48 protein-coding genes (1 of these 48 running past the window's edge) are annotated in these 57671 nt (G+C 45.3%); 23 read left to right on the forward strand and 25 right to left on the reverse strand.

The genetic code is table 11. From position 1 onward, the window contains the following. Positions 1-107: 107 nt before the first annotated feature. From tatC to AYW76_RS14820, 9 genes are all read right to left on the reverse strand, one after another. Positions 108-869 (reverse strand): twin-arginine translocase subunit TatC, encoded by a 762-nt coding sequence (tatC, locus tag AYW76_RS14780; RefSeq protein ID WP_067038484.1) that lies wholly within the window; start codon positions 867-869, stop codon positions 108-110. 20 nt (positions 870-889) lie between these two features. Continuing rightward, complete coding sequence (gene tatB / locus AYW76_RS14785) at positions 890-1273, reverse strand: Sec-independent protein translocase protein TatB (protein WP_067222367.1); 384 nt, start codon at positions 1271-1273, stop codon at positions 890-892. A gap of 3 nt (positions 1274-1276) precedes the next feature. After that, positions 1277-1486, reverse strand: a complete 210-nt coding sequence (gene tatA, locus AYW76_RS14790) for a Sec-independent protein translocase subunit TatA (protein ID WP_067038486.1) — start codon at positions 1484-1486, stop codon at positions 1277-1279. Positions 1487-1497: 11 nt separating this feature from the next. Then, positions 1498-1830, reverse strand: coding sequence for a phosphoribosyl-ATP diphosphatase (locus AYW76_RS14795; RefSeq protein ID WP_067038487.1), 333 nt, complete (start codon positions 1828-1830; stop codon positions 1498-1500). A 16-nt stretch (positions 1831-1846) separates the two neighbouring features. After that, positions 1847-3490 (reverse strand): ubiquinone biosynthesis regulatory protein kinase UbiB, encoded by a 1644-nt coding sequence (ubiB, locus tag AYW76_RS14800; RefSeq protein ID WP_067222371.1) that lies wholly within the window; start codon positions 3488-3490, stop codon positions 1847-1849. A 2-nt stretch (positions 3491-3492) separates the two neighbouring features. Next, the gene (gene ubiE, locus AYW76_RS14805; RefSeq protein WP_067222374.1) at positions 3493-4245 is read right to left on the reverse strand and encodes a bifunctional demethylmenaquinone methyltransferase/2-methoxy-6-polyprenyl-1,4-benzoquinol methylase UbiE; all 753 of its coding nucleotides are present in this window, start codon (positions 4243-4245) and stop codon (positions 3493-3495) included. Positions 4246-4346: 101 nt separating this feature from the next. Beyond that, positions 4347-5873 (reverse strand): GGDEF domain-containing protein, encoded by a 1527-nt coding sequence (locus AYW76_RS14810; protein ID WP_067222377.1) that lies wholly within the window; start codon positions 5871-5873, stop codon positions 4347-4349. 17 nt (positions 5874-5890) lie between these two features. Then, complete coding sequence (locus tag AYW76_RS14815; RefSeq protein WP_067038491.1) at positions 5891-6520, reverse strand: thiol:disulfide interchange protein DsbA/DsbL; 630 nt, start codon at positions 6518-6520, stop codon at positions 5891-5893. Positions 6521-6688: 168 nt separating this feature from the next. After that, positions 6689-7291: a c-type cytochrome gene (locus AYW76_RS14820; RefSeq protein ID WP_067222493.1), complete on the reverse strand. Its 603-nt coding sequence runs from the start codon at positions 7289-7291 to the stop codon at positions 6689-6691. 197 nt (positions 7292-7488) lie between these two features. Here AYW76_RS14820 and yihA point away from each other — a divergent pair, with 197 nt between their 5' ends. Then, positions 7489-8127 (forward strand): ribosome biogenesis GTP-binding protein YihA/YsxC, encoded by a 639-nt coding sequence (gene yihA / locus AYW76_RS14825; protein WP_067222379.1) that lies wholly within the window; start codon positions 7489-7491, stop codon positions 8125-8127. A gap of 71 nt (positions 8128-8198) precedes the next feature. Here yihA and gshA read toward each other — a convergent pair whose 3' ends face one another. Then, positions 8199-9794, reverse strand: a complete 1596-nt coding sequence (gene gshA, locus AYW76_RS14830) for a glutamate--cysteine ligase (protein WP_231872624.1) — start codon at positions 9792-9794, stop codon at positions 8199-8201. 153 nt (positions 9795-9947) lie between these two features. Here gshA and AYW76_RS14835 point away from each other — a divergent pair, with 153 nt between their 5' ends. After that, complete coding sequence (locus AYW76_RS14835) at positions 9948-10388, forward strand: hypothetical protein (RefSeq protein ID WP_067222380.1); 441 nt, start codon at positions 9948-9950, stop codon at positions 10386-10388. 9 nt (positions 10389-10397) lie between these two features. Next, positions 10398-10982: an SCO family protein gene (locus tag AYW76_RS14840; protein WP_067222382.1), complete on the forward strand. Its 585-nt coding sequence runs from the start codon at positions 10398-10400 to the stop codon at positions 10980-10982. Positions 10983-11236: 254 nt separating this feature from the next. Here the strand turns inward: AYW76_RS14840 and hisF are convergent, their stop codons facing one another. From hisF to hisB, 3 genes are read right to left on the reverse strand one after another with little or no spacing between them, the layout of a single operon-like run. Then, positions 11237-12010 (reverse strand): imidazole glycerol phosphate synthase subunit HisF, encoded by a 774-nt coding sequence (gene hisF, locus AYW76_RS14845; RefSeq protein WP_067222384.1) that lies wholly within the window; start codon positions 12008-12010, stop codon positions 11237-11239. A gap of 21 nt (positions 12011-12031) precedes the next feature. Further along, positions 12032-12694 carry an imidazole glycerol phosphate synthase subunit HisH gene (hisH, locus tag AYW76_RS14850; RefSeq protein ID WP_067222387.1) on the reverse strand — a complete coding sequence of 221 codons (663 nt, stop codon included), beginning with the start codon at positions 12692-12694 and terminating at the stop codon, positions 12032-12034. Positions 12695-12710: 16 nt separating this feature from the next. Then, positions 12711-13304 (reverse strand): imidazoleglycerol-phosphate dehydratase HisB, encoded by a 594-nt coding sequence (gene hisB, locus AYW76_RS14855; protein WP_067038498.1) that lies wholly within the window; start codon positions 13302-13304, stop codon positions 12711-12713. Between the two features lie 185 nt (positions 13305-13489). Here hisB and AYW76_RS14860 point away from each other — a divergent pair, with 185 nt between their 5' ends. The 4 genes from AYW76_RS14860 (at position 13490) to AYW76_RS14875 (ending at position 18379) form a co-directional block, all read left to right on the forward strand. Further along, positions 13490-15733 carry an AsmA family protein gene (locus tag AYW76_RS14860; RefSeq protein ID WP_067222390.1) on the forward strand — a complete coding sequence of 748 codons (2244 nt, stop codon included), beginning with the start codon at positions 13490-13492 and terminating at the stop codon, positions 15731-15733. Positions 15734-15745: 12 nt separating this feature from the next. Next, entirely contained in the window at positions 15746-16810 is a 1065-nt protein-coding gene (mutY, locus tag AYW76_RS14865) for an A/G-specific adenine glycosylase (RefSeq protein ID WP_067038500.1), read from the forward strand. Positions 16811-16858: 48 nt separating this feature from the next. Beyond that, positions 16859-18013 carry a chromate efflux transporter gene (gene chrA, locus AYW76_RS14870; protein WP_067222394.1) on the forward strand — a complete coding sequence of 385 codons (1155 nt, stop codon included), beginning with the start codon at positions 16859-16861 and terminating at the stop codon, positions 18011-18013. 81 nt (positions 18014-18094) lie between these two features. Next, positions 18095-18379 carry an oxidative damage protection protein gene (locus tag AYW76_RS14875; RefSeq protein WP_067038502.1) on the forward strand — a complete coding sequence of 95 codons (285 nt, stop codon included), beginning with the start codon at positions 18095-18097 and terminating at the stop codon, positions 18377-18379. Between the two features lie 83 nt (positions 18380-18462). Here the strand turns inward: AYW76_RS14875 and AYW76_RS14880 are convergent, their stop codons facing one another. Beyond that, positions 18463-18891, reverse strand: coding sequence for a flagellar basal body-associated FliL family protein (locus tag AYW76_RS14880; RefSeq protein ID WP_067038503.1), 429 nt, complete (start codon positions 18889-18891; stop codon positions 18463-18465). A 145-nt stretch (positions 18892-19036) separates the two neighbouring features. Between AYW76_RS14880 and AYW76_RS14885 the strand changes: the two genes are divergently transcribed. The 5 genes from AYW76_RS14885 to trmB all read left to right on the forward strand — a co-directional run bounded on the left by AYW76_RS14885 (position 19037) and on the right by trmB (position 22362). Beyond that, entirely contained in the window at positions 19037-19528 is a 492-nt protein-coding gene (locus AYW76_RS14885; protein WP_067222397.1) for a disulfide bond formation protein B, read from the forward strand. A 195-nt stretch (positions 19529-19723) separates the two neighbouring features. After that, on the forward strand, positions 19724-20191 hold the full coding sequence (locus AYW76_RS14890; protein ID WP_067038505.1) for an Rsd/AlgQ family anti-sigma factor: 468 nt from the start codon (positions 19724-19726) through the stop codon (positions 20189-20191). Beyond that, positions 20166-21152, forward strand: a complete 987-nt coding sequence (locus AYW76_RS14895) for a WD40 repeat domain-containing protein (RefSeq protein WP_067222400.1) — start codon at positions 20166-20168, stop codon at positions 21150-21152. Before AYW76_RS14890 ends, AYW76_RS14895 begins: the two co-directional genes overlap by 26 nt. A 36-nt stretch (positions 21153-21188) precedes the next feature. Further along, positions 21189-21584, forward strand: a complete 396-nt coding sequence (locus tag AYW76_RS14900; protein WP_067222404.1) for a DUF423 domain-containing protein — start codon at positions 21189-21191, stop codon at positions 21582-21584. 64 nt (positions 21585-21648) lie between these two features. Continuing rightward, complete coding sequence (gene trmB, locus AYW76_RS14905; RefSeq protein ID WP_067222407.1) at positions 21649-22362, forward strand: tRNA (guanosine(46)-N7)-methyltransferase TrmB; 714 nt, start codon at positions 21649-21651, stop codon at positions 22360-22362. Between the two features lie 64 nt (positions 22363-22426). On the opposite strand, the gene AYW76_RS14910 is transcribed toward trmB, so the two are convergent. Beyond that, positions 22427-22825, reverse strand: a complete 399-nt coding sequence (locus AYW76_RS14910) for an H-NS histone family protein (RefSeq protein ID WP_067038509.1) — start codon at positions 22823-22825, stop codon at positions 22427-22429. Between the two features lie 228 nt (positions 22826-23053). Between AYW76_RS14910 and AYW76_RS14915 the strand changes: the two genes are divergently transcribed. Then, entirely contained in the window at positions 23054-25216 is a 2163-nt protein-coding gene (locus AYW76_RS14915; RefSeq protein ID WP_067222410.1) for a Tex family protein, read from the forward strand. A 51-nt stretch (positions 25217-25267) separates the two neighbouring features. Here AYW76_RS14915 and AYW76_RS14920 read toward each other — a convergent pair whose 3' ends face one another. Continuing rightward, positions 25268-26173 carry a LysR family transcriptional regulator gene (locus AYW76_RS14920; protein WP_067038511.1) on the reverse strand — a complete coding sequence of 302 codons (906 nt, stop codon included), beginning with the start codon at positions 26171-26173 and terminating at the stop codon, positions 25268-25270. Between the two features lie 161 nt (positions 26174-26334). On the opposite strand from AYW76_RS14920, the gene AYW76_RS14925 reads away from it, so the two are divergent. Continuing rightward, complete coding sequence (locus AYW76_RS14925) at positions 26335-26928, forward strand: FMN-dependent NADH-azoreductase (RefSeq protein ID WP_067222413.1); 594 nt, start codon at positions 26335-26337, stop codon at positions 26926-26928. Between the two features lie 68 nt (positions 26929-26996). Here AYW76_RS14925 and AYW76_RS14930 read toward each other — a convergent pair whose 3' ends face one another. Beyond that, positions 26997-28412, reverse strand: a complete 1416-nt coding sequence (locus AYW76_RS14930; RefSeq protein ID WP_067222417.1) for an MBL fold metallo-hydrolase RNA specificity domain-containing protein — start codon at positions 28410-28412, stop codon at positions 26997-26999. Positions 28413-28625: 213 nt separating this feature from the next. Here AYW76_RS14930 and glmU point away from each other — a divergent pair, with 213 nt between their 5' ends. Continuing rightward, on the forward strand, positions 28626-29993 hold the full coding sequence (gene glmU, locus AYW76_RS14935; RefSeq protein WP_067222419.1) for a bifunctional UDP-N-acetylglucosamine diphosphorylase/glucosamine-1-phosphate N-acetyltransferase GlmU: 1368 nt from the start codon (positions 28626-28628) through the stop codon (positions 29991-29993). A 1-nt stretch (position 29994) separates the two neighbouring features. Continuing rightward, positions 29995-31824 carry a glutamine--fructose-6-phosphate transaminase (isomerizing) gene (gene glmS, locus AYW76_RS14940; RefSeq protein WP_067222423.1) on the forward strand — a complete coding sequence of 610 codons (1830 nt, stop codon included), beginning with the start codon at positions 29995-29997 and terminating at the stop codon, positions 31822-31824. A gap of 73 nt (positions 31825-31897) precedes the next feature. Here the strand turns inward: glmS and AYW76_RS14945 are convergent, their stop codons facing one another. From AYW76_RS14945 to AYW76_RS14980, 8 genes are all read right to left on the reverse strand, one after another. Beyond that, positions 31898-32500 carry a response regulator transcription factor gene (locus tag AYW76_RS14945; protein WP_067222425.1) on the reverse strand — a complete coding sequence of 201 codons (603 nt, stop codon included), beginning with the start codon at positions 32498-32500 and terminating at the stop codon, positions 31898-31900. Between the two features lie 22 nt (positions 32501-32522). Further along, positions 32523-33866: an HlyD family type I secretion periplasmic adaptor subunit gene (locus AYW76_RS14950; protein WP_067222428.1), complete on the reverse strand. Its 1344-nt coding sequence runs from the start codon at positions 33864-33866 to the stop codon at positions 32523-32525. Next, complete coding sequence (locus tag AYW76_RS14955) at positions 33863-36040, reverse strand: type I secretion system permease/ATPase (protein ID WP_067222431.1); 2178 nt, start codon at positions 36038-36040, stop codon at positions 33863-33865. Before AYW76_RS14955 ends, AYW76_RS14950 begins: the two co-directional genes overlap by 4 nt. Further along, entirely contained in the window at positions 36037-37962 is a 1926-nt protein-coding gene (locus AYW76_RS14960) for a bifunctional diguanylate cyclase/phosphodiesterase (RefSeq protein ID WP_067222435.1), read from the reverse strand. Before AYW76_RS14960 ends, AYW76_RS14955 begins: the two co-directional genes overlap by 4 nt. Positions 37963-37996: 34 nt before the next feature. Continuing rightward, positions 37997-38614, reverse strand: coding sequence for a transglutaminase-like cysteine peptidase (locus AYW76_RS14965; RefSeq protein WP_067222438.1), 618 nt, complete (start codon positions 38612-38614; stop codon positions 37997-37999). A 77-nt stretch (positions 38615-38691) separates the two neighbouring features. After that, entirely contained in the window at positions 38692-39585 is an 894-nt protein-coding gene (locus AYW76_RS14970) for an OmpA family protein (RefSeq protein WP_067222441.1), read from the reverse strand. A 12-nt stretch (positions 39586-39597) separates the two neighbouring features. After that, positions 39598-40458, reverse strand: a complete 861-nt coding sequence (locus tag AYW76_RS14975) for a hypothetical protein (RefSeq protein ID WP_067222443.1) — start codon at positions 40456-40458, stop codon at positions 39598-39600. A 16-nt stretch (positions 40459-40474) separates the two neighbouring features. Continuing rightward, on the reverse strand, positions 40475-41800 hold the full coding sequence (locus tag AYW76_RS14980; protein ID WP_067222445.1) for a TolC family outer membrane protein: 1326 nt from the start codon (positions 41798-41800) through the stop codon (positions 40475-40477). Positions 41801-42170: 370 nt separating this feature from the next. Between AYW76_RS14980 and AYW76_RS14985 the strand changes: the two genes are divergently transcribed. From AYW76_RS14985 to AYW76_RS15015, 7 genes are all read left to right on the forward strand, one after another. Then, on the forward strand, positions 42171-52754 hold the full coding sequence (locus AYW76_RS14985; RefSeq protein ID WP_067222446.1) for an Ig-like domain-containing protein: 10584 nt from the start codon (positions 42171-42173) through the stop codon (positions 52752-52754). 160 nt (positions 52755-52914) lie between these two features. Next, positions 52915-53724, forward strand: coding sequence for an OmpA family protein (locus AYW76_RS14990; protein ID WP_067222449.1), 810 nt, complete (start codon positions 52915-52917; stop codon positions 53722-53724). A gap of 163 nt (positions 53725-53887) precedes the next feature. After that, positions 53888-54856 carry a peptidoglycan-binding domain-containing protein gene (locus tag AYW76_RS14995; RefSeq protein ID WP_067222453.1) on the forward strand — a complete coding sequence of 323 codons (969 nt, stop codon included), beginning with the start codon at positions 53888-53890 and terminating at the stop codon, positions 54854-54856. Positions 54857-55286: 430 nt separating this feature from the next. Beyond that, a complete protein-coding gene (locus tag AYW76_RS19555) occupies positions 55287-55475 on the forward strand; it encodes a Flp family type IVb pilin (RefSeq protein WP_067222457.1) in 189 nt (62 codons plus the stop codon). Between the two features lie 45 nt (positions 55476-55520). Beyond that, positions 55521-55943, forward strand: coding sequence for a prepilin peptidase (locus AYW76_RS15005; RefSeq protein WP_197467836.1), 423 nt, complete (start codon positions 55521-55523; stop codon positions 55941-55943). 27 nt (positions 55944-55970) lie between these two features. Then, positions 55971-56792 (forward strand): Flp pilus assembly protein CpaB, encoded by an 822-nt coding sequence (gene cpaB, locus AYW76_RS15010; RefSeq protein ID WP_197467837.1) that lies wholly within the window; start codon positions 55971-55973, stop codon positions 56790-56792. Between the two features lie 16 nt (positions 56793-56808). Further along, on the forward strand, positions 56809-57671 hold the 5' portion of the coding sequence (locus AYW76_RS15015; RefSeq protein ID WP_197467838.1) for a type II and III secretion system protein family protein. Its footprint extends 472 nt past the window's final position; the window shows 863 of its 1335 coding nt (coding positions 1-863); its start codon is at positions 56809-56811; its stop codon lies off the right edge, out of view.

Consider the following 57671-nt stretch of genomic DNA (forward strand, 5'->3'; position numbering starts at 1 on the left):
TTAAATGCCGGTTTGCTTGGTTTGCACATTAAGCATGGCACATAGTTAGGAGGGCGGGTCCATCTCATTTCCTACAAAGTCACTTTGCCGTTATGTAGGACCTTTTTCTAAGCTTTACTTGTCTCGGTTTCCTCTTCGTCTTCATCCTCTTGTTTGACGGTTCGGCCCGCGAGCAAGCCGAGTTCAAACAGCAGCCACATGGGAATGGCCAGTAACGTTTGCGAGAAAATATCCGGAGGAGTAATCAACATGCCTACTACAAAGCAGCCTAAAAATACGTAAGGGCGCTTTTTCGATAGACTTTTCACTGTCGTCACACCAGCCTTAATTAACAAGTACGTGGCAACAGGGATTTCAAACGTCACACCAAACGCGAAGAACAGCTTTAGTACGAAGTCTAGGTAGTTGTTAATGTCGGTCATTACGGTTACTTCACCTGGACCTACCGAGGTGAAGAAGCCAAAGATTAATGGAAGCACAATAAAGTAGGCAAAAGATATGCCACAGTAAAATAGCAAGACGCTCGAAATTAGCAGCGGAATCGCGACGGTTTTTTCTTCTCTATACAACGCAGGTGCGATAAATGACCATGCTTGGTACAGAATATAAGGTACAGCAATCAATACCGCTAAGGCAAAAGTAAGCTTTAAAGGCGCCATGAAAGGAGAGGCGACTTCTGTTGCAATCAGCGAGCTACCTTCTGGAAGTAAGGCTCGCAATGGCTCAGAAACAAACAGATACAGCTCATTGGCAAATGAATAAAGGCCGGCAAATATCAGTAAGACGATGAGTACAGATTTAAGAAGTCGGTTACGCAGCTCAATTAGGTGCGTTACCAACGGTGCTTGAGACGGTTCTTCATGGCTCATTTGGGGGTTCCCAATGAAAGTTAAGCGCGAGACTGTGTTTCGTCAGGTGCTTTGTTTGCAGTTGCCTGCGCAGTATCCGTCTGTGTGTCTTGAGAAGTTGAAACCGACTCAGCTTGAGGCTCTGGATCGACCTGAGGCTTAGGAGAAGGCTTTGTAGTATGCATTTCCCGTTCAAAGTTTGCCGACTCACGCATGATGCGTTCATTGGTTTCTTTGATGGAACGTTGCATCTCTTCTTGATCGAGTTGCGAGTTGATTTCTCGCTGCACAGATTGAATGCTACGACGAATTTTTCGAATCCATAAACCGGCTGTTTTCGCCGCCATAGGCAGACGTTCAGGACCCAAAATAATGAGTCCTACGACAGAAACAACCAGTAATTCAGAGAAGCCGATATCGAACACAGGTTAGGCGCTCTTATCGTCTTTCTTTTCTTCCTGGATAGCTTTGGCTTGGCCTTCGCCATCCTTTTGCTCTTCGTCTTTATCTACAGCTTCTTTAAAGCCCTTTACTGCGCCACCTAAATCAGAACCAAGGTTCTTCAACTTCTTAGTGCCGAAAATTAGGATAAGAATCGCTAAGACGATCAACAGTTGCCAAATACTAATGCCACCCATTTGTGGTACTCCTACTTTTTACGGTTGGCTTTTTCTTCTAAGCCAGACAAATTAAAACGGCGTGCCAGCTCATCCAATATGTCCTGCGGAGCAAGATCTAAATGAGATAGCATCACAAGCGTGTGAAACCAAAGATCTGCTGTTTCATAGATCACGTCTTTTTTATCACCAGAAATAACCGAATCTTTGGCTGCGATGATAGTTTCGACGCTTTCTTCACCGATTTTCTCAAGGATCTTATTTAAGCCTTTAGCATGTAAGCTAGCGACATAAGATGAGTCAGCGGCAGCAGATTTACGTTCTTCTAACGTAGTGGCCAATTCAGCCAAAACATCAATATTCATTATAGTCTCTCAAATGTTACGGTTTTAATACTAGCAGGTAAATGCCGCCTAAAAACAGCGCTAAGCTCAACATATCCGCTTGCGCAAGGTGTCCTAGAGCAATGTTATCGGTAGTAATCCAAGCCCCACCCAGTGCTAACAGACCCAGTAATTTGAATGGCTGATTGCGGCGTGAGCGGCGCATTTCCTTACGTATATTCTCTAGGGCTTCAGTTTGTTCTGCGATTCGCGCTTCTTGATGCGATAAGTGGGTCAGCGTTGAAAAGACAAGGTTAGGAATTTGTGGCAGCTGTCCAGCCCAGTCCGGTGCTTGTTTTTTCACTTCATCCAGTAAACGTCGAGGTCCCACCTGTTCGCTCATCCAGCGTTCTAGGAAAGGCTTAGCGGTAACCCATAGATCTAAGTCTGGATAGAGCTGACGACCAAGGCCTTCGATATTCAACAGTGTTTTTTCCAGTAGCACGAGCTGCGGTTGAACTTCCATATTGAAGCGACGTGCCGTTTGGAACAATCCGAGTAATACTTGGCCAAATGAAATCTCTTTCAGCGGCTTGGCAAACATAGGTTCACAGACGCTACGAATGGCAGATTCAAACGCATGTACTGGTGTGCCCTTAGGGACCCAGCCACTTTCTACATGTAACTCCGCAACCATGCGATAATCGCGTTTAAAGAAAGCCAGTAGGTTACGTGCTAAGTAGTTCTTATCGGCGTCGTCAAGGCTGCCCATAATGGCACAATCGATTGCGATGTATTTCGGTCGCTCTGGATTGGAAGGGTCAACAAAAATATTACCGGGATGCATATCAGCATGGAAGAAACTATGAGAGAACACTTGAGTGAAGAAGATCTCTACGCCGCGTTCAGCCAGTACTTTCATATTGACATTGTGTTCGCGTAGAGCAGGAATGTCAGCAACGGGAATGCCTGAAATACGCTCCATTACCATCACGTTGCGTCGGCTATAGTCCCAGTAAATATTGGGTACATACAGCAAATCAGAGTCGGTGAAATTACGTTGCAGCAATCCAGTGTTGGCGGCTTCTTTCGCTAAATCCAGCTCATCAAGAATCGTGTATTCATAATCTTGGACCACTTCGACAGGTCGTAAACGTCGGCCATCTGTGCTCGTTTTAGCGACAAAACGAGCCAACATGTACAGTAACTGAATATCTTGACGAATGGTTTTCTCGATCTTCGGTCGAATGACCTTAGCGACAACGTGCTCGCCTGTTTTCAACTTAGCAGTATGCACTTGAGCGATGGAAGCAGACGCTAAAGGGGTTCGATCAAACTCGTCAAAAATATCATCGATCTTAGCGTTTAGGTCTTTTTCAATAATCGCCACAGCCAAGTCGCCAGAAAAAGGTGGTACGCGATCTTGTAAACGCGCCAGTTCATCGGCAACGTCATCGGGCAGTAAGTCCCGGCGGGTGGATAAAATCTGACCAAATTTAACAAAAATTGGGCCTAAGGATTCAAGTGCTAAACGTAAACGTTCACCCCGATTGCGCTCGGCACCTTTGCGGCCAATAGTCAGTACGATACCTAAGGTGTATTTTAAGTACCAAGGTAACAACTTGATCGGAATGAAGGTGTCTAGTCGGTACCGTAAAACGGTGAGTACGATACGTAAAAAACGAGTGGCGCTGTTCCACATGATTAAAACTTAAATCCCTTGTGAAGGGCGACAATACCGCCCGTCATATTTTGATAAGTGACACGCTCAAAGCCGACTTCCTGCATCATGCCTTTAAGTGTCTCTTGGTCTGGATGCATACGGATCGATTCCGCTAAATAACGGTAGCTTTCAGCATCGTTCGCAATGACTTTGCCCATAAACGGTAATAAGCGGAACGAGTACTGATCGTAAATTTGACTGACGCATTCGGTTTCAGGCTTGGAAAATTCTAAAACTAATAAGCGACCACCAGGTTTCAATACACGCTGCATAGACGCCAGGGCTTTAGACTTATCCGTAACGTTACGCAAGCCAAAAGCAATCGTAATGCAGTCAAACGTGTTATCTGGAAACGGCAGCTCTTCAGCGTTCGCTTGTACGTATTGAACATTGCCAACGATACCTAGGTTTGCCAGCTTGTCTCGGCCAACTTTTAGCATGGAGTCGTTGATGTCTGCTAACACGACTTGACCAGATTGGCCTACTAAGCGAGAAAACTTTGCCGTTAAGTCACCTGTACCTCCTGCGATATCAAGCACTTTTTGGCCCGCACGAACGCCGGATTGGCTGATGGTATGGCGTTTCCATAAGCGGTGAATACCGCCGGACATCAGATCATTCATGATGTCGTACTTAGCAGCCACGGAGTGAAATACTTCCGCTACGGCGTCTACTTTTTTGTCTGTAGGAATTTCTTTAAAACCGAAATGCGTTGTGTTCTCTTTGTCTTGCATAAAATCTCGTTCCTAATACGACCTTTAGGGAGGCGAATAATAAAAATCTTAAGTGAACCTATTGTAACCGTGTCCGAGGACTTGTTGCACGATAAAGCAGGTTAATTGTCGTGAATTACTTTGTTGCGTCCTTGTTCTTTTGCTTTGTATAAGTTTTTGTCGGCTCGGCCAAAGAGCTCATCATGAGACTCTTTGCCATCAAATTGTGCGATGCCAATTGAGATGCTCACTGAGACCGGATCGCCATTCATATTGAATGGCGTGTTTTCCACCGCTTGGCGTACTTTTTCACAATATTGGTATGCGTTATCAATGGAGGTCATCGGAAAAATAATAATAAATTCTTCACCACCATAGCGGAAAATTAGTGACTCTTTGTTCAGTGCATTTTGCATTTGACGAGGAATGATTCGCAGTACTTTGTCACCCGCTAAATGCCCCCATGTGTCGTTGATGCGTTTAAAGTGATCCACGTCGCACACAGCAACACAAAGTGGCTGTTTTACCTGGGCCGCAGAGGTAAGCAATGGAAAGATCGCTTCTTGGTAGGCTGCCCGATTGGGTAGGCCGGTTAAAGCATCAGAAAGTGCTTGTGCGATTTTTTGCTGCATATTGGTACGCAACTGAGTCGCATCTTGCTCCATGCGGCTGACCTTATTTTTAAGCTGAGTAATAGACTGCGCCGCATGTTTTTCTTGGTTTTGCATTTTGTCCTGAAACTGAGACATGGCCTCAGTAATCGTCTGCATACGTTCGTCGATTAATGACTTTAAATCATTTAAATCGGTGGCATTACGAACCTCTGTCTGAGTGCTATCGACATGCTTCTGAAAGGTTTCTCCAAGATCTTTTCGCGTCGAACTCATCGAGCGCTGAGCTTTGTAGTTTGCAAGAATGGACGCATTAATGCTGGCCAATTGCTCATTTAACTGGCTCAAATACAACGTTAGGTCTTCTTGGGTTTTGCCCACGGCCACCATGATAAGGTTAATCACTTCATCGAGTAAGGCCGGTAAATGGTTGATGTCTTTACTGCCGGTGAGGGCATTTTTAATATCCATCAATTGATCGCGATACATGTCCGGTAGAGTGATGTTAGCAAGCAGAGCCGCCAAAGTATGGCTAACATGAGACATAATTTCAGAATCACTTTTCGGCGCAAGGTTGTGATCGCTTTTACGCCGAAAGAAACGGCCTAATAAAGAAGCATTTTTAGTGTCTCGGGGCGGTTGTTTGAGTGTATTTGTAACAAGCTGAATGCTCTGTGCGAGCAGTTCTGGCCAGCTTGACACAGATTGCCAATGCTTACGAATATCAGCCTCAAGCTGCTTTTTGGCTTTTGTCGACATTTGTGTGTCGGGTAAGTTATCAATCGAATCAATCAATTCAAGTAATTGAGCGCGAAACGTTTGTGCTCTAGCAAGACGCTGTTCATCATATCTCAACACGAGAGGTTCTAGCGTTTGCAGTGTTTTTTGTAACACTTCGGGGCTTTGTGACTTGCTAAGGTTTGTGCGGATGTTTTGCAATGTCGCATCCAACTCAGGATCGGAACCCTCGGCCAGCATACTGGTACGAGAGACCGCTTTTAATAAGCTTTCAATGACTTTATCCTGAGTTGGATCCATGAATACGCCTTAATTCATTATTGATTACTCGCTTGGCGCTCTTGTTCTATCAAGAAGTCCACTACAGAGTAAATATTATTGTTGCCGCCTGCGGTTGCGGCTGTTACCAAGTATTTGCCATTGACGATTAGCCCCGGTACACCTCGTGCGCCGTACGCTCTAATTTTAGCATCTGCTTGAGACAAACGACTATTTACCGCGAAAGAATTGTACTGTTTTCGAAACTCATCTTCTGAAATACCATAGTTTGTAAAGAACTGTGCTAATTGGTCTTCAGAATTCATGCGTTTACCATCTTGGTGAATGGCATTAAACATATCAGAATGTAGTTTATCTTCCACACCTAAAATGTCTGCTACATGAAATGCTTTCGCATGAGCCAGCCAATTACGGCCAAACACGGCGGGCATGTATTTAAAGTCGACGTCTTCAGCAAGGTTCTTTTTCCACGCTTGAGTCAAAGGCTCTAATTGGTAACAGTGCGGGCAGCCGTACCAAAATATCTCAACGACTTCGATTTTACTTGGGTCAGCGGTGCGAACAGGGTTTTTGATGGTGGTATAGCCATTGCCGTCGCTGTAATCCTGCGCCCAAGCGCTGAAAGGGATTAGTAAGGCAACGATCAATGCTGTAAAAAGCTTTTTCATGTAATGCTCCTAGAATGTGTTGGCTCAATAGCATCCAAGTGAGGTGGATCTTGTTAGGATGCGTAAACTTACAGAAAGTTCGTATATTCGAGCAAGTTTACATCGGCTAGACAATAAAAATCCTCCTTGAAGGAGGATTTTATATCAAGAAGAAGCAAAGCTCAGACTTTAGTATAGGCCTTGGATATAGCTAGAAACTGCTTGAATCTCGCGTTCATTCATCTTAAAGGCAATGTTCTGCATGATTTTCGCCGCATCGTTATTACGATCGCCAAACTGGAACATCTTCAGTTGAGAGGCCGTATAACTAGCATGTTGACCACTAAGCTGAGGGAAACCGGCGGAGTTCAAGCCTTTCCCCGCAGGCCCATGACAAGCCATACAAGCGGGTACACCGGTTGCAGGGTTGCCGTCACGGTAAATATTTTTGCCAGCCTCAACTAACGCTGGGTCCGCTTGGCCGACAACAACGTTTTGGTTGGCAAAGTAAGCCGAGATGTCGGCAAGGTTTTGCTCTGACATACCGTCTAATAATCCGGTCATTTGCGCAATAGGGCGTGCACCAGACTTGATGTCTGTCATTTGTTTAAGCAGGTAAGACTCATTTTGGCCTGCAAGTTTAGGGAATGTCGGTGCAAGGCTGTTACCATCTGCACCATGACATGCACCACATACTGCTGTTAGCGCTTGGCCTGCTTCAGGGTTTCCTTCAGCGATGGCAACGGAGGTTGCTCCGACTGTTACTAACAAACTGATAAGAACTTTTTTCATTCGCTGCCTCTGGTGTGCGTTGAACCGAAGATAATCAACATCTTTTTCTGGCATCAAGATGCTTCGTTTTCTGTTATGCTTACCAGTATGAATTAGGGCACAGCCACATTAAGCCAGTAAGCAGGATGGCTTGCATTATATACAACTGTGCAAAAACTTATAACGCGATACAATTTCCCTTTGACTGATATCAATCTATGACGCCTTTCGACTCGATCTTTCAATCCGCTCACTTCATTAAAAGTGCAGAAAAACTTTCTCAGTGTCCTTTAGACCAAGGCCTTGAAGTGGCTTTTGCAGGACGCTCAAACGCTGGTAAGTCTACTTCTTTGAATACGCTCGCCAACCAGCGCAAGCTGGCTCGTACTTCTAAGACACCTGGCCGAACTCAGCTTATCAACTGTTTTGGCCTAAATGTGGAAGATCGACGTCTTGTCGATTTGCCGGGTTATGGCTTTGCCAAAGTGCCGATTGCCATGAAAGAAAACTGGCAAGCACACATGCAAGACTACCTCATGAACCGTCGCTCCCTTGTGGGTGTGGTATTGGTGATGGATATTCGTCACCCAATGAAAGAGTTTGATGAGATGATGCTGGAATGGGCGGCCAACAACAATGTTAAAGTGCATGCGTTGCTGACCAAGTCCGACAAACTAAAACGTGGACCGGCTCAAGCGACCATGTTGAAAATCATGAAAGAGATGAAAGCGCGTGGCGTTGAAGCTTCCGCGCAAACTTTCTCTGGTTTGAATGGTGATGGTGTAGATCAGCTACGTGAAAAATTAGCGCAGTGGCTACAGCTTGAAAACACCACTGAGATTCCGGTTAACTTGTAGTGTCTAGCGAGTAAACTAAAAAAGGGCTTCACAATGAAGCCCTTTTTGGTTTTTGTTACGCAACCATGAGCTTACTGAGGCTGCATGTAATGCTTTAAGAACGTATCAAAGTCAACGTCGTCGCTGGCTTCAATGTTTGCTTGTTGCGTAATCGATTCTTGTGCCCATTGCTTAAACTTCTGCTCAAGCTCCGGCGACATACTTTGCTCCAGCCATGCTGTCTGTTGAGCTTTGCCGATTGAGAGCATCGCTGTTTGATAACTGCCAAATTGCTCACACAGTTGAAGGACGTGCGCAGAAGGCAGAGTCTCTAAATGCGTCAGTTTATTTTGCTGAATTGCTAAACTTTCAACATAGGCTTGGTTGCCGGTGCGTTCCGATAGAAATTGAGCGATTTCTTGCATATGAGCCAACAGCTCGGATGCTTTGTCGCACAGTGCGACAGGGCCAAAACCGAAATCGAAATGACTATCAAGCTCACGTCCGTGAGTGGCAATTTCCTGCTGGGTTTTACGTAGTTGTTGGCACTCATCTGCATCAAGAGGCGTGTCTCCGTGCAACATACAGCACATCAAGAACGTATCTAAAAAGTAGAGTGTTTCAGGTTGCATACCAATCGGTGAAGTCGGATCTAGATCCATAATACGAACTTCAATGTATTCCACGCCGCGCTTTTGCAATGCCGCACTGGGGTGTTCACCGGATTGCGTTACACGTTTTGGTCGAATATCACTGTAATACTCATTTTCGATCTGCAGAATATTATGGCTTAGCTGTTTGTAGTCGCCGTCTACTTTAACGCCAATCTGCTCATAAGCAGGGTAAGGCGTACGTAATGCGCCTTTAATGGTATTAATATAGGTATCGACTTCGTTATAACAAACAAACAATCCGTCTTGCGCTTTGTTTTGGTAGCCAATATCACTCATGCGAAGGGACGTTGCGCTCTGGCCGCCCCACGTTCGCTCGTCCAATTGCGCAAGTTTTGATGGCTTTTGTTCTAGGAAGCTGGCATCAATTGCAGGTGAGGCACCGAATAACAAAGACAACATCCACGATTTACGACGGAAGTTGCGAATCAGAGCGAAATACTGCTGTGACTTAAATGCTTGTAACGCGTCAGGGGTATCGATATTGACACCACGAAGATCGGCCAAAAAACGCCAAAACTCATCACTGAATGAGAAGTTATAATGCATGCCTGCAATGCATTGCATAATGCGGCCATAACGGTTTGACAGCCCTTCACGGTAAATGCGCTTCAACTTACCTGAATTAGACTCCCCAAAATACGCAATAGGGACTTCTTCATTGCTCGATAGGGCACACGGCATGCTACCCGGCCATAGGCATTCGTCCATGCTATCCAATACACGGTTTGTATACAGGTGAATATCATTCAGCTCATCGATGACACCTTCAACCGAGTCATGCACCCCAGTAATAAACTCCATCAGGGCTTCAGAATAATCCGTGGTAATTGAAGGGTGTGTTAATGCAGACCCCAAGGCATTTGGATGAGCCGCTTGAGAGATCTTTCCATCGGTACGTGAAACACGTAGCGCTTCGCGTTCTACACCACGATGAAAGGTAATAGCGGACACATCGCCACTTTGATTCATGCACTGATCAAGTTTTGTCAGAGCGTCATGTATATTGCGCAACAAGGAGAGTCATCCTAAATCAGGAAAAGAGATAATCGGATTGTACTAGGCAATTTAGAAGGACAGCAAGAAAAGCGCAATACAGATGCGCAAAGATTACAGATTTCCTTACATATGGCATGATAGTGACGCATATAATGAGGAACTAAAACGCTAATGCGCCATCCATTTATAAAACTATTTGTGATTGGCTTTGCCATCGCAGTATTACTTGCGTTTAATTATCGCCATTTTGCCACTGAAAATGATGCGTTTGCTGCTGAATGTGATGCGAAAACGGGTCTATGTGAAAGCATCTCTGGGATTGCACTCAGCTTTTCTGAGCCAATTAAAGTGAATGTTCCTTTGCAATTGACGTTAACGCTACCTGAGGGAGCGAAACAGCCTGTCTCTAAGTTGAAGGCGACGCTGACAGGGCAAGAAATGTACATGGGGATTACCGAAGCCACTTTGCTACAACAAGGTAATCGCTATGTTGGCGAGATACGTATTCCGGTTTGCACCACAGAAACCATGGATTGGCGTTTGGCTATTTCCGTTGCAGATGGCTCAGATGTTGAACCGCTTATTTACCATTTTTCTATGACTCAACCCTAGGGTAACCCAATGAAGTTAAAACCGATTTATATCTTTGCCATGTTAGTCGTGCTGGCTATTACAGGCACTTTGCTGGCCATGCAGAAAAACGCAGCAACCGATACTCAAAAAAACGGCAAAATAGGCGGAGACTTTACCTTGTCCGGTGCCGAGGGACCTGTGTCATTAAGTGATTTTGACGGTAAGTTGAAACTGTTGTTCTTCGGCTACACGCACTGCCCCGATGTTTGCCCGTTAACCATGGCGAATGTAAAAGTAGGACTGAAACAATTACCGCAAGCCATGCGCAATCAAGTACAAACGGTCTTCGTAAGTGTTGATCCAGAGCGTGATACGCCTGATCATCTAAGTGAATATGTTCACTTCTTTGATCCGAACTTCGTTGGTTTAACCGGTACAAAAGAAGAAATTGATAAAGTGGTTCGCCAATATGGCGCTTTTTATCGCATCGAAAAAGGCGATGAAAAGAGCTATACAGTCAGCCACAGCGCACGTGTTTACTTAATTGGTAAAGACAACCAGATTAAGCAATATTTGTATCACGACTCTACATCAGAAGAGATCGCAGCAGCGATTAAGAAACAGCTTATGTAGAGTAGGGGGTTCCGCGGTAGCTCTGTTTTGTAAGAGCTCGGTTCCCGAGCGAAAATATCCCGCGGAAACCGCGGTCCTACAGAAGAAGTGCCATTGTAGACATTTGGTTTGTAAGAGCTCGGTTCCCGAGCGAAGATATCCCGCGGAAACCGCGGTCCTACAGAAGAAGTGCCATTGTAGACATTTGGTTTGTAGGAGCTCGGTCCCCGAGCGAAAAGCATCGGGGACGAGAAGATCCCGTGGTAACTGCGACTCTATAGACGCATTTCAATACCGGCAGCTTGCATGGTTTCTTTGGCTTCTTGGATCGAGTGTTCGCCGAAGTGGAAAATACTCGCTGCCAATACCGCGTCCGCTTTGCCTTCAATAACGCCATCTACCAAGTGCTGTAGGTTGCCGACACCACCGGATGCGATCACAGGAACATGAACCGCTTCACTTATGGCGCGCGTCACGCCCAGATCGAAGCCGTTTTTCGTGCCGTCGCGATCCATACTGGTCAGCAGGATTTCACCGGCCCCCAAATCGACCATTTTCTTGGCCCACTCAACAGCGTCTAACCCCGTTGGTTTACGGCCACCATGGGTAAAGATTTCCCACTTGTCTGGCTCGCCTTCAGCGCTGACTTTTTTCGCATCAATCGCCACGACGATGCACTGAGAACCAAAACGTTCAGCCGCTTCGCGTACGAACTCAGGGTTGAATACCGCCGCGGTGTTAATGCCGACTTTATCCGCACCAGCGTTCAGCATGCGACGAATATCGTCACAGGTACGAATACCACCCCCTACTGTAAGAGGGATAAATACCTCTGCTGCAATGGCTTCTACCATATGAACAGTAGTTTCGCGGTCATCAGAGCTTGCTGTGATGTCCAAGAAGGTGATTTCGTCAGCGCCTTGCTCGTTGTAGCGTTTTGCTACTTCAACTGGGTCACCAGCGTCACGGATATCAACGAACTGAACACCTTTTACAACGCGGCCATTGTCCACGTCTAGGCACGGAATAATACGTTTAGCTAATCCCATTTTAGTTTCCTATCTGGTGGACTAAGGCTTGCCATCCCAATGGATGAAATTTTTGTACAGTTGCAAACCGTCTTTGTGGCTTTTCTCTGGGTGGAATTGCACCGCAAATACATTATCGCGCGCTAAGGCTACGCAAAAGTCGTGGCCGTAGTGGCATGTTCCCGCTACTTCGTCCTTATTACCTGCTACAACATAGTAGCTGTGAACAAAATAGAAACGCGCACCGTCTTCGATACCTTCCCAAAGAGGGTGATCCATTGTGTGTTTTACTTGGTTCCAGCCCATGTGTGGTACTTTAAGTTTGGTGCCGTCCACTTCTTTATGGTCGTTGCCAAAAAACAGAGCATTGCCCTCAAAATGGTTCAAGCAGTCCACTCCACCGTTTTCTTCACTGTGGGCCATCAAAGATTGAATGCCAACACAGATCGCTAAAAACGGCTTTTCAGCCATGGCTTTTTGAATCGCTGGCACCAATCCCTGCTTTTTCATTTCAGCAATACAGTCGCGGATTGCGCCTACTCCGGGTAACAAAACACGATCCGCCGCATCAATCACAGCAGGATCACTGGTCACCACAATTTGAGTATTCGCATCGGCAACGTGCTCTAGTGCTTTGGCAACCGAATGGAGGTTGCCCATGCCATAATCAATGACGGCAACCGTCGCTTTCTTTTCTGTACTCATGTTTAGGTCGATCCTATTACAAGCAGCCTTTAGTCGATGGCATTTGACCCGCCATACGCTCATCTACTTCTAATGCCATACGCAGTGCACGGCCAAAAGCTTTGAAAATCGTTTCTGCTTGGTGATGTGTGTTTTTCCCGCGCAGGTTGTCTAAGTGTAAAGTTACCTTTGCATGGTTGATGAAACCGTGGAAAAACTCTGAAAATAAGTCCACATCAAAACCACCTACAGAACCGCGTGTGAAAGGTACATGCATCTCTAATCCTGGACGTCCAGAGAAGTCGATAACAACACGTGAAAGCGCTTCATCAAGAGGCACATAAGCGTGGCCGTAACGGCGAATGCCTTTCTTATCGCCGACCGCTTGGTCAAACGCTTGGCCCAGTGTGATTCCTAAGTCTTCAACCGTATGGTGCGCATCGATGTGAAGGTCGCCAACCGCATGGATATCAAGGTCTATCAGCCCATGACGTGCGACTTGGTCAAGCATGTGATCAAGAAAAGGGACGCCAGTTTCACAGTTAAATTTGCCTGTACCATCTAGGTTAACAGTCACTTTAATTTGCGTTTCGAGCGTATTGCGTTCGACGGTTGCAATCCGGTTAGACATGTAAGGAGCTCTCCGCTTTAGAAATCAGGTTTTTAACCCTGTAAATGATATTTGAACGCCATTATAAAACGTGCAGAGCTTTGCTTCTATGCTTTTCACGCCTATTAGGTGGATCGAAAAAGACAATTATGATGCTATGATTTGATAAGGTATTAAAAACGCATGTAACCGAGGTGGTAAACGATATGGTTTGGGTCAAACGTTTAGGATTATTGCTGGTTGCTTTGATTGCTCTGATCATAGCCGCTGTTATCTATGTTGTCGTGTTTGTCGATCCCAACCAATTCAAAGGGGAGCTGCAAAAGCTGGCAAAAGAAAAAGCCAATGTAACACTAAGAATGGACGGCGATATTGGTTGGTCGATTTACCCACGCATTGGCCTAAGTCTGGAAAACTTTGGTATTGCTTTGGCGAACGATCCAGAGCTTATGAGCTTTTCAAAAGCTGAGTTTGGTGTGCAGCTGATGCCATTGTTTCAACAGCGCATCGAAGTGGACTCGGTTCGATTAGAGAACTTAACGGCCAACCTCAAAGTCGATAAAGATGGCAACCCAAACTGGCAAGTCGAAGCGGCTGGTAATGCATCTTCAGAGTCCTCACCTGCCAACGACACATCGACGGAATCAGCTAACAAGAGTTTTACCATTCCTGACATCGCTTTAGACGAACTGGCACTTGTAAACGCCCATGTTATATATGAAGACGAACGAACTGAGATGCGTTCAGATGTGGTCTCGAATGTCACGTTTACAAATGTTCGTCTAGACGAAGCATGGCCTATGAAAATGGATGCCGCTGTGACGCAGTCCAACTTAGATGGCAGCAATGCCATGACCGCCAATATGGATTTTGCGGCCGATTTTACTTTGTTTGCAGAGCGTCAAAGTGTGTCATTTGCCAATGTTGAACTGAATACTCGTATTGCAGGTGACAGCCTTCCTGCTTCACCACTAAAAGCCACGCTAAATGTTGCCCAGCTGGATTTTGATTTGCCTCAGGAAAACGCTTCGCTGGAAGGTCTGAAAATCAATACGTTAGGCATGGACATTACGGGGCAAGTAAATGCTTACCAAGTATTAAGTGCACCAGAATTCGACGCTGTGCTAGACATTGCCGAGTTCTCTCCGAAAAGTGTGTTGAGCCAGCTGAATATTGAGTTGCCAGAAATGGCCGATGATAACGTGCTGGAGAAAGCCAGCATGAGCATTACCGCGCAGGGTTCAACAGACAGCATCAAAGCCCAACCGATCTCGATTAACGTGGATGATACGACAATCGAAGCGAATGCTTTGTTAAACCTTTCTCCATTAAATTGGGACATTGCGATTGCCGGTAGTAATCTAGATGTGGACCGTTATTTGCCTCCGGTAAAAGAAGCTGAAGCCGTCAGTGAAGGTGGTACAGGCATGCCTGCAAGCCAAGGTGCGGCATCAGAGCAAGATCTCATCCCAGTGGAATTGGTTCGCTCTCTAAATGGCCATGTAGGCATTGCCTTTGACAACGTCAAAGTAAAAAATCTACAGCTGGACAAAATTGAGCTGGATACCACGCAAACCAATGGCAAAGTGCGCATTTCACCAGCTCAAGTGCATCTATATGATGGCGTTGCGCAACTAAAAGCACAGCTGGATGTGACTGGGAAAACGCCAGAAATGACAGTGACTCCGAGTATTGAAGGTGTTGAAATTTTGCCTTTATTGAAAGACTTTATGGCGCTTGAGAAAATTCGTGGGGCAACCAACTTAGCAGGGGATCTTAGTACCCGCGGTAACCGTATTGAGGATTTGATTTCGAATCTAAACGGTGACTTATTAGTCAATATAACCGACGGTGCTCTGCTTGGTACTAACTACACAAAAATGGTCTGTAAGGGCATCGCCTTGGCTCGCACAGAGACGTTAAACGAAAGTGCTTTTCAAGCAGATACACCGTTTGAAACCATGCGCATCCCTGCCAAGATTGTAAACGGTGAAGTCTCAACACCGGGCTTACGTATGCAATCCTTAACACTTGGCGTCACTGGTGACGGTATTATTTCACTGCCAACGAATAGCTTGAACTACGAAACGCGGGTGGCGCTTGTTGGTAGTAAGCTGGATGGTAGCTGTGCGGTAAACCAAGATGTTGCTAATATTGAGTTTCCGATTGTCTGTAAAGGTAATTTCATGGATGATGCGGCCAGCCTATGTCGTCCTGATGTGAAAGGCTTTATTTCAGCAATTGCTGGTAAAGAAATTGCCGAAGCCAAAGCCGCGGCCAAAGTGAAATTGGACGCTGAAAAGGCCCGTGCTCAAGAAAAACTTGATGCTGAAAAAGCGCGAGCTAAGGAAAAGTTAGACGCTGAAAAAGCGCGTTTAGACGAGAAAAAGGACGAAGCAAAACAAGAGCTTGAAGATAAACTGAAAAGCAAACTTAAAGATTTATTCTAATTGCGGTAATGAATGATTCCGAAACATAACTTTGCGCCCCGTGTACTGGCTTGGTTTGACCAGCACGGGCGCAAACACTTACCTTGGCAACACAACAAAACCCCTTATCGTGTATGGATTTCTGAGATCATGTTGCAGCAAACGCAAGTGACCACAGTGATCCCTTACTACGAGCGTTTCATGACCTCTTTTCCCGATGTGTTCGCACTAGCAAGCGCGCCGCAAGACGATGTCTTAGCGCATTGGAGTGGGTTGGGATACTACGCTCGTGCGCGTAACATGCACAAAGCGGCGCAACAGCTGGTAGAACATTGGCAAGGGGAATTTCCAATGACTCAAGAAGGCGTGTGCGAATTACCTGGAATAGGGCGTTCTACCGCCGCGGCAATTTTATCAATTTCCCGTAATGAACCGTTAGCCATACTGGATGGTAATGTTAAACGTGTCTTGGCGCGTTTTCATGCCGTACCGACATGGCCGGGGGAGCGCAAAACCGAAGTGGCTATGTGGGAGCTTGCAGAAGCCTATGCTCCCAATGATCGCTGTGGAGACTATACCCAAGCGATGATGGATCTGGGGGCGACCTTGTGTACCCGTTCAAAGCCACGCTGTAATGAATGCCCTTTACAAGCGGATTGTGATGCACTTGCCACAGGCTCACCGACGGATTTTCCTAAATCTAAGCCTAAAAAAGCCGCTAAACCAATACGCAGTACGCAAATGTTGGTGCTACGCCAAGCCGACCAAGTGTTATTAGAAAAGCGTCCCGCGTCGGGCATCTGGGGCGGTTTATGGAGCTTGCCAGAGGTAGATTTGGACGATGATGTGGCTCAGGCAGCGGAACAGCGTTTGCCAGTGGTCGTACACGATGTCACAAGTCTGTCACCTTTTCGTCATACCTTTAGTCACTATCATTTAGACATTATTCCGTCGGAGTTGATGGTGGCGTCATCGGCAGAGATACAAGAAGGTGGTAAGTATCAATGGTTTGCAATCAGTGACGCGTTGTCGCTTGGATTGCCAGCCCCGGTCAGAACCCTGTTGGACTCACATCAAGCTATGCGCCAGCTGATATAGCGTCATTCTCCGAGAGGTAGAACACGGTTTCAAAGGGGCAAAGTGCTTATGTTTTTCTCGATTTTTTGCAAGTTTCTGCTTTTAGGGTGTACTAGCTTCGGTGGCCCTGCAGCGCATATTGGCTATTTTCGTAAAGAGTTTGTTGAGCGCTTAAGCTGGGCAACAGAAGAAGAGTACGGTCAATGGGTAGCATTGAGCCAAATAATGCCAGGACCTGGATCGAGCCAAGTTGGTTTTGCTGTTGGCTATCATCGCGCTGGCTTAGTGGGCGCTATCGCTGCATTTTTGGGGTTTACGCTACCGTCTGTTGCGCTTATGTGTGCGTTTGTGGCTTTGGGGATGCAGTTTGCGAACAGCGCTGTGTTTCTTGGGGTGTTAAGCGCGCTAAAGCTGATGGCCGTCGTAGTGGTGACCGATGCGATTTGGAGCATGGCCAATACCTTTTGCAAAACGAATAGCACTCGTCTGGTAGCCTTGCTTGGCGCCGTTTTTATTCTATTGTGGCCTTTTGCTTTAAGCAGCTTGCTGCTGGTACTTTTAGCAGGAATCATAGGAGCGTATTGGTTTACAGACAGTCAGCCAACGCAGATCAAAACACATATTTCCTCGCGCGTTGCTTACATAACTCTAGCCATATTTTGCGGGTTATTTGTGTTAACCAGTTATATTCACGGTACCGGTTGGTTGGCGTTGTTTGCTCAGCTGTTTCAAGCTGGCAGCTTGGTATTCGGCGGTGGTCATGTTGTATTGCCGTTGATGTCGGAGCAATTGGCTGACTTTATTTCTACGGAGCATTTGCTGACCGGTTATGCCGCCGCGCAGGCGGTACCTGGGCCTATGTTTACTCTGGCCAGTTATTTAGGCGCCGTAACAGCACCGGAAGGCGCTATGATTGCTTGGGCGTTATTGGCGACCGTGGGGGTCTTTTTACCCGGTCTAATGCTGATGCTGGTTGGGCAGAAGTGTTGGCAATTCGTGTCGCATAAACCACGGGTACAGGGGGCTGTAAAGGCCATTAATGCGGCCGTAGTTGGGTTGTTGCTAGCCACGTTGATCTTCCCAATTATTCCAAGCAGTGTTTCAAGCGTTTGGCAGGCAACAGTTGTTCTATTGGCTTTGCTGTGGCTACGAACACGTCAACCTGCAATTTGGCAATTGGTCAGTGCTTTTGTTGTGGGCGGCATGGTCAGTGCTTTATTCTAGGTGACTTGAAAGTGACAAAGTTAGCGCCATTATTACTGATAGACAGTTTGGCACACAGCGAATAAAGATTGAGAGTCCATTATGGCGAATACCGTTTTTTGTAAAAAGTATCAAAAAGAATTAGAAGGCTTGGAGCGTGCACCACTGCCCGGCGCGAAAGGTCAAGACGTGCTTGAAAATGTCTCTAAGCAAGCGTGGCTTGAGTGGCAATCATTGCAAACCATGATCATTAATGAAAAGCATCTTAATTTGATGCAGCCTGATACACGTAAGTATTTATTAGATCAAATGGACAAGTTCTTCAATAATGAAGAAACGGATCGTCTTCAAGGGTACGTTGATCCAGGTGATATTCAGGAGTTATAGGTTTTACTTGGGTTAGAGATATTTAAAAAGCCGCGGCCAGTTCAATTGCAGCGGCTTTTTTGTGTTCGACAAAGGAGGTTTTTTTATTGTGTCACAAAACTAAAAAATAGAACGTCCATAACGGGCTCTGTGCCCGTTTCTTCTTTTAGTGTTTCATTGATCGCGACTTTTGCTTCAGTACGAGTCTGTTCTCTGGCTATGGCGCCTGTAACTTGCTCAGTGTTACGAGAGCTTAAAAACATTACCAACGAATCACGAATTAAGGGCATATTCGCTAGAATAATACCTTCGCGTGCACTGTCGGTACGTAAGCTTATTTTGGTTTTAATGTAGTGCAGACGGGAGCCTGAGGCGTTGTAGTTGACAATAAAATCGGGTGTTAGCTCGATATAACTTGGTGTAACAGGCGCAGCCTCTTCATCCTCGGCGAACGCAGGTGTGGCCAAAAAGGCCAATAGGCAAGTTAAAGCGATTAATAAGCGCTTTTTCCCTAACAGCGTGATGTGCTTCATAGTTCCTCTCTCGAATTCACGGCATTACTCGTTATACTACCCTTCAAAATGAACAGATGGCAGTGGTTCGTTGCACTTTCTGACTATTTTACTGTCTAGTTTTTCAATGTTTATTGTTATCTATCGATAAAAGGATCTTTCTTCTATGGTTGCGTTGTTGTCTGCTCGTCGTTTTCACGGTTTGGTTGCATTGGCGTCGTTTTCCCTGCTAGGCGTGGCATTTTATATGGAATACCAAATGGGGCTTGAGCCCTGTCCTTTATGTATGTTGCAACGTATAGCGTTTTTTATGATTGGTGTGTTTTCACTGATCTCCGCGTTGGGCCAAAATGTCTCATGGCAGCGTAAATTAGCGTGGCCAATTGTTGTATTATCATTGCTAGGGGCTGGCTTAGCCGTTCGTCATCTGTACTTGCAGAGTTTGCCGATGGAAGAATTGCCTGCCTGTTTGCCAGGCTTAAGTTATATGTTCGAAGTGTTTCCATGGCAAGAAATCATGCAAGCCATGATCATGGGTACTGGTGAGTGTGGTGATGTGGTGTGGACATTCTTAGGTTTGAGTATTCCAGGTTGGACATTGGTTGCATTTGCCACGATGGCGTTGATAAATTTATGGATTGCCATCAAAGCAAAATAAATTGTCATATATGAAGTTGGTTACACAAACTTAGCAGTTGTTAACAAAAGCCTGTTGCCTGTGTCTTGCAGGGGCTTTGAGATCAGAATATGCTAAAACCAGAAATATGAGTCACAGTTGATAAGGATTGTAACGACATGCTTGGAGTAAGCTTGTTGAAGCCATCAAAATAAGAACGTAGTTGGGAGGCAAGTTATGTTAGAACGTTGCAAAACTGCGCAAGAGCGATGGGGTGGCGTACATGAGATCATCGATCGTTGGTTGAAAAGTCGTAAGGTCTTGGTTGAATCTTATGTTGGCCTGAGAGAAATCGGTGAGTACACACCAACAGATACGCCAAAAGTGTTGGCGTTTTGTGAGCTGCTTGTGGATTATGTGTCAACTGGACACTTTGAAGTGTACGAACAGTTAGCCCTTGAAGCCAAAGAGTTTCATGATGAGGCCGCATTAGAGTGCTTACATAAAATCCTGCCAGAATTGTCTACTAATACGTCTATCGTTTTAGAGTTTAACGATAAGTTTGACACCAAAGAGCACTGTAATAGTCATTTAGTCGACCTACCTTTTGCATTGCAAACGCTAGGGCTTTTAATAGACGAACGATTTGCCTATGAGGATCAACTCATTGAGGAATTGCATGAGGCGCACAGCGAAAGCGCTTAAACATGTTGCATTAGCAGGTGCTACGTTAGCCCTGCTAGGGGCATGTTCAGCAGAGGACCCAGTGACAACCAGTTCGATGGCGGTACAAGGTCTGTATTCTGCTGCGCTGAGTGACAACGGTAGTGCGTCTTTGATTGGCTCCATTCAGCATGGCGGCAGCTACTGGGAAAACAATCCTTCTCGGCGAGTATATAATTGGAACCATGCTGCAGGTGAGGCGACGCCATTAATCAGTGTAGACATTGATCCCAGTGGCGATTTTGCCGCTACGGGTAGCGCACGTACGATGGTGCTATGGAGTACCGTAACAGGGCAATCGCTGGGCTTTTGGAATACGCCGGGTGACGTGAAAACGCTCAAGCTTACGCGTAATGGTGATTTCGCGTTGGTCGGTATGGATGATCAAACGGCTCGTTACTTTGATGTTAAGAACGGGGGCATCCGACAAACCCTTCGTACTGGCGCCATTGTGCGTTCTGTTGATGTGACGCCTGACGGCAGATATGGTGTTACAGGCGATGATCTTTACCAGGTCATTTTGTGGGATCTAACAACCGGTGAAGTCAAACACCGTTGGCAATTAGATAACAATATCGCAACAGTAAAGCTGTCTGGCGACGGTGCTTATGTGTTCGCAGCCGCGCAATTGGGGGATGCTAAAGTGTGGTCGACATTGACCGGTGCAGAAGTCAGTCAAATCGATACCGGCAAACTACAATCTCGTAATGTCACCATCAGCCAAGCCGTGTTTTCAAACAACAACCGAAACCTACTGCTGGGACAACAAAACCGTCGTGTAAATCTAGTCAATGTCATGACAGGTGAGGTGGCTCAGTCTTGGGATATGCATCTAAAAGACACAATGCGTCCAACCGGAGCCGCAGTCATTGCGTTGGCGTTTGGTGCGGGTAATACCTACTACGCCATTGGCAGTAACGGTTACCTGAATGTATTTCAATAATTCTGACGTTTGTTAGATCAAGCAACAAGGTTCAACATGCAGCTTTCCCGTGTTCAGCAGCGTTGGGGTGCGATCGCTACGCTTCAAGCCTTTATTTCTGTTGCCGCCGGGGCTTTCGGAGCTCATGGTTTAAAGCAGATCGTTGCCGAGCAGAACCTAGCTTGGTGGCAAACCGCTAGCCAATATATGATGTACCACAGCTTAGGTGGTATTTTAGCTGTTGTGTTGATGGCCGTCAGTGCGCGATTTCTATGGTCTGTGAAACTTTTTACCTTGGGTAATCTGTTGTTTTCAGGCTCGCTCTTCGTTATGACGCTAACAGATATTCGTCTGCTGGGCGCCGTCACGCCGATTGGCGGTGTGCTGTACTTAAGCGGTTGGTTCGTGCTGCTAATTGGTTTCTTTAAGCCACATAAGAATGTGGTGAATTAACAGACATTTTTATTCGATTTTAGTACCATACGCGCCTAATTTAGAATTTGAGATTGGCAACTCCATGCAAGACGAACAAAACCCAACAGATACAGAAGTAAAACAACGCAGAATACGCAGTTTTGTTGTACGCGGTGGTCGTATGACAGATGGGCAGCAAAAAGCCTATGACGCCAATTGGGAAGTCTATGGTTTGGACGTTGTCAATGGTCGTATCGCTTACGAAGATGTGTTCGGTCGTACATCCGACGTCGTGCTTGAAGTAGGCTTTGGTATGGGCGCATCGTTGGTTGAAATGGCCAAAAACGCCCCTGAAAAAGATTTTATTGGTATCGAAGTGCACCCGCCAGGTGTGGCAAAATTGATGATGTTGGCAGCCGAAGCAGGCGTCAATAACATTCGAGTGTACTGTCACGATGCCATCGAAGTGATGGCTGATTGCTTACCACAAGGTCAAGCGTCGACTTTTCAGTTATTCTTCCCCGATCCATGGCACAAAAAGAAGCATAACAAACGCCGCATCGTACAGCCGTTATTTGCACAGCAAGTGGCCAATGTATTGAAAGTAGGTGGTGCTTTCCATATGGCGACAGATTGGGAGGCTTACGCTGAACACATGCTGGAAGTGATGGAAGAGCAAAAGAACTATGAAAACGCAGCCGGTAAAAACCAATATCACCCACGTCCAGAATGGCGTCCATTGACGAAATTCGAGCAGCGTGGTGAGCGTTTAGGCCATGGTGTCTGGGATTTGATCTATACCAAAATCACTGACTAATTGGTCATTGTGAGACATAAAAAAACCGACGCACGCGTCGGTTTTTTTATTTAACTGTGCAGCGTTATTTGATCTCTGCAGACTCGCGAGAGTTGCCCGCATCCAAATACTCTTGGAATGCCTTCGGTGTGCGACCACGGCCACTCCACTCGATGGTTTCGCCATTCCATTCAATACGGTATTTAGGTTTTACCGTTTTGCCTTTGGTTGGGTTGCTGCGAGCACCGCTTAGCGCAGCGATCTCTTCAAGCGTTAAGCCGCTTGCTTCAATTAGCTTAGCGATATCGGCCGCTTGGCGTGATTTTTCTTCGACTTCAGCTTGACGTGCTTGCTCGTCTTCTTGCATTTTAACCAACGCATTATTGAACCCTTCGATTAGGTTCTCTAACTGTGGAATGGTTAACTCTTTTGCCGCTGCACGTGCTTTGGCTTTGTTTCCGGCTAGCTCTGCTAATAAGCTCATGGTTTCCCCTAATAATCTGAAACGCATTAATCAACGCGAACACAGAACAGAAATCCATCCAAAACTGTGTTTTTCTTTGGTTTTATAAACAGGTAAGCTTAAATCCAACTTACAAGAATTTGTCTTGCTAAGAATAGCATTAAATAGAGTATTCGTATCAATACTGACCGACTAGTTTAATAAAAAATTCCTTAATATGCTAACTCTCTTCATTTTTAAGTAAATAATATGACCACATTGATTAATATCTTGTTAAAGACCTTAGCAAAAGAATATTCGACCCCAGAAAAAACGGTTAAAAACATCCTTTCATTATTTGAAGAGGGGGCGACCGTACCGTTTATTGCACGCTACCGTAAAGAGGTAACGGGTGCTATGACGGATGAGACATTACGCGAGTTCCATGGCCGTTGGCTGTACTTAGTGGAGTTAGAGAAACGTCGCATAGCAATTGTAGAGTTATTAAAAGAGCTGCCTGATATTCCTGCTTCAGTTTTTAGTGCTGTCGAAAAAGCGAGCAGTAAAACCGAGTTAGAAGATATTTACGCGCCGTTTAAAAAGACTCGTAAAACCAAAGCCGATAGCGCCATTGAGCTAGGTTTGCTGCCGTTCTCCATTGCATTATGGCGTGATGGTGCAGCGTTAGCGCAACAGCACTATGAGCAAACCAAAGCGAGCTTTAAACAGCCGCTTTCATTAGCGGAGGCGAAAGCAGGCGCTTCGGATATTATTGTTGAGAAATTATCCCAGAATATTCACACCTTGCAGCAAGGTAAGTTATTTCTTCAAAAAGAAGGTGTGTTAGTCAGTAAAGTGATGCGTGGTAAAAAAGAAGTAGGGGAAAAGTTTCGTGACTACTTTGATTATCGTGAAGCGCTTAAAAAATGCCCGCCTCATCGATTGCTGGCATTATTTCGGGGGAAAAAAGAAAGTATATTAAAGCTAGCAATTGAATCCGATGAAGCGTTGCCTTACCCCCTAAATAACACAGTCAATACGATTCCACTGGGTTTTCCAGAACTTAAAGAACGTACGCCGAGTAAAGAAAAACTTGCCTGGTTAGAAAAAGCGTGGCTTGAAAAAATACAGCCTAAATTGGAATCGGACTTACTTGCAGAGCTAAAAGAGTTAGCGGAAAAGGGTGCGATTGAAGTATTTCAAAACAATTTAAAAGATTTGCTTATGGCTGCGCCAGCTGGAGCGAAGCGAACGTTAGCATTAGACCCTGGGTTTCGTAATGGTGTGAAGTGGGCCGCGGTCGATGAATATGGCCAATTATTAGACTACGGTGTGGTGTACCCGCATGCACCTCAAAACAAGGCAACCGAAGCACAAGCAAAGCTCGCGCAGGTTATCCAAGCACATAATATCGAGTGGCTCGTGATCGGTAATGGTACGGCGTCTCGGGAAACACAAACCTTGGCCGAAGACATGATTCAGCAAAGATCGTTAAACTGCCGCTGCGTCATCGTATCAGAAGCGGGCGCTTCCGTTTATTCGGCATCGCCTGTCGCCATTGAAGAATTCCCAGAATTGGATGTTACGATTCGAGGGGCAATCTCCATCGCGCGACGTTTCCAAGACCCGCTTGCTGAACTGGTGAAAATTGACCCGCAAGCGATAGGCGTTGGTCAGTACCAACACGATGTAAAAGCCAATCGGCTAGGCGATGCGCTAAGTGTCGTGGTGGAGGATTGTGTGAACGCAGTAGGGGTGGATTTAAACCTAGCCTCGGTATCATTGCTCACGTATGTATCGGGTTTAACACAACGTATGGCGCAAAATATTGTTGAGTTTCGCGAGCAAGTTGGCGGCTTTAGTAGCCGTATGCAGTTGAAAAAGGTCAAAGGCATTGGAGAAAAAGCGTTTGAGCAATGTGCGGGCTTTTTACGTATTCGTGGCGGCAGTGAGCCTCTTGATACCTCCGCTGTGCACCCAGAGTCCTATAGCGTTATCAAGAGTCTCGCTCGATCGATTGATCTTGAGCTTAACGCATTGGTCGGTAATCCAGAGGGCATAGCGCGTTTAAAGACGGCCCCTGCCGCTGCTGAGCAAGGCCAATATACCTTCCAAGACATCCTGCAAGAACTTGCCAAACCGGGGCGCGATCCACGTCCTGAGTTTAAGTACGCAGGCTTTGATGAAGCGGTGAACAAGATCGAAGATTTGCAAGAGGGGATGAGTCTCGAAGGCGTTGTGACCAATGTTGCGGCGTTTGGTGCCTTTGTGGACTTAGGTGTTCATCAAGATGGTCTGATTCATATTTCGCAATTGGCAGATCGCTTCGTCAAAGATCCGCGTGACGAAGTACGAATCGGCGAAGTGGTGAAAGTGCAGGTGATCGAAGTGGATGTGCAGCGTAAACGCATTGCGTTAAAGCGTTTAAAATAATTGGAAATGGTGGGTAAGGCGTTGCCTTACCCACGTATGTAATGATCGCCGTTAACGGCGAAGATCCGTGCATTGCGCACAGGACTGTTGTAACAGCTCCACAAACAGACGTGTGGCTGGGCCGGTGCGCTCGCCTTTGCCAAAGATTGCGTACATGTGGAAATTACGCTCGCCACCGGATTCTAATTCTAATTTTTTTAAACGGCCGGATTCTAATGCGTCGCGCAAATCGGCCATCGGCAACCAAGCGAAGCCGACGCCTGAAGCCACGACTTCATAAGCAGATTGCACGCTGGAAACCGTCCAGCGGCGATCAGCACCTAGCCATCCTTGGTCAATAGAACTTTCTTGGCCAGAATCGCGAATAACGACTTGCAGTTCTTTTTTCAGGCGTTCGTTACTGATAACACCCTCTTCGGCACATAAAGCGTGATCAGGTGCCGCTACCGCGATCATTTCGACTTCAACAATAGGGTCCGCCAAATAACCTTTTGGCACCATGCCACTTAATACTAAATCCGGTGAGCCTTGTGAAAGCGTATCCAGAGCACCACTGAGTACGACTTCTTTTAGTTGAACCAACGTGCCTTGGCTCTGAGGTTCAAAAGCCTTTAAGGCTCTGAGTAACGCAGGCGTCGGAAAGGCCTCATCCACTACCAGCTCGATTTCAGGTTCCCAGCCTTGCCCGAGCGTGTGAGCCAGTTCTTCTAAATCGATGGCTTCTCTAATTAAATGACGTGAACGTCGTAATAATACTTCGCCACGCTCGGTTAACTTGGCTTTACGACCATCAATCGTAAGCAGCGGATAACCTAGCTGCTCCTGTAATTTAGCAACGGTGTAGCTGATTGAGGACTGGCTTTTGTGTAATGCTTCGGCGGCTTGAGCAAAGCCCCCTTTATCAACAACGGCCTGTAAAACGCGCCATTGTTCTAACGTCACTCTTGGAGCTTTCATAGAGAATCTTCCACGTAGTTCGTATTTACCTTCTTTTATATCGTATTTTTCGATGCAAATCGTCAAAAACTTACGCTTTTATATCAGAAAAACTGGTTCTAATATGGGCGCATCGAACAAATTTGAAGCAAAGCTTCAGCAAATATATTAGGAGATTACTCATGACAACGTTACTACGAATTGATTCAAGTGCATCCGGTGACAACTCAAAATCACGCCAACTAGCGGATGCTTTTGTGGCACAGTGGCAAGCGCAAAATCCTAATGGCACAGTTGTCATTCGCGATGTTAATGCGAAGCCACTGCCACATTTTACCAGTGAAACATTGGCGGCACTGTTTACACCTGAAGAAGATCGCAGCGCCGAGCAGAAAGCGATCGTTGCCATCGGCGATGAATTAATTGAAGAGTTAGAAGCGGCCGATGTCGTTGCCGTCAGTGCTCCGATCTATAACTTCAGCATTCCATCTACGCTAAAATCGTATTTTGATTACATCGCCCGTGCTGGCCGTACGTTTAAATACACAGAAGAAGGCCCAGTTGGCTTGGTGAATAAAGACGCATACATCTTCTCTGCAAGTGGTAGCTTCCTAGAAAATACACCATACGATCATCAACTACCGTACGTTAAGACCTTCCTTAACTTCCTAGGTCTGAATGTTAGAGATGCTTTTGTAGCAGGCGGTCAAGCGATGGGAGAAGAGGGTGACAAAGCGTTTGCTTCAGCAAAAGGGCGCATTGTCGAGGCCGTTTAGTATCCAGCAAACGCGATCGGTATAAATGATATAAAGCCCCTGTATGCTGCCATACAGGGGCTTTTTGCTTAGTGTACCACCTCAACATGATCAAGCTTGGCTTGCAGTGCCTGTTGCAGTGCCAACTTTGCATCATGTTCGCCGTGCACTAAATGGATCTTTTTTGGAGGCTGACGCATTCCACTGGCAAAGCGTACCAAATCTTGTTGCCCAGCATGGGCCGAATAACCTCCAATTTGCCAAACCTTTGCTCGAATCGGGTAGCGTTGGCCATCTAACATGACGTATCCATCATCTCGATTATTGTACGTCAATAGGTCTCTTCCCGGAGTGCCTTGAGCTTGATAGCCAACAAACACAACATCGTTACGTGCGTCGCCTAATAGAGCTTTCAGATAATTGACAATGCGCCCACCCGCACACATGCCAGACGCGGCAATAACAACAGCAGGGCGCTTTTGTAGTGCTAAGTAGGCAACCGTTTGCTCATGCAGCGCATGATCGTCAATGGTAGTCAGCTGTTCAAAATCGAGAGGGTGCCGACCTTGATGTAAGCGCTGCTGAGCTTCTTGGTCCCAATAGGGCTTTAATTCTCGATAGACGTCAGTGAATTGGCTAGCCAATGGTGAGTCAACAATAATATCTAGCTCGTGCCAATGTATGGCTTTTCCTGTCGTAGTGTGGCTCACACATTGCTCAGCATGATCATGGATGATGCTTTCTATTTCATAGAGCAACTCTTGTGTACGCCCGATGGAAAAAGCCGGAATCAACACCACACCACCATCCGCGAGTGCGCCTTCCATTGAGGCTTGTAGGCGCTGACGACGGTGATGTCGGTCTTCATGGTGACGATCACCGTAAGTGCTTTCCAGTACCAGCTGATCTGCTCGGCACGGCGATTTAGGAGCGTCTAACAGAGGTGCATAAGGTGCGCCGAGGTCCCCTGAAAAGACGATGTCCCATGGTTTATCTTGCTGTATGCGAACCGTGGCGTAAGCTGAGCCTAAAATATGCCCAGCGGGCGATAGCTTAAGCTGACAGTGCCCCTGAAATGAAGTGAGCAGCGGTGCATCATGCCAAGTTTCGTAATCGAGCGGCACAACCTGTGATCTGAGTCTTGTTAAGCAGGCCTCGATAATGCTCCGGTTACGAGTGACACCCACTTTTAATGCATCTTCAATCACCAGAGGGAGTAACTTCGCGCTTGGAATGGAGCAAAAGATCGGGCCATTAAACCCTGCCGCCAATAAATAAGGGATGCGTCCAATATGGTCTATGTGTACATGAGTGACGATCAGTCCTTGAATACGTGATGCATCAAATTCAATACTGAGAGTATGCGCGTTGGCGCCATTATCAGACGTTTCCGCTCCTTGGAATAATCCGCAATCTACCAGCAAGCTGTTATGTTCGTCTAAGATCAGCTCATGACACGACCCTGTGACGCCACTTTTTGCGCCGTGATGAATAATCTCGTACATACACTGTCCTTATGATGCCAAGAAGTAGATTTAAAGAACGTGATGCTAGCATAGTTTTTTTAGCGGGCTCTATGATCCAGCGCATGTGCAATGGACAAGATTATGACGCTTACTTGTCAAAAATTTTATGACAAAACGAATTGCGACAAAGTTGAACAAAAGGTCTAATACAGCTCAATTAAAGATGACGATTAAATAGTGGGTAAGCGCTCTATGACACAGGATATTGTGATCCTTGCTGCAGGCAAGGGAAGCCGAATGAAATCAGCCTATTCTAAGGTGCTTCATAAAATTGGTGGTGAAGCGATGGTACGTCGCGTACTGGCTACGGCAACAGGCTTAAGCAATGCTCAGTTACATTTAGTGGTTGGCCATCAAGGTGAACAGGTTGAGCAAGCTTGTCAGGATTTTTCTGCCAATATCGTATGGCAAGACAATCCTCAAGGTACCGGCGATGCGCTACGTCGAGCAGCGCCGTTCCTAAGCGAAAACGGTACCACGTTGACCCTATACGGTGATGTTCCTTTGATTCAGCGTTCTACGCTGGAGCGTATGTTGTCTCTATCTAACGATAACACTCTGGTACTGCTGACCATTAAGCTGGATAACCCCGTTGGCTACGGGCGTATCGTGCGTGATACACAAGGTGCTGTGACCGCCATTGTCGAACAAAAAGACGCGTCACCAGAGCAGCTTTTAATCAACGAAGTAAACACCGGTATTTTATTGGCGCCGAATGCGAAGTTGCAGCACTGGTTGAATGCACTGACCAACGACAATGCCCAAGGCGAGTATTATTTAACCGATATTATTGCCATGGCGGCAGAGCAAGGTGTTGAAATCGTAACGGTTCACCCAGAGCAAGCGTCGGAAGTCAGTGGTGTTAACGATCGTGTGCAATTGGCAACCTTAGAGCGTGTTTGGCAACAGCAACAAGCGGAACAATTGATGCGTTCTGGCGCAACCCTAATGGACCCGCAGCGTATCGATATTCGTGGAAAGCTAACCACTGGGCAAGACTGTATTATTGATGTGAACTGTGTTTTTGAAGGTGTCGTGACATTGGGTAAAAACGTAGAAGTGGGCCCTAACTGTGTGTTGAAAAACTGCACAGTAGCGGACAACACCGTCATTAAAGCCAATACTATGATTGAAGACAGCCAAGTTGGTGCACACTGTGATCTGGGTCCATTCGCGCGTTTGCGCCCAGGCACAGTGCTGTCCAATAAAGCCAAAATAGGCAACTTCGTTGAAACAAAAAAAGCGTTTATCGGCGAAGGCAGTAAGGTTAATCATCTAAGCTACGTCGGTGACACGCAAATGGGGGCGGATGTAAATGTTGGCGCAGGCACCATTACTTGCAATTATGATGGTGTGAACAAATTCCAAACGATCATCGGCGACGGTGTGTTTGTTGGTTCAAACTCAGCGTTAGTCGCGCCCGTTGAAATTCAAGCAGGTGCAACCATTGCCGCAGGTTCCACCATCACCAAAGCTGTGGCGGAAAATCAATTGGCCTTTGCCCGAGCAAAACAAACAAACAAAGATGGTTGGGCGCGTCCGACTAAGCAGGAGAAATAATATGTGTGGTATCGTCGGCGCTATTGCCCAGCGTAATGTTGCGAAAATTTTATTAGAAGGTTTGTCACGCCTAGAATATCGCGGTTATGACTCCTCTGGTGTGGCCATCAATAATGAAGTTGGCGTACGTGCGCATCGTGCTGTAGGTAAAGTGCAAGCACTAAAAGATAAGTTCGAAAGTGCGCCATTAGACGGCAAGATGGGCATCGCTCACACTCGTTGGGCAACACATGGTAAACCGACGGAAGAGAACGCACATCCTCATTTTTCAGGTGACGATTTGGCCTTGGTGCACAATGGCATCATTGAAAACCATGAGACCCTACGCCGTAACTTGATTGAACTGGGCTACGAATTTCGTTCGCAAACCGATACTGAAGTGATTGTTCACTTAATCCACAATGCCCTGAAAACAGAGCCGGATTTACTGCAAGCAGTTAAGAATGCGCTAAAACACTTGCATGGCGCCTTTGCCATTGCCGTGACTCTGAATCATGAGAATGACCGCCTGATTGCGGCTCGTAAAGGCAGCCCGCTGGTGGTGGGAGTCGGTATTGAAGAAAACTTCGTCGCATCGGACCAGCTAGCGCTGTTGCATGTGACAGACCAATTTATCTTCCTTGAAGAAGGCGATGTGGTGGAACTGACGCGTGATCAAATCACGGTTTTCGACGCTAATGATCAAGTGCAAGAGCGCCCTATTAGTGTATTTAATCATCACGTAGACGCGTCAGACAAAGGCGAATTCCGCCACTACATGCTTAAAGAAATCTACGAACAACCGAAAGTGATTGCTGCCTGTTTAGAGGGTCGCATTAGCGAAGATCGCGTATTAACCAGTAGTTTTGGTGCCGATTCGGCGTTTTTGAAAGATGTGGAAAATATACATATCGTCGCCTGTGGTACCAGTTATCACGCCGGCATGGTGGCTAAATACTGGATTGAGGAGCTGGCCAATATTCCTTGTTCGGTAGAAGTGGCGAGCGAGTACCGTTATCGCAAAGTGGCCGTACCGAAAAAATCCTTGTTCCTGACGCTGTCACAGTCCGGTGAAACGGCCGACACTTTGGCGGCCATGCGTATGGCTAAGGGACTGGGTTATCTGACAACGTTGGCCATTTGTAATGTGCCGTCTTCCACATTAGTGCGCGAATCAGATCTGACACTGTTAACACGCGCCGGTACGGAAATCGGCGTTGCTTCAACCAAGGCCTTCACTACTCAGTTGACGGCGCTATTGATTACATCAATAGCTATTGCCGCGGAGAAGGGCGAATTAAGCGATGATAAACACACGGCATTAGTGCATGCGCTGCGCTCGTTACCTGCCTATGTCGATGCAGCGATCAAACAAGACAGCGCGATTAAATTGGTGTCTGAACACTTTGCCAATAAGCATAACGCTTTGTTCCTAGGTCGTGGCCCGATGTTCCCGATTGCACTAGAAGGGGCATTAAAACTGAAAGAAATCAGTTACATTCACGCCGAGGCTTACCCCGCTGGTGAATTGAAGCATGGCCCATTAGCGCTGGTGGACGAAACCATGCCGATCATCACCGTTGCACCGAATAATCAGATGCTCGACAAACTGAAGTCGAACCTACAAGAAGTGCGTGCCCGTGGTGGCGAACTGTTTGTATTTGGCGCCAAAGAAACAGGCTTCGCGCAAGCCGAAGGCATTCATTACAATGAAATTCCGTGGGTGGAAGAAGTGCTTGAGCCAATCGTACACACTATCCCGTTGCAACTGTTGTCGTACCATGTCGCCGTGGTAAAAGGCACCGATGTCGACCAGCCTAGGAATTTAGCCAAGAGCGTCACGGTCGAATAGTTAGTTAAAAGTCAAATTACTAAAGCTAATATTTTTCTTATAAAATAATGAAATATTAGCTTTATAATTTTAATTAATGGGGTAGCTTTCCTGAAATCTTTAGTACTAGTGCTAGACGATCATTAACATTGAATTTATCAAACAGATTTCTGACATGAGATTTTACGGTACGCTCAGAGATGCTCATTTTTTTGGCTATTTGTTTATTACTGAGTCCTTGTAAAATAGCTTCTGCAGTTTCTAGTTCTCGAGACGTGAGTGTTTCTTTCCACTGCTCTAAATCAGGTGATGACTGCTGGGTACCTTTAATTAAAGCACTCATCACCTCATGTCCAATCATAATATTGTTTTGTTTAACTGTCTGAAGTACTTGTTCAAGTTGAACCGCTGAAAGAGTTTTAGGTATATAACCCTTAATGCCTAACCTGAATAGCTCAATACCTTCTTCAGTTCGGTGATGATCACTAACAACAATAACACTTGGATAGTTATGAATACATTCAATAAGCATTTCTTTTTGGTCAACCAATTGATGGATATGAAACAAAACAATCTGTGATCCGGGTGGAATTAATTTTAATTTCGAAGTGATAAAACAGGATCGAAAATATGCTAGCCAAGCAGTGAACTCACGTGGTTGCGTAGTAAGTAGAGTGAAGATATTTACTTTTTCCATGTTTAACGTATATTCCTATCCATTAAGATTCTCTTAATGCAAGCTCTTTCGTTTTTAGGATGGGTTTAAGTAAGTAATCCAGTATTGTGTGTTTCCCCACTATGACATCTACGCTAGCCATCATTCCTGGCATCAGATTAAGTGGATTTAGCTTATCACCAAGATGATTTCGTTTTGTTCTAATCTTAACGATGTAATAACTTTTACCTTCCTCATCGGTTATAGTATCGGCTGAAACTTGTTCTACAACGCCATCAAGCCCGCCATAGATAGCGAAGTCGTACGCAGTAAATTTCACTTTAGCAGGCAATCCTTTTTTGATGAATCCTATGTCAGAAGGTTGAACACGCGTCTCTAAGATCAGTGAATCCTCAATAGGGACGATTTTTACTAAATTACTACCTGGTTGTACTACTTCCCCAAGTGTATTTACGAGCATCTCTGAAATGACACCGCTGACTGGCGATTGAATATTTGTGCGTTGAACCTTGTCTTGCAGTGCTACATTAATATTTTCCAGCTGTGAGATACGAGCTAAGGTATCGTTTAGGGATTCTTGGGCATCGTTACGGCCTTTTTGGCGAATTTCAGCGATTTTTTGTCGAGTTTCTTCGATTACTGCTCGATATTTTGGTATCGATTGTTCGATGGAATTCAGCTTACCAAACGTATCATTCCGTTCACGGCGTGTTTTGAGCAAACTAACTTCTGAAGCAAATCCACGCTCAACTAAGGGTTTGGTCATTTCGATTTCTTGATCTAGAAGTGCAAGAGAGTTACGTAGTTGGTCTAGCTGCTCGCGTGCATTGTCGAGTTCCGTTTTGTGCTGTACGATTTGTTGCTGAATAATTTCTATCGCGATTTTTTCCTGTTTTTCTTGCTCATGAAACAAGCTTTGCTCACGCAGATAAAACTGCTTTTCAAAGTTGGATTCGTAGGTTTCAGGTGTAACGAACTCAGTTTGCTTGGTCTTTGCCGTCAATCGAGCGGCCTTAGCTTTCAATGCTTGCATTTCCAGCAGCTTTTCGCTGAATGAGCTGGCAAACTGGGTATTATCCAGCAGAATCAGAGTCTGATTTTGCTTAACGATATCACCGGAAGACGCCAAGATCTCACTGATAATCCCACCTTCTAAATTTTGGACAATTTGTACTTTATTAGATGGAACAACCTTACCCGAGCCGCGTATGATTTTATCTAACTCTGCCATATTAGCCCAAAAAATGAGCCAAATAACGGCTAACAATATGGTCCAAGTAATCAGAGTAGAGTAACGTTTTGGTCTTTCCAAGGCGGCCTGGCTTAAACTCGAGACGAACTCAATATCATCACTGGAAAGTTGTTTATTTAAATGTTTAGACTTCATTCGTTGGCCTCACTTTTGGCAGGCGCACCATTTCGTTTCTTCAGGTATTCAAGTACATGCTCTTTTTGACCATCGGCGACGATCGCGCCGTCTTCCAGAACCAGCAAGCGGTCAACCAATGCCATTAAGCTCATTTTATGGGTGACCAATAAAAAGGTGCTGTTGAGTTTCGCTTGTTTGAGGTTCTTGATTAATGCTTGTTCAGTGGTGCCATCCATCGTATTGGTTGGCTCGTCCATTAATAGAAAAGGTGCATCAAGTAGTAAAGCTCGAGCGATACCAATACTTTGACGTTGGCCGCCAGAAAGGTTTTGACCATTTTCATTTACCTGAAGGCCATAACCAGCTGAATGGCGTTTGATAAAAGCATCGACTCCCGCTAAACGCGAAGCCCGAAGGATGACATCATCTTCCACGTAAGGCGCACGGTAGGCGATGTTTTCACGCACATTGCCGCGAAATAGTACGACATCTTGCGGTACATAATTAATGTTGCGACGTAGCTCCGCAGGGTCTAGTTGATTAATATCAATACCATCAATCAAAATGTTGCCTGAATCGACTTTGTAAAAGCCAAGAATAAGCTTCTCGATTGTCGACTTACCTGATCCAATGCGACCAATGATACCTACTTTTTCGAACTGATTGATTTTAAACGAGACATTTTTAAGTGTTGGTTGAGACTCATCAGGATAGGTGAAGGTGACATCGATAAATTCAATGGAGCCTTCAAAGTTCGGATGCTCGATAAAACGCTTATTGCTTGGGCGTTCTATGTCTTTCGCCATTAAGTCGTTGAGAGAGTTATAGGCGGTTTTGGTTTGTTGATAGCTACCAAGCAATCCTGCGACTTGGCTCATGGGAGATATTGCGCGCTGACTTAGAATCACTGTTGCAATTAACCCACCCAGCGTTAGGTTACCATCAGCAATGAGGTACACGCCTGTCAGCACTATTAGCACAGTACTCATCTGCTGCATGTAGCCCGTCATACGCGAGATCGAGCTTTGCATCATTTTGGACTTCAGGCTCGTGCGAGCGATTTCGCCTACGGCTTGTTCCCATTTCCATTGCATCTTTGATTCAACGCCCAAGGCCTTTACTGTGGACATGGTCGACAGCGACTCAATCAACACACTGTTTTTCTGATCCTGCGCTTCATAAGTAGCCTCAATGCTGCGCTGGATAGGTTTACGCATAATAAGGCTGTAGGCCACCATAAGTAGAATTATGCCAATCGGTACCCACACAATCTGCCCAGCAAGATAGAAAATAACGGCTAAAAAGATCGTCACGAAAGGCAGGTCGACTAACGCTGAAATAGCACTTGAAGTAATGAAATTACGAATACTGTCGAATTCTTTTAGCTTGTTGGCAAAACTGCCTACAGTGCCAGTGCGGCCTGCAGCGGTGAGGCCGAGTGTTTGCTCAAAGAGTTTAGACGATATTTGCACATCACTTTTTTTGGCCGCCACTTCGAGAAAGTGGGAGCGTAAATACTTTAGGACGAGGTCGAAAAGGTAAATGACCGTGATGCCAAGCACCAACACCCAAAGAGATTCCATTGCATTATTTGGCACAATACGGTCATACACGTTCATGACGAAGAGTGGGTTGGCCAAGACAAACAAGTTGATAACAAATGATGCCGCCACCACATCTCGGTACATAGCGCGATTGCGCCAGATAGATGACCAAAACCAGTGTTTTTCATCTGTGTGAACGAGTTGCTCCGAAGAGCCACTCTGGTGTTGTGTATGCGTTAGATAAATGGCATAGCCAAGGTAAACATCTTCTAAAGATGTTAAGGAAACACTTTTCCAGCCGTCGGGTGCTGAGCTAAAAATAACCTGAGCTGTACCGTTCTCTTGGTCAATTTCCTGTAGAACACAGGCGGTATTATCTTTTAGGGTTAAAATACATGGCAGAACAAGTCGCGAGATCTGCTTGAGCGTGCGCGGTTTAAAGCTGGCTTTGAGGCCCGCCCGCTTGGCTGCCCGCTTAAAGAGATCGGGTGTGATGACATCCGAGTTAAGAGGTAGCCCAGCGGTTAGTGCGTCTTTCGTATAAGGCGTTTGTGTCAGCTTTGTATAAGCAATCAAACACTCTAGCAGTGGATCATGCGCCTCGATGTGTTCAGCGTTGCTAACGGCTTCTAAGGATTCTGTGCTCATAATGGGATCGGAGTACTGAAGTAATAGCCTTGGAAATAGCGAACGCCTGAACTCTTGAAGGCTTCAAGCTGGGCTTCTTGTTCGATCGACATAGCGAAGACATCAATGTCTAGGTTGCTAGCAACTTCACAGATACTTTCAACGTAAGAGTTAGTGCTGGCATCAGATTCAATCTGATCGCTAAATGAGGCGTCCAATTTTATATAATCTGGCTGTAAGGTTTTCAAATATTGCAAGTCAGCGACTTGAATGCCAAAGCGATCAATCCCCACCTTGAATCCAAATTGGCGCAATACATTAAAGATATTTTTACAGGCAGCGAGATTGTTGTAGACTGCGCTTTCAGGGAACTCAAAGGCCAATTTAGCGCCGCGTGCTTGTTCTAAATGAGGAACTAACTGATCAAAAGCGTTGCTACTTAATAGCAGCGATTTACTAAGGTTAATGGAATAAACTGTGCTACTTTGCTCAGACTGTAAGTGTTCAGTGACCAGTCGTAATACCAACTGATCAATTTTGCTTTCCATTCGGAGCTGCTCAACGGCAGGCATAAAGTAAGCAGCGGATTGAATTTTACCGTCATCACCTATCATACGTACTAGCAACTCACTTTCATATGTTGCCTTTTCAAGGTTGAACGCATCTTGTTTAAACAGCTTAAAGCGACGTTCAACAATCGCCGTATCAATGAGTTGCTGCCACTGATCGTTATTAAATGCACGTTGAGCATCTTCTCGCTGTACTTGAACCGAGTCATTATAAACTTCGCCAGCTTGCTGGATTAAAAAGTCTAGTTGACTAAACATCTTAGATTTCGACTCGTTCGGTGTATAGCGAGCAATAGCGGCTGTAAGCTCTATAGGCATTTCTTCTAAGTTGAGCTCTTCACGCAATGTTTTGGTGGCTAAAAGCAATTGATCAGCATTCTTTTGTATCGAGCTAGGTTTGGTGTTGGGCAATAACGCAATCAATTCAATACCATTTAAGCGGACGTATACCCCATCCGTCGTACTTAACGTCGTACGAAATATACGTGCTAAATGTTTGACCAGTTCGTTACCCAATTGATAGCCATAATGCGTGTTAAACTCTTTTAAACCATTGATACGCAAAAGATAAACAGTACCTTGAGCGGTCGTCTGGTCTTCGTCGACAATGCTGCTAAATGTCATATCGAAATAGTGGCGGTTATACAACCCTGTGACACTGTCTTGATATGCCATAGAACGTAGTTTTTCGGCTACTTGCGCTTCGCGGGTGAATACTTGTTGTAGCTTAGTCACCATACCGTTCATGGCATTGACGAGTTGGCGGAACTCCGTTGTTTTAGGGAGCGGGTCCTGTAAAATATACTCTTTATTAGCGATCGCATGAGCTTGTTTTTGGGCTCTTTTTAGCGGACGAAGTAACAGGCGAACCGCAATATAAGCGCTTGTCAAAAATATAGCTGCCGCAATTAAAAACCACTGTACAAGGCTTTTAAATACCAGCCACAATTCAATATAGGCATAGCCTTTATGTGCTTGTACTTTTAGTTTACCAATAGGCATCCAGCCCCGTTGCACGACGGCAGAAGAGGGCGCTATGTTGATATCGACAAGCTCAATAAACCAGTGTGGTATGTCTGAGCTAATGGCGTCATTGCTACGTTGGTAAACTGGCTGACCGTCTATATCTAGCAACTCAATACGAGCAAAATGACCGCGGTCGAATACTGCATCGATCATAGTTTGCGCGCTGGATGGATTGTCAGCTACCGCACTTAAAGAGAGACCTAGAGAGTTGGCCGTATCATAGGAGTGGGACTGTAGCTGCTTTTCTAAAAAAGCTTGTGTCGTGGACATATTTAAACCAAAAGTACCCACCAATAGCACCACAAGCATCAGGCTTATAAAAATCAGAATGTTGGATTTAAAACTCATAATCTATCCTTTACGGAATACCTTTTGGTCAGTGCTACTTTAAAATGCCTTGTTTCATTCGAGCGCGCATTTGTCCCCATTGATGCATAGAGCTCTCGAACCCTTGTTTGCTAGAGACTTGCGAAGAGTCCCTTAAATCTTGCGCATTGAAGCTGTAAATCGGAATTAAATCCGAGCGCACGCTGGCTTTTAAAACGCGGTCAGTCAAACTGTCCAATACCAAAGGTTCAGAGTTTGGGTTTCTAAAATAGGTCAAAACCATATGTGAGCGTTTAATACGTGTCGCTGTTACATACGAAAAGTAGATTTTTTTTTCGTCTACACCCATGGCCAATAAAGTAAAGTACTTAGCGATAGCAAAGTCTTCTGCATCGCCTTTATCCTTCGCTAAAAATTCGGCAGGAGTCGCCCAAAAATCTTTTTGTCCCCAAGCCGCTTCATCTTCCATGTATGTCACTTTACTAAAAAAATCATTGACCAAATTAACCTGAAGTCTTTCTGGTTTACTGGCGTTTTCACTGATAAGTGTTTGTAGTGCTTGTATGCGGCGCACAGCCAGTACACCGTACTTTAGTTTTGCCGTAGAAATTTCTTTTTCAGAAATGATGTTATCAAACGATACGCTTTGTACGGGTAAAGTGACAAACAACATGACCAAAGTCCATTTTGTAATGTGGTGCTTTAATCTGTCCATTTTTACCCGTACAACGTCCCGTGACTGTGGAGCGACTACTGCGGTGTCTGCATTGCAGCCGCGGCAGGCAATTCTTCTTTTATCATAACCTCTAATTCAATACGACGGTTTTCTTGGCGACCGCTTGCTATTGAATTATCGGCTAAAGGTTCAGACTCACCTTTTCCTAGCAGATAGATACTTGCAGGTTCTATATCAGAGTTAGTCGTCAAATAATCCTTAACACTGAGAGCCCTATTCCATGACAGCTGTATATTATCCGCAGCGCGACCCACATAATCAGTGTGACCAGTGATCAGAATCATCTCATCGTCACGCAAATCTTTAAGAGGCGCTAAGTCATCTTGCAATCGCTTTTCTTGGTCCGGTCGAATAGCGTAAGATCCGGTATCAAATACAATATTTACCAACACCGAAGTACGTGGTTTACAACCGTTTTGATTAACTTCAATGCCTGCAGGTGTGTCCGGACACAGGTCCATAGTGTCTAAAACACCGTCACCATCTGAGTCATTAACCAACTTACAGCCATGAACGTCGACTTTAGTGCCTAAGGGAGTAAGCGGACAGCGATCATTGGCATCCAAGACACCGTCATAATCACCGTCTACTTCACAGCCTAAAAAGTTAACATTGCGCCCGCTAATCGTGTCTGGACATTGATCGTTTTTATCATAGACGCCGTCATTGTCTGAATCTAGAGCACAACCGATGCTATTAACAGGTTGCTGTGCTTCAGAGTTTTGACATTGATCCTTAAAGGACTCGGTCATATCCTGATCTCGATCATCGTAAATTTCAATGATATCACTAGGAGACAGGTTTTTGTCTTTTATAGAATGAACATCTTGATTTTGAGGTTCTGCTTGAGCCAACATACTTATTGACAGTGCAGCAGTTGCAGTAAGAGACAGCCATACAAACTTCATGCAGAAAATCCTTTATTTAACTTGGTTGACAGCGTTGATGCGCGTTAATGCTTTATCTAATAATTGCTCAGCAATGTCGCTTGCTAGAAAATCAAATGCTTTTTGTTCTGCATTACCCTCTTTGTTAGCTTTATAAGTAGTCATATTGCTAACTGTATGAAATGTCTGGGCATTCCTATCTTTAAGCTCAAAGTCAGCGATCACTTCGATGTCACCTTCGTTATCGTAAGCATCAATAAAATACTCTAGGATAAGAGAAGGACGACGAGCGCTGATGTTGAAACCTTCACTTTTGAGTCCTGCCACAAGCATACCTTCAAACTCTTCGGTTTCTGGTGTCAGTGCATCCAGACTGATTGTGAAGTCACCAAATAGGCGATTTAACTGCAGATCCATCAATTCAGCCATACGCTCGTTTGCTAATTCAGGTGCCTCGTCAAACTGGCTTGTTAAAGCAATCTTCAAGGCTTTGCGTCGCTCAAGTGCAGGCAGTGCAGGAAGTAAGGCCCAAAGCTGATCCAGGTTGCTACCGCGGTTTGAGGCATGAACAAATTCTGACAGTCTCGCATCCGTTTGTAATAAGTCAGCGGTTAACTGTTCTTTATCTGCGCTAGCGAGGTAAGTGAAATCTAAGTTTAGGTGATCACGTACAGCATGGCGAACTTGCGCTTCAAAGGACTGAGTTGCGATGGCTCCCTGCTCTCGATGTGCCAAAACGTTACGCTTGAATGATTGTTCAAGAGCCTCCGCAGTGACTATTGTACGGGCAGTAGCGTCACTGTTCGGCGCATTTTGATGAGAGCTACAAGCTGTAAGCGCAACGCTGCTGACAAGCAATAGACCGATTAGATGTTTATTGATTCGAGTATCCATAGCTGAAATCCCTATATTAATTATTGTACGCAAACTGCTCATCAGCATCGATAAAATCATAATTCAGATCGAAACTAGGCAATAACGTACCCATACCCGCCATAACGCGATATTGTGCTTTCATTAGCTCATATTCACTGCTAATTAGGTTTTGCGTGGCACTGTAATATTCGTTTTCAGTGTTAAGTAAATCGAGTAGCGTACGACGGCCTAGTGTGAACTGGTTACGGTATCCGGTAAGGGTGTCATAGGTCAGTTTGATATGTTGTTCTATATAGTCGAGTTGCTGCTCAACATAGGTTTTGGCGTTCCAAGCGTAGCGTAAGTTTTCGATGACTTGGCGGCGAGTGTTGTCGCGTACTTCATTAGCTTCTTGATACTCATGTTGAGTGCGATCCTTATCCGCTGAATCACCACCACCGTTGTAAAGGTTGTAGCTCAAGCGAAGCATAGCTTGAAAGTTATGATCCTTACCTTCAATGCCAGAGATGTCGTGGTCAAATGTCTGTTCTACTACCAAATCAACACGAGGGTAATGAAAGCGGCTTGCAGCTTTATATTGGTACTCTGTTTCTAAAACATCATTATTGGCGGTACGTAGAGTTGGGTGTTCGTTTAGTGCGAACTCCGTTGCGTCCTCCAAATTATCAGGTAGTGATTTTAGAAATACAGGCTTCACCAAAAGATTGTCTGGATCTCTGCCTAAAACCCTTCTGAAACGCGCTTGTGCATCAAAATAATTGTTTTGCGCTGCAGAGTAGTTCGACTCAGCTAGGGCTAAACGAGCACTTGCTTGGTCTACCTCTACTTGATCTCCAATACCCGCATCATTACGTTGAACGATTTGCTCAAAAATCTGCTGATGCGTTCTCATGTTTTCTAAAGCGAGTTGACGGAACTCTTGTTCCTTCAGCAAATCAACATACGACTCGATCATTTCAAGCGCCACATCATTAGCGCTCGCAACGGCAGCAAATGCTTGAGCATTGGCGCGATATTCTTGGCGTTTCACTTCATTAACATCGCCAAAGCCATTAAATAGGTTTTGCGTTAAAGATAGCGATGCCTCCTTACGGATGAGTCCGTCGCCTTCGTTATTAATAGTCTGATTATCTACTTCTTCGTAGCCTATGCCAGCGTTTAAATCGATCGATGGTAAGTAGCCACTTTTGGCACTACGAATATCAGCCTGATAGGCGTGGTAGCGTTTTACCTCTGTACGAAATTCAGGGTTGTTAACGACAGCATCACGTACAGCGGACTCTAAGGTCATAGAAAAGCCAAAGCTCGACATGCCGATAGATGCCAAAATGGCTGAGTAAGGCAATAATTTAATAAGCATAATATTCCGTTGCTTCCAGTTTTTGATAACGATATTTGACGTCAGATAGTCGCAAATCTTAACCCTGTGAAAGAAACAATTGTAGTTATTTTAAATTTTTATGTAACAGAGATTAGTGTAAATGTAACTTTGTGTAAAAATGTATGCGTTTTTTTGATTTATGTCAGGTTTGTTTGTTTTTTTAAAGAAATTTGGAGGCGACAGTAATGAGGGCGCTTGATTGAAAGTTAATGTAGGCAATTGCGGGTGAGGGTGTGTTCGGAGTGTTGATTTGGTTGGTGTTACCAAAAACTGTCCTTTAGGACAGTAGTAGCATTATTTTATCCTGTTATATTAGGTCTAATTTCAGTTAATTTAGAGGGAGCCTGATATGGCTGTTGCAGCGGGTAGAGTTATTGGTATCAATGGTGAAGTTCTTGTGTTGAATTCAGATACGCAGGAGGTTCGTGTTGTTGAGGAAGGCGCGCAAATTTATTTAAATGAAACCATCATCACTCAAGAGGGTGCTACCGTTGCAGTAGAAACCATCGATGGTAAAACTATTTCTTTGGGTGGCGATACCCAATTCTCCCTAAATAACGACGTTGTTCCCCTTCAGGCTCTAGAAGGGTTGCCTGATGAGCTTGTAGGGCAATTTGAGTCCTTGCAGAGAGCGATTATCGATGGGCAGTTTCAAAGTGCGGACGGCCAAAATCTTCAATTGCCAGCGGAACAGCAGCAGGTCATTCAAGAACGTGCACAAGTTATCAGTGATTCGAATCAAACTGAGGAAGAGCTGAGCTCGTCAAGTCAGCAAGGTGTTGAAGAGCAACGAACTGCCGGTGAAGGTCAAGTGACCGCTGGTTATGTAACCGAAACTCGAGATGTCGAAGTGGAAGTGTCCGCTCGTCAAGAGGTTAACGATACGCCGCAGCTAATTGTGCCAGAGCCTGAACCGCAACCAGAGCCTGAGCCGCAACCAGAGCCTGAACCGCAACCAGAGCCTGAGCCGCAACCAGAGCCTGAGCCGCAACCAGAGCCTGAGCCGCAACCAGAGCCTGAGCCGCAACCAGAGCCTGAACCGCAACCAGAGCCTGAACCGCAACCAGAGCCTGAACCGCAACCAGAGCCTGAACCGCAACCAGAGCCTGAACCACTGCCTAATCCACCACCACGTACGCTGATTAAGATTGTTGCTGCTGGGGAAGATGGCGAGCCTCTAAAAGACGGTGATGGTAACTATATTCAAGTGAACCAGATGCCAGAGGGTGGTGAGGTATATTATGTCGCTCTGGCATTTAGCCCTAATACAAGAGTGTTCAACGATGACTCTCGCCTAGACTCGCAGGAGGGCACGGTTGACTTCACTTTCACAGACGGATCCGCAGTGCGCTCGGGTGCGATCGTTCAGGGAGACAACGATTTTGCGCCTCAAGCCTCTTTGAATGGCATTTCATTAGGCACGGCTGTGTCTGCAGATGCCTTAGACGACTACCTTGCCGAAGGTAACGAGATTTACACGGTTGAGATTGACAACTATACCCACTCCGATCCTCGTGCGTACGCAGCCATATCCATTGTCAATGACAAGGTGACCACCACTATTATTGATAACCCTGCGCAAGATACGGAAGATCCAGATACACCGACAGAACCAACGTATACGGGCGACCCAAATGATCCAGAAGGTCCAGTGGCGTACGGACCTGAAGACACTGTATACGTGCGGATTGTAAATAATGACACAACACCAGAAGGTGGTGAGCTTGAACACACAGTTGAGCTTGTAGACAGCGAAGGTAATCCAGTGACGGTTCCTGTCGGTGAAACGATCACCGTCAGCTTGAACTATGTGGGCACTGGCGATAACCCAGCGGAAGCAAATGATTACACGGCGCAAACCAGTGTGACGATCGCGGGGGGCAACAACAGTGCCACAATCACTAACGTTGCGTTAGACGATTACTTCGCCGAAGGCAACGAAGAGTACACAGTCAACATTAGTGGTGTATCACAATCGAATGGCACCTATGAGAACGTTGCGATTGATGCCGATGACGATCGTGTGACCGGCACGATTACCGATAACCCGGCTAGCACAGAAGAGCCAGACACCAGCACCGATCCAGATGACCCAAGTGCTGGCAGTTACGGTGCCGACGATACCGTGTATGTGCGGATTGTAAATAATGACACAGCACCAGAAGGCGGTGAGCTTAAACACACGGTTGAGCTTGTAGACAGCGAAGGTAATCCAGTGACAGTGCCAGAAGGTGAGACGATCACCGTCAGCTTGAACTATGTGGGCACAAGCGCGAATCCAGCCAGTGGCGACGATTACACGGCGCAAACCAGTGTGACGATCACGGGTGGCAACAGCAGTGCCAAAATCACTAACGTTGCGTTAGACGATTACTTCGCCGAAGGCAACGAAGAGTACACGGTCAACATTGACGGTGTCACACAGTCGAATGGCACCTACGAAAACGTTGCCATTGATGCGCAAAATGATCGTGTCACCGGCACGATTACCGATAACCCAGCCAGTACAGAAGAACCAGATAACAGCACGGATCCAGATGATCCCAATTCTGGCAGTTACGGCCCTGAAGACAGCATCTACGCTATTATTGAGGATAGTCCTACGGTCTTTGAAGGCAATGATCTTACGCATACAGTAACCTTGGTTGATAAAGATGGTAATGAAGTAACGGTCCCAACCGGTGAAACCATCACCATCACACTTACCTATAATCCAGATGCAACGGTAGATGCTGACTTTAAAAATGATACGGCCAAAACAGTCGCGGTTACCATTGGCGAAGGGCAAAGTAGCGCGACGATTACGCATACTTCCAAAGACGATTTTGTTGAAGAAGGTGATGAGTCGTATACCGCGACAATAACAGCCATCAGCCAAGATCAAGACACCTATGAAAATATCGCCATTGGCAATAAAGATGGCGATAAAACGTCCGCCACAGGAACGATTAAAGATAGCGTTAGTCTTGGTGATCCAACTAATGCCTACGTTGACGAAGACAAATTTGTAGTCGGTAGTGCAACGAGCACTATTACAGAAACCAAAACGTTAAATATCAGTGCATCAACCGATGATGATGGCTATGTGCTGAGCTTTGTAGGTGCTCCTACGTTTACATCGGATGATACTAACTACTCAAGTACTGCACCCGCTAATTTGACATCAAATGGCACGGCCATTGAGTATGTCGTCAATAATAATACCATCACGGCTTATGCGGGCAATGGCCGTACAGATAGCGATAAAGTATTCGATATCACTCTAGATAAAAATGCGCCGGGCGGTAGCAATGATAGCTATACCTATACCCAGTATCAAAATATCGACCACCCGACTACTGATGTAGATGATGATGTGGTGCTGACATTTGGCTATCAGATCACTGATCAAGGCGCTACCAGTGCCACCGAAGAGTTTACAGTGACGGTTAATGACTCCTTGCCTGAGGCTTCTCCAGATACTGTTACCATGGACGAGGATTCGTTAGCAACGTTCTGGCTTTCTAATGAAGATTTCAAAGATGGTCAAATCACCATTAGTCCTACTGGTGATGCCGCGGATAACCAGATTCTGGATGCAAACCAATTTATTAGTTTATACGACTCAAATGATAGCGATCACTCAAATCCAATTGGCGTGTTAACCAACAATGGTGACGGTTCGTTAACTTTCGTTCCCAAAGCAAACTACAGCGGCAAACCAGATTTTACTTATACCGTGACTGATAACGATGGTGATACGGCGACTGGTACTGTAAACATTACGGTTACTCCGGTAACGGATACTCCTAACGGATCAGATATCGATATAAACATCGTCGAAGACAATGCTAATACGCAAGAAGGCACTTATTCAGTCGTACTAAATCTTGTTTTGCCAACCTCCGGTGATGCGACGGACGAAACAGCAGATGATAGCGAAAACGATGAGCCGGAGCGCTTTGGTTTAATTACTCTTTCTGATATTCCAGATGGTGTCATCATAGAGAAAGCTGATGGTACAGATTTATTAAACGGCACGGCGAATGCTGGTAACAGCATTAAAATCTACATTGATCCAAGTGAAGATGGCCAATCTAAGTTCCATTACAGTGGTATCGATACCACAGGCGCGATTACGCTCACTAAAACAGAATTTGAGAATCTGAAGTTTATCCATGTGGAAGATGATGCCAGCAACTTCACGATCAAACAAAGTGTTACCGCTTATGAAGTAAATGATGCTGGCGTAATTCAAAACGGCGTTGATGGTGTTACTAAAGAAGTTGATATAAAAGTCGATGTCTTAGCCGCGACCGATCCGGTTGAATTAGTATTTGATGATAGTGATGCATCACCTGGTGACGGTGATGTTGAAGACAATGAAGGTGGCTCTGATAATAAAGTGTACTCACAAACAATGGATGAGGACACTTGGTTTGATATTGACGATATTCTGCGTGAAACCGTCAATGATAACGACACGTCTGAGACCTACAGCATCAAATTGACTGGTCTGCCCGAAGGCTCAACCATCAAAGTAGGTAGTAGTGAGCATACCATTACAGCTTCCGAAGCGACCAATGGCTACACGTTTAATTTATCTGGCAAAGAAATCCCAAATCTAGAATTCAAACCGCCACAAAACTTTAGTGGTGATATTAAAGGCATCGGTATCCAGCTGATTGCCCATGACGATGATTCGGATTCAAGTCACAGCGATGCTTCACAAACAGGTACAACGATGACTGGTAATACAACTGTCTATGACACCTATGACGAGGTAACGTTAAACCTATATGTCAGCCCAGATGCTGATAATGTAAATCTACCTGACCGCAGCACTCAGGAAGACACCGCAGTAAAAGCCTTTTCGGGACTCGCTTTAAAAGATACAGATGGTTCAGAAAGTATTACTCAAGTGGTCATCAAAGATCTGCCGCTAGGCTGGGTGTTAAAAGATCATAATGGAAATGCTGTGTTGACGGGTAACGGTACGGATGACTACACCGTTGACGTGACAGATGTCGGCTTAGCGAATTTTAAAAATTACACACTCACTCCGCCAGCTCACAGCAGCTCAGATATTGACCTGTCAGTAGATGTCACCGTGGAGGACTCAGTTGCGACGTCTTCGGGCGATGTAACTTATACTACGGATACTGAAACTTTTAGTCATACGTTAAAAATTGCTGTTACACCGGTTGCAGAAGTTACAAACAGCGATGACACAGTAGAGGATGCAACTGATACTGACGGTGACAATACGTCCGACTTAACCATTAACCCTGACCACGCCTATGGCTCAAGCCCGCTGGAAGATGGTGATGATGGTACGGATACACCTGTCTGGTTTGCACTCGGAACAAACAATGGTTTTAACCTGAAAGATAGCTGGACGAACCAAGACGATACTGATCTTGCCTATGACTCCAATAGCCATACACAGACCAACTCTGAGCAAACCTTTGCCTTATTCACCTTTATGGATAGCAGTAATAACCCTATTACTGGCTCTCAATATCGTTACAAGGACGGTAGTAATAATTGGGTGGAGCAGACTGATACCAGTGGACGAGTGGAAATCCCAGTAGAATACTTGAACACACTGGAGTTTATTGCGCCGCCAAACTTATCGGGTGAGCATAAAATTCTAGTGGAAGCGAAAACGGTTGATCACGACGAAGATAATCCAAATACGCAAAATACCCAAATTAGCGGTGAGTCTTACCTAACCTTTACCATTGATCCAGTGGCGGATGATGTCACCGTCGCGATCAAACAGTCATTCGGCAACGAAGATGCTGGGCGTAATGCGGATGGTACCGCGGATGATGCAAGTGCTGCTAACGGTATTGAATTAAACGTGAAAGTCACCACAGAAGATGATGATAGCTCCGAGTCGCAGACGATTATCTTAAGCAAAATCCCTGATGGTGCAGCCGTTTACTACGATGGCAAGTTGTATGAAAAAGGGGATGGCGCTTATGGAAAAGGCGCCGCTGATAACAATGGACAGTGGAATGACAATGACTACCGAGTCACACCAGCTGATACAAATACTGGCGATGGCACATGGGAGTTGACCATTGATAACTTTGATAACGACGCTGACTTCAAATACATTCCTGTTTATAACGATAACAGCGATGTTGATTTATTGATGGACGCATACTCTGTTGATGGTAGTAACACCAGTACCTCTGTAGAAGATCTTGCGATTAACGTAAAAGTGCAGGGGGTCGCCGATACGCCGACCCATGACGCAACGGATACTGTTTCTCTAACAGATAGTAACGGTCAGCCTCATGACTACAACGCCATTGTGCACGAAGGCACTGCCAGTGTTTCGTTACAGGATTTGTTTGTTAATGATCAACCAAACTTTAGCTCTGCAGACATCGATGGTGTTGATGACTCAGAAGGTTTGTTTGTAACGATTAAGCTTACTCAAGATCAAGTGGATGCTGGTTTTGGTATCAGTGGCTCAGGCGTTACTCAAATTACGGCGACAGAGTGGATTGTTGAATCTGCGAACTTTGGTAATGCTAACCTAGATATCCCTACAGACTTTAATGGTACGGTTGGTTTTGATTTAGACCTGCAAACGGTCGAAGACGACGATCTAAGCGGTGACACCCAAGGGGATTCTGACAAAGTTAACATTGGCTTATCTGTCTTAGTCACTCCGGAAGCTGAAGGCACGGTCAATAACAGTGCGACTCAAAGTGAAGACCAAGACCAAGTATTGGATTTTACTTTCACCGCGAACGGTGGCCCGAACGAACAATTAACAGGGGTATGGATCAATACGGAGTCTATTCCGGAAGGTATCGAACTGATTACGCAAAATCATGGAACGCTAACACAAACAAGCGCCGGATCAGCGCAATGGGTGCAACTTGACGTCACGAATAATACCGTTGAGCAAGTGACGGCGCGTTTCGAAGATAGTCTACACGACAGCGATGTAGACTATACCTTTGACTTCCGCTATACCGTTTCGGACAGTACGCCAGCGGGAGATCATCCGTACACAGACACGACGCCAACAGGCGATAGTTACGATGGAACGGTGCCTACTACGGATTACGTGGAGGCGACCTACAATGTCACAGTCAATGCAGTGACCGATACCACGACCCTAAATCTAGGCACAATTATCGATGTTGATGGCGATGGCAACAGTAACCTGACCTACGATGCTGGCACGAAAACAGTGACGGTGACTGACAACACGATCTTTGAAGTACCTTTCACGCTTATTGCTGATGATATGATCGGTGAAGGCAGCTCTGGAAATGGCCAAGATATTGATGGCTCAGAAAGCATAAAGCAAACTGTTGAGCTATATGGTGTGCCTGAAGGCATTGATATTGAAGGTGGTACGTACTTAGGTGACATTACCGACAGTAATGGTGACTCCGTTCATACAGGGCGCTGGCGTGTAGACATTAATAATGATTTGACGATTGATAATGCTACGGGTGAAACCAATAGCATTAGATTTATTGTGGACCGTGAGACCTATACGAACATTGAACAGGATATTACCATTCGTGTGAGTCACCAAGATAATGGCGGCAATACGTTATCGAATGACGTGACATTTAAATTAGTCATTGATGGTAATACTTTTGGTGATAACGGTACCGGCAGTGATCCTGCGCCAACCGATCCAATGGATCTTGTCGTGGCGCTCAACGATGTCGATTTTGTCGAAGATACGGCGCGTACATTAGACGAATTGGTAACGGTAGAGGATGGCGATACGTCAGGTGATAGCAGTAAATACACTATTACTATTAAAAACCTCGATGGGGCCTCTTTATCTGGTGCCGAGTATATTGACGAAGACGGTGGGTACTACACACTATCAGGTGAAGGTGACGTAGATGACGTAATGGCTTCACTAGGTCAGTTATCGATAACGCCAGATAGTAATGAAAACATTAATACACCAACGACGGTGGACTTTGATATTGCCATTACGACCTACGGTCTAAATGAACACAATAGCTACCCGATAGACGATGCTAGCTTTAAGATTGCGCCGGTTACAGATGAAAGTAGTCTGTCTATCACAGGCTCAACAATACAAGAAGATACCGCCACGGACTTTGTTATCAATTTGACTAACGCTGCAGATGACCCACGCCAAATATTGGTTGATGGCAAGCTGTATATTCAAGTGACTCAGACGGTGAGTACGGATGGTGGTAATCTAGGGGTATTTACATTAAATGGCAGTGCATTACTAGCCACTACAACGATCAATGCTAACGAAGTGACAGACGGTCAGTCGCCTTCGAATGCACTTCCTGCAGGTGATTATATCGTTATTGATGCTAACTTTGGTAACAGCATCACCATCACTTACACACCGCCAGCGAATCAGCACGGTAATGAAGTTAGCATTAAAGCTTGGGCGTTAACGCAAGAAAATCCGCAATCTTCTGGTTATCATACGGCAACTTGGCTTACTTCGGATGAAGTCACGGCAACGGTGCAGTCTGTGAATGATGGGTTGGTTAATCCTGACCCAATCATGGCGGGTGATGAAGATGGCATAGCATTGCTAGATCTAGGGGATAATGTGGCACTCGGAGATGACAGTGAAAGCATCACCTCAGCCACGCTTAGCGGTGTACCTTTAGGCTTTGAAGTTGTGCTAGATGGTGTTGTGCAAACGGGCACTATATCCGGTGTGGACGCTAATGGCGATTACCTTTACGACTACACCTTTAATGTCAACTCTATCGTCGATCTAGAAACGATTGGTATTCAACGCACTGCGGCGGTAGAGCATTTCTCGGGTACGATTGAGGTAGGTTTAGCGATTACTTCTGGCGAGTCTGGTAAGGAAACCGCTCAGTCATGGCCTAATCTCGAAGTTGACTTCAATCCAGTGGCGGATGACTTACTGAATATGGAAGCCACTAAAACCTTTGGCGATGAGTACACTTGGACGGCACTGAACCTGAACGCCAACGTGGCGGATACTGATGGCTCAGAAACGTTAATGGTCACGTTTGAAGGGGCAAATGTAGCGCTAGACGATACCGCACTATTCCGCCTAAATGGCACAGTGCTAGACGCATCTCAAGCGAGCTTTGACAATGATAAATGGACCATTACCGATGTGCCTTATGATCAGATCGGCGATATTGAACTGCTTTATCATGCCTTTAATGATGATGTGAACGTAACGGTGCAAACGGTGGACAGCGTAACTGGTCTGCCAACAAGTACGTTGAAACTAGGTTCAACAGACACTTTCAACTTACGCTTGGATGAAAGCCAAACAATCACCACCGGCGACGAAGATAATACTATTATCGTGACCTCAGCAGATGGTGCGACCGTAAACTCTGGTGCCGGTAATGACACCATTGTTGGCGGTGCAGGGGATGATACCGCTATATATGGCTCAGATATTACCGCTTATCAAATGCGCTACGATGTCAGCTCTGGAGAACTAACGATCTCAGGGATTGAGGGTACAGATACGCTAACCAATATCGAGCAGCTAACCTTCAATGGCACGACCTATACCCTAGAACTGGGCAGCGACAATGATGACACGATCAACGTGGCAGGCAGTGGACGTTATTTGATCATTGCTGGCGCAGGGAACGATAACATTACGGCCGATGCTGATGACTATATTATCTCAGGTGATGCAAGTAGCTTGACGGCGCCAGTACTGTTTAGCTCGTTGGATACAACAGATAATCCGGAAGGAACTGCGAATAATGGCATCATCATCGATGGCATCGTTGAAGGCATGTACTACGAGACCTCCTCAGGTATGACGGGTTACACAGATGCTCAAGGTGGCTTTAGTTACCAGAACGGTGACAGCGTTACCTTTAGTGTGGGTGGTGTATTGATAGGTACCGCGATGGCAGACGACCTGGCGCGTGGCAATGTCTTCCTGCAAGACTTAGCGGATGTGTCTCGTACCGACCTGTCTAATGACTACGTACAGAAAATGGCTGTGTTCTTACAGTCACTGGACAGCGAAGGCAACACCGCTGGCGGTATCCAAATATCGGCTGCATCGCGCGAGGCCCTTGCTTCGACTTCGTTGAACTTAAACTCAGCGAGCATGGATGACGTTAATAATCTATTGGTTAATCAAGGTATTACGCCAGTAGAGCTTATGACGGCAATGGAGCACGTCCAAGACATGCTGGTCAACTACACCGAGCTTGATGAAGCAGACTTTGGTGATGCCCTAGAAGAGCTAGTCGTCGCCGAAGAAAGCCTTGAGCAAGTGTTAGACGACGTATCATCGGAAGAGCTGGCTGAGCCAGCAGCAGAGTCTGATGACACGACCGACGGTAAAGTTGACGAAAACATCACCGAAGTGGAGGACGTCTTACCGGAAGCCACCGACATTGCAGACGATGCTGAAGCAGCAACGGATGAAACCGAAGCAGCAACAGACGAGGCAGAAACGCCAGACATTGAAGCAGTTGAAGAGACTGATGCGGCAGTAGAAGAAGAGGTTGAGCCAGAAGCAACTGATATTATTACTGACGACAGCTTTATGTTCGGCGCCGCAGACGACGATACTACTGAGACTGAGACTGAGACTGAGACTGAGACTGAGACTGAGACTGAGACTGAGACTGAGACTGAGACTGAGACTGAGACTGCAGACGAAGAAAACTTTGATAGCTTCCTGACCGACGACGCCATCATTATCGAAGAAAACGCCTTCGAAGAGAAGGGATCGGACGTAGAGCTGGAAACAGAGCTGCCAGCGGCAGAAGAAATATTCGAGCCAGAAGCAGAAGAAGTCCCACTGCCAGAGCCAGCTACTGAACAGGCAACGGAAGAAGCTGTAACAGAGCCCGCTGAGGTCACCCCTGCAAACGATACCGTGGTGATTATGGATAACCCTGATATTCAGCCAGTGCAGGAGCAGAATCACAGCGACTTCTAAGTTCTAATATTGTCAGCCCCAAAAAACCGTGATGTATGACATCACGGTTTTTTTTGATTTGTTCAGTTCTTAGTGCACTAATGCGTTAGGTTTAGTAACCTAGCTCATCATGTTTTAACAGATTAATAAGTGTTATGAGGCTATGGTCAAGAGGAGTGCAATGTTGAAAAAACTTGGCGTGTTGCCGTTTATGATGTTGATTGGTGCTTATGTAGCTAGCGCTCTGGCAAAGTCCGTGGACTATGACGATGCGATTACATCGGCCGCGCAGTTTGATCAGCAATTGGTTCAGGATCAAGGCGCGCAAGACATCGTGATGTTTTTATCGACCATTGAACAGGGTCTTACTAAACAAGATGTCGATGCGCTATTAGGCACACCTTACAGTGTTGAGCATCTAAATGATGGTTATCGTTGGGAGTACAACGTCAGCATCCCTACATCGTCGAATGCCTTTATGGGGTGTCAATATCGTATCGAGTTCGATAAGTCGAATACAGTTCGTTCGTCGGATTGGCGTAAAAGCGTATGTGACTTATTATACCAACAAAGCACGAATGGCTTAGATTCTGCACACCAGCAAAAAGCGGAAGTATTCACTTTGTTAAGTGATGTGTTGTTTAGTTTTAACCAATACCATTTAAGTCCAAATGGCATTCAAGCGTTAGATCGTTTTATCGACAACTTGCTTACGCGTTATGATTCGCCAGTCATCACTGTAACGGGGCATACTGATGTGATTGGTGATGCCGAAGCGAATGTGTCACTGTCTAAGCTTAGAGCGAGAGAAGTTGCCAAGCGCTTCCTTCTTAAAGGCATTGAAAAAAGCAATGTATTAGTGAAAGGGGTCGGCCAAACTCGCCCCATCGTTGTTTGTGAAGGTGAGCAAAAGGATAAAGCGTTGATCAATTGCCTAGCGCCTAATCGACGTGTTGAGATAGAGGTTTACGAAACGCCTAATGCATCTTGAGTTCTCATACAAGGGTGTCCATAATAGCGACAGTTTATGATTTCTTTACATTTATTGTTTAGATTTGTTAAAACCAATGTATGAATGACTCTGTTAAGAAGTGATTAGGTGGATATAAAAAATTGCTTCCGACGCACGCACTTGAAAATAGTAGGAAACGCCTGTGAGTACGAATAAAAACCGCTTGTTATTAGGCTCAGTGCTAACAGCTTTAGCCCTGTACATGCCATTTTCTTATGCTCAAGCTGATTTGGCTATGGAGCAGCCAATTCAAGTGCCTTCGCCAACAGACTTAGAGGTAAACGCTGGTGAATGTTGGGTTTACGGCCAAATCAAACCTCGAGCTGTCGAGAAAACAGTGGCTGTGACGGTAAAAGATTCTCACACAACCATTGAAGTAACCCCTGCTGAGATTAAACGTGGTTACAAGCGTGTTGTGACGCGCGAGGGGACAGTGACGTATCGCTTACAACCGGCGACCTATAAACGCGTGTCTGAGCAAGTGCTTGTTCGACCTGAAACCACTCGATTTGTGAAAGTACCTGCTGTTTATGAGCAGCGTCAAAAACGTGTGGTTATTGAAGAAGCGCGTACCGTGATCGAGCAATGTAATTCCTTCGGTGGAACCGCTGCGTTTTGCGCCAAAGAAGTTCCTGCAAAAGAAGAGTGGGTTAAAGTACAAGTGCTTGTCCAGCCTGAACAAAGTAAAGTTGAGGTGGTGCCAGCAAAATACGAAACCGTCACCAAGTGGGTGATTGATCAACCCGCTCGTGTCGTAGAGGTTTCTCTAGCGCCGAAGCTGGAAGACTTACCTGTTGATGAAGTGGTCAAACCTGCCAGCGCTAATCCTCGACAAGTCCCAGCTCAAACTCGTCAGATGCAGATGAAATCCTACCAAGGAAAGCCGAAAATGGTGATGCGTCAGGCGGTTTGTAATGGTGATTTAAACGCGACCCTGATTATGACTCTGCAAGTCAAACTTAACAGAAATGGTTATAACCCTGGGCCTGTAGATGGCATGCTGGGCGAGAAAACCATCAATGCGTTGCAAGCGTTTCAGGGTGAGAGTGGTTTGGCAGTCGGTGCGATTACTTTTGAATCATTGGATGCTTTGGGCGTTCGCCACAACTAGCGAGCAACTCATTGCGTTACTTCTGAAAGCCAGCCTTATGTATATAAGCTGGCTTTTTTGTTTTAACGTTGCTGTGTACCGTTAAGTGATATGAAAAGTCTGAAATTTTTGTTGAATATGATACGTTCGCTAACTAATTGTTTACGTAAAGTTACAAAACAGTTTGTTTTGCGCATTTTATGTGCATTGACGAAGGTCACAATATAGGTATTATTCTAGAGGATTATATGTTGCTATAAGATACAAATTCATTTTCATTTGGCGTATAAAGTCATAGCTTCAGGGCAGTTAATTTATTTCCATGCTCTACTAGAGATGTTAGATTTATATCAATAGTAAAAATGAGTTGAATTGTTGTAATGTGCTAAAATTGGGGTATTGGGTAGATTCATCCAATATCTACTAATTTAAAGTTTAAGGGGTAACTAAGATGTTGACTAAGCTGTTTGTTAAAATGCAAGCGTTTATGGCCGATCGTGAAGGTGTAACCGCGATTGAATACGCAATTGTAGCGGTTGCTATTGCAGGTATTGCTGCTGCAGTTTTTGGTACTGATGGCGGATTAGAGGACGCCTTGCAAGGAGCAATGAGTACATTAAGAGGCAAGATTCCTTCTTAATACTTGGCTAATATATATTATCTACTTCTTTTTGGGGTCTTTGTCTTGCTGACAAAGATCTCAATAGAAGACTTTTGCTACAGGCAAGTTAAGCATAAATATCTGATTATATTATCGATGTTGTTGTTATTCACATGGTTTAGTGTGCCTAACTATCATGTGTTGCCTTATAGTGTGGCAATTTTAGTGTCAGGTTTGTTGTTGTTCTCATTTAGGCTGCTTGGTGCAGGCGATACTAAGTTATTAGTTGTGTTGAGTTTTGGTGTTGACCCGATTCTAATACCTCTTTTGTTGTACGCTACAGTGCTATTGGGCTGTCTACTAGCCTTAATTTATTGGGCTTATGGCTGTATTACCAACTTATCTGCTGTTAGAGAAAAGGGAATTCCTTACGCAATCCCAATTTCTATATCTGGTTGGTCATGCGTTGCTCTTTCTTATATGGACTGGTTTAGTATCAATTTATAGGATGTATAAATGCGATCAAGATTCTTCATGATAGTGTCGCTAGTTGTATTGGGCATTGGGTTAATAGGGATCTTGTACATTAAAGCATCCTCTGTGCCAGATACTCCAGCACCTTCTTCGTTGCTAGCTGCGGTAGAGACTCCCGAAACACGTTATGTCATATGGACTGCCAAACATGACATATTGGTGGGTGATGCAGTGTCGAGGGAAGATCTTCGCATTGAAAAAATTCTAGAGGCGGATGCATTCGAGCTTGGAATTAAACAAGATATAGACATTACATTTGTTGAAGGGATGGTGGCGAAAACGAACATACCAAAATTTTCGCCTGTCATGCCTGAGAATATTGTCACTCCAAACCAAGATGGTTACTTTAATTTAGTTATTGATTCTGGCTATGTTCCTGTCCCTCTTTCTGTGTCGAAAAAGCTTCTTCTCGGTGGTCTAATTGAGTCTGGTTCAATTGTTGACTTACTGGTGATGACGTCATCAACACAAAATCTAGTTAATGGACCCCAAATCCGAGATCTGTCTAGCGTCTCTATTGCTCCCCTGTTTATTGGAATAAAAGTTCTTCAAGTCAAAAAACCTAAAGTTCAATCCAATATCCAAGACAATATCAAAAAGTCAGCTGAATCTGTACCTGAGCCTCAGGATGTAACATTGATACTGCAGCTTACTCGAAAGCAAGTCGCAAAATTGACTATTGCTCAAAACATCGCTCAAGTTGAAGTTCACCTCTCCAATGGCGAAACGTCTGCGTTCGAATTATCGGCTGATTCAGGAGATATACTGTCTGATTATAAATCAGTTCGTGAATTACGTGCTCGTAGTGAAACTGTTCAATAAGGATGGATATACTTATATGATGATTCGAGTACTTACAACAGTATTGTGTCTGTTTTGTTGTTCATTAGCTTGGTCTCAAAATCTGATAAATTTGTCAGAAGGAGAAACTAATATTCTCAAGACTGAGCAAGAAATTGGATCTGTTTTCATTACAGATCCTGCAATCGCCGATTACCAAGTCATAGACAAGCACAAAATCATTGTTTTTGGTCGTAGTGTTGGTAAAGCAACGGTTGTCCTTTTTAATGATGATGGTGATACTTTGCTTCAAAGGCAATTAGTCGTCAATCAGAGTATGGTGCATTTACAGCAAAATATTGACATGCTCTACCCTAACGCTGAAGTTTCGCTTTATAACTTAGGGGATAGAGTAGTTCTAAGTGGCGTTGTTGCAACAGAAGAGGAACGTGACGGTATTTATATTTTGGTGGGTGAGCTGTTAGGTAAAGCGTCAGACAACCAAGATATACAATGGAACGTGGGGGGGCAGTCACTCACAATGGATTTCATGCGAAAACGTACGTTTCCTGGTGTGGTTAACAATATAGAGGTGGCCACCACCAAACAAATCAATGTCAAGATCTCGGTAGCAGAAGTCTCCCATAGTTTAATGCAAAACTTTGGTCTTGAGTTCGGCAGTAGCTCCTCAAACATTGGCTTTTTTTCAAATGTGTTGAACGGGTTTACTAGTGACGATATTTTTGCTGCTATTTCTGCAATTAATGATGATGAAATTGGGCAAATTCTTGCTGAACCAAATCTTTCTGTTATATCCGGTGAAACCGCCAGTTTCCTAGTGGGTGGTGAATTGCCTATATCTGCTGTTCTGAATGATGAAGTGCAAATAACATATAAAGAATTTGGTATTCGTCTAGAGAT

Source organism: Marinomonas gallaica, from assembly GCF_001639745.1.
Taxonomy (GTDB): domain Bacteria; phylum Pseudomonadota; class Gammaproteobacteria; order Pseudomonadales; family Marinomonadaceae; genus Marinomonas; species Marinomonas gallaica.

Bases quoted from the DNA above. Each gene is read 5' to 3' on its own strand.
- AYW76_RS14860 (WP_067222390.1), top strand. From the start codon at position 13,490: ATGGTTTGGGTCAAACGTTTAGGATTATTGCTGGTTGCTTTGATTGCT.
- AYW76_RS14915 (WP_067222410.1), top strand. From the start codon at position 23,054: ATGACCACATTGATTAATATCTTGTTAAAGACCTTAGCAAAAGAATAT.
- AYW76_RS14875 (WP_067038502.1), top strand. From the start codon at position 18,095: ATGGCGAATACCGTTTTTTGTAAAAAGTATCAAAAAGAATTAGAAGGC.
- AYW76_RS14970 (WP_067222441.1), bottom strand. From the start codon at position 39,585: ATGAAGTTTGTATGGCTGTCTCTTACTGCAACTGCTGCACTGTCAATA.
- AYW76_RS14815 (WP_067038491.1), bottom strand. From the start codon at position 6,520: ATGAAAAAGCTTTTTACAGCATTGATCGTTGCCTTACTAATCCCTTTC.
- glmS (WP_067222423.1), top strand. From the start codon at position 29,995: ATGTGTGGTATCGTCGGCGCTATTGCCCAGCGTAATGTTGCGAAAATT.
- AYW76_RS14820 (WP_067222493.1), bottom strand. From the start codon at position 7,291: ATGAAAAAAGTTCTTATCAGTTTGTTAGTAACAGTCGGAGCAACCTCC.
- cpaB (WP_197467837.1), top strand. From the start codon at position 55,971: ATGATAGTGTCGCTAGTTGTATTGGGCATTGGGTTAATAGGGATCTTG.
- AYW76_RS14910 (WP_067038509.1), bottom strand. From the start codon at position 22,825: ATGAGCTTATTAGCAGAGCTAGCCGGAAACAAAGCCAAAGCACGTGCA.
- AYW76_RS14990 (WP_067222449.1), top strand. From the start codon at position 52,915: ATGTTGAAAAAACTTGGCGTGTTGCCGTTTATGATGTTGATTGGTGCT.
- AYW76_RS14895 (WP_067222400.1), top strand. From the start codon at position 20,166: ATGAGGCGCACAGCGAAAGCGCTTAAACATGTTGCATTAGCAGGTGCT.
- AYW76_RS14980 (WP_067222445.1), bottom strand. From the start codon at position 41,800: ATGCTTATTAAATTATTGCCTTACTCAGCCATTTTGGCATCTATCGGC.
- AYW76_RS14795 (WP_067038487.1), bottom strand. From the start codon at position 1,830: ATGAATATTGATGTTTTGGCTGAATTGGCCACTACGTTAGAAGAACGT.
- hisB (WP_067038498.1), bottom strand. From the start codon at position 13,304: ATGTCTAACCGGATTGCAACCGTCGAACGCAATACGCTCGAAACGCAA.
- AYW76_RS14925 (WP_067222413.1), top strand. From the start codon at position 26,335: ATGACAACGTTACTACGAATTGATTCAAGTGCATCCGGTGACAACTCA.
- AYW76_RS14975 (WP_067222443.1), bottom strand. From the start codon at position 40,458: ATGGATACTCGAATCAATAAACATCTAATCGGTCTATTGCTTGTCAGC.
- ubiE (WP_067222374.1), bottom strand. From the start codon at position 4,245: ATGCAAGACAAAGAGAACACAACGCATTTCGGTTTTAAAGAAATTCCT.
- AYW76_RS14920 (WP_067038511.1), bottom strand. From the start codon at position 26,173: ATGAAAGCTCCAAGAGTGACGTTAGAACAATGGCGCGTTTTACAGGCC.
- AYW76_RS14965 (WP_067222438.1), bottom strand. From the start codon at position 38,614: ATGTTGTTTGTCACTTTACCCGTACAAAGCGTATCGTTTGATAACATC.
- AYW76_RS14955 (WP_067222431.1), bottom strand. From the start codon at position 36,040: ATGAGCACAGAATCCTTAGAAGCCGTTAGCAACGCTGAACACATCGAG.
- tatA (WP_067038486.1), bottom strand. From the start codon at position 1,486: ATGGGTGGCATTAGTATTTGGCAACTGTTGATCGTCTTAGCGATTCTT.
- ubiB (WP_067222371.1), bottom strand. From the start codon at position 3,490: ATGTGGAACAGCGCCACTCGTTTTTTACGTATCGTACTCACCGTTTTA.
- hisH (WP_067222387.1), bottom strand. From the start codon at position 12,694: ATGAGTACAGAAAAGAAAGCGACGGTTGCCGTCATTGATTATGGCATG.
- AYW76_RS14900 (WP_067222404.1), top strand. From the start codon at position 21,189: ATGCAGCTTTCCCGTGTTCAGCAGCGTTGGGGTGCGATCGCTACGCTT.
- AYW76_RS14835 (WP_067222380.1), top strand. From the start codon at position 9,948: ATGCGCCATCCATTTATAAAACTATTTGTGATTGGCTTTGCCATCGCA.
- AYW76_RS14810 (WP_067222377.1), bottom strand. From the start codon at position 5,873: ATGGATCCAACTCAGGATAAAGTCATTGAAAGCTTATTAAAAGCGGTC.
- AYW76_RS14950 (WP_067222428.1), bottom strand. From the start codon at position 33,866: ATGAAGTCTAAACATTTAAATAAACAACTTTCCAGTGATGATATTGAG.
- AYW76_RS14985 (WP_067222446.1), top strand. From the start codon at position 42,171: ATGGCTGTTGCAGCGGGTAGAGTTATTGGTATCAATGGTGAAGTTCTT.
- AYW76_RS14960 (WP_067222435.1), bottom strand. From the start codon at position 37,962: ATGAGTTTTAAATCCAACATTCTGATTTTTATAAGCCTGATGCTTGTG.
- tatC (WP_067038484.1), bottom strand. From the start codon at position 869: ATGAGCCATGAAGAACCGTCTCAAGCACCGTTGGTAACGCACCTAATT.
- yihA (WP_067222379.1), top strand. From the start codon at position 7,489: ATGACGCCTTTCGACTCGATCTTTCAATCCGCTCACTTCATTAAAAGT.
- AYW76_RS14945 (WP_067222425.1), bottom strand. From the start codon at position 32,500: ATGGAAAAAGTAAATATCTTCACTCTACTTACTACGCAACCACGTGAG.
- AYW76_RS14930 (WP_067222417.1), bottom strand. From the start codon at position 28,412: ATGTACGAGATTATTCATCACGGCGCAAAAAGTGGCGTCACAGGGTCG.
- glmU (WP_067222419.1), top strand. From the start codon at position 28,626: ATGACACAGGATATTGTGATCCTTGCTGCAGGCAAGGGAAGCCGAATG.
- mutY (WP_067038500.1), top strand. From the start codon at position 15,746: ATGATTCCGAAACATAACTTTGCGCCCCGTGTACTGGCTTGGTTTGAC.
- trmB (WP_067222407.1), top strand. From the start codon at position 21,649: ATGCAAGACGAACAAAACCCAACAGATACAGAAGTAAAACAACGCAGA.
- hisF (WP_067222384.1), bottom strand. From the start codon at position 12,010: ATGGGATTAGCTAAACGTATTATTCCGTGCCTAGACGTGGACAATGGC.
- AYW76_RS14840 (WP_067222382.1), top strand. From the start codon at position 10,398: ATGAAGTTAAAACCGATTTATATCTTTGCCATGTTAGTCGTGCTGGCT.
- AYW76_RS14880 (WP_067038503.1), bottom strand. From the start codon at position 18,891: ATGAAGCACATCACGCTGTTAGGGAAAAAGCGCTTATTAATCGCTTTA.
- AYW76_RS14890 (WP_067038505.1), top strand. From the start codon at position 19,724: ATGTTAGAACGTTGCAAAACTGCGCAAGAGCGATGGGGTGGCGTACAT.
- AYW76_RS14885 (WP_067222397.1), top strand. From the start codon at position 19,037: ATGGTTGCGTTGTTGTCTGCTCGTCGTTTTCACGGTTTGGTTGCATTG.
- AYW76_RS19555 (WP_067222457.1), top strand. From the start codon at position 55,287: ATGTTGACTAAGCTGTTTGTTAAAATGCAAGCGTTTATGGCCGATCGT.
- chrA (WP_067222394.1), top strand. From the start codon at position 16,859: ATGTTTTTCTCGATTTTTTGCAAGTTTCTGCTTTTAGGGTGTACTAGC.